Raw genomic sequence first — 57,671 nt, 5'->3', positions numbered from 1 at the left:
TCCTCGGTGACCACGGTGAGTCGGGTCAGTCGGCGCAGGGAGACGATCATGGCCAGGGCGAAGCCGATGAAGACCCCTTCCAGGAGTCCCAGGAGCACCACGCCGAACAGTGTCGCCAGGTAGACGCCGGCCTCGTGATGGCGGTTCAGGTCGCGCAGATGGGCCAGCGACACCATCTGGACACCGATGAACACCAGGAGCGCCGCCAGCGCGGCCATCGGGATCAATTCGACCACGTGCGCGAAGAACGCCACGAACAGCAGGATCCACACGCCGTGCAGGATCGTCGAGAGCGGGCTGCGGGCGCCGGCGCGCACGTTGGCGGTACTGCGCACGATCACACCGGCGATCGGCAGACCTCCCAGGGCACCGCTGACGGTGTTGGCGGCGCCCTGGCCGCACAGTTCCCGGTTGAGCTGGACGCGGCGGCCGCTGTGCAGGCGGTCGACCGCGATCGCGGCCAGGAGCGATTCCACGCTGGCGACCATGGCGACGGCGGCCACGGCCAGCGCGATACCGTGCCACTGGCCGGACTCGGGCAGCATCGGCCCGTTCCAGGCGTCGGCCAGGGAGGCGGGCAGGACCACCGTCTCGACCTCCCAGCGGCCCAGGGTGGCGATGGCGGTGGCGGTGCCGACCGCTACCAGCGCGGCGGGGATCATGCCGGGGCGGAACCGGCCGATGCCGGGCAGGCGGTTCCAGCCGAACATGATCGCGATGGTGATGACGCCGACGGCGACCGCCGCGGTGTGGTTGTGGGCGATCTGGTCGGGCAGGTCGGCGATGTTGGCCAGGGCCGAGCTCTGCGGTTCACCGCCCAGGACCACGTGGAGCTGGGCCAGGGCGATGGTCACGCCGACCCCCGCGAGCATGCCGTGGACCACGGCGGGCGAGACGGCGAGCGCGGCCCGGGCGATCCGGAAGGCGCCCAGGGCGAGTTGGACCAGTCCGGCCAGCAGGGTGATCAGGCAGGTGACCCGCCAGCCGTAGGTCATGATCAGGTCGGCGACGATGATGGTCAGGCCGGCGGCCGGGCCGCTGACCTGGACCACGGAGCCGCCGACCAGGCCGGCGACGATGCCGCCGACGACGGCGGCGATGATCCCCGCCACCAGCGGGGCTCCTGAGGCTACGGCGATCCCCAGGGACAGGGGGACGGCGACCAGGAAGACCACGAGGGAGGCGCCGACGTCGGCGCCGATTCCCTTGCGATCCGTGTGAGGCCCGGGAAGAGGGGAGGATTCCCCTTTTCGTCCGGGCGGTGCTCCCTGGGCGTCGTTGCGCATGGTTACTCCGTTCGGGTTGGACCAGGCAGATGTACGTAGGCGCACGGGGGCGACGGTGTCCGGCGAAGAACGCGGACACGTGACGGGAGAACTCGAAGAGTGCTCCGACTGTCACCAACTGTAGTCAATCCAGATGACTCAGCGTTACTGAATTTTGAGCTCTTGATTACTCTTGTCCCGACTTGATGGCTTTTGTAGGCCCACTGAGACAGAAAAAAACCGTGGTGGCGAGAGGATCTCGCCACCACGGTCGTGATGTTCATCGGCAGGTCGGAGCCTCGACGGCCGCCGGCGCCCGATCACCGTGTGTCATGGGTCTCCATCACGGGGCCCGGTCCGGTCAGTGGAAACGCCCGTTGTCGTAACCGCCCTCGTAGTACGGCGGCTCGTGGCCGGGGAGAGGGTCGCGACCGTAGGGATCGCGCCCGTCCCGGGAGTCGGGCGCGCCGTGGCGCGGGCCCCCGGGGGAGGGGGGCTCCTCCATGGGCGGGTACGCGTTCGGTCGGGGGAAGCCGCCGCCCATCGGATCCGGCGTACCGCCCGGGGCGGGGGCCTGCGGGATCGGGCCACCGGGAACGCCCGGAAGACCGGAACCGCCCGGAAGACCCGGGCCGCCGAACTCCTGCGGGCCGTCCCGGAAGGGCGGGGAGGAGAAGGGCGACTCGGGGGCGGGCACGCCCGGACGGGGCAGGGAGCCCCCGTCGGCGGGACCGAACCGGTGGGCGCCGGAGGGGTCCCCTCCCTCGCCCGGGTATCCGAACCCCTCGACGGGCGAGGACGAGGCGGGCGTCCCGGGGCCGAAGGGCGTCATGGGGCCGGAGGGCCCCCGCCCACCGGCGTCGTGACCGGGGCGTCCCGGAACGCCGTACGATCCCGACCCCTCGGGACGCTCCCAGAGCGGGGCCGTGCCGGGCGCTCCGGGGATCCCGGGCGCACCAGGGGAGCCCGGCAGGCCCGGAGCGCCGAACGGGTCGGAGGCGCCGGAAAGCCCGGGAGAGCCGGGCAGCGGTCCCGGGTCCGGGCGGCGATGCGTGCCGGTGTCGTGTTCGGGACGCCCATAGGGGGCGGCGCCGTACCCGGAGCGGTCGAAGGAGCCCGTGTCATAGGCGGGACGGTGGTGGGCGCCGGTGTCGTGTTCGGGGCGTCCGAAGGATCCGGTGCCGCCGTATCCGGATCGGTCGAGGGATCCGGTGTCGTAGGCGGAGCGGGTGTGCGTGCCGGTGTCGTATTCGGGGAGCGGGGGTGTCGTGGGGTCGTTCGGTCGGGGGTGGGCGCCGGTGTCGTGTTCGGGGCGTGCGAAGGATCCGGTGCCGCCGTATCCGGATCGGTCGAGGGATCCGGTGTCGTAGGCGGAGCGGGTGTGCGTGCCGGTGTCGTATTCGGGGAGCGGGGGTGTCGTGGGGTCGTTCGGTCGGGTGTGGGCGCCGGTGTCATAGGGAGCGCGGCGGTGGGATCCGGTGTCGTAGGCGGAACGGTCGAAGGAACCCGTGGAACGGGCGCCGGTGTCGTACCCCGATCGGTCGAAGGAACCCGTGTCGTACCCCGAGCGGTCGAGGGAGCCCGTCGAGTGGGCACCGGTGCCGCCGTATCCGGATCGGTCGAGGGATCCGGTGTCGTAGGCGGAGCGGGTGTGCGTGCCGGTGTCGTATTCGGGGAGCGGGGGTGTCGTGGGGTCGTTCGGTCGGGTGTGGGCGCCGGTGTCGTAGGGGCCGCGGCGGTGGGATCCGGTGTCGTAGGCGGAACGGTCGAGGGAGCCCGTGTCGTACCCCGAGCGGTCGAAGGAGCCCGTCGAGTGGGCACCGGTGCCGTAGGAGGAGGTCGAACGGAACACGTCCGAGGACGGGCCGCCGGTCAGCGGATCGGGGGACGATCCAGGCGAGGGCGTCCCGGGCATCGTCGGGCCTCCCGCGAGGGGATCGGACAGCGGAGAGGGGCCGCCGACCCCGGGTCCGCCCGGCACGGGCGGCTCCGGGCGCCGGTGGGTCCCGGTGTCCATGCTGGACCAGATCGGGGAACCGAGGTCCTCCGTCGGGGCGGCCCCGGAACGGAAGCCCGGCGCCAGGGGGTCGAGACCGCCGCCCGTCGGGGAGGGGTCCGGGGTGTAGGGGGGAACGTCGCGCCGGTCCATCGTGCCGGAGTCGAAGGGGGAACGGTGTTCGGAGGCCAGGGGCCGCTCGGAGGGGGAGAGGGGCTCACGGCCCTCGAAGGGGTCGCCCGTCGAGGGCGGACGCGGCGTCCAGGAACCCGGCCCCAGAGGGTCCTCGTCCCGCGCCGGCGGAGCGGGGGGCGGTTCGGGGGCGGGCGAGAGCGGCTCTCGGACGGAGGGCGGCGCCGGTCGTTCGGAGCCGGTGTCCGCGGAGACGGAGCGGGGGGCGGGCTCCGGCGCAGGGGTCGGGGTGGAGCTCTGCCCCAGTCCGGCCAGCACCGCCAGGTCCGGGGTGGAGTCCGCGGGGGTCGCGGGCATCTCCGAGGTGGGGGCGGGACGCGGCTCGTCGGGGAGGGCGTCGTGGTCGTGACCGTCGTCGTATCCGTCGTCCATCCGGTCATCGACGTTCGCGGTCTCGCGTTCGTCCCTGCCCCGTGAACGCGGGCGATCCGGCTCCTCCTCGTTCAGACTCGACCAGAAGTCGTTGTCGGAGAGTCCCGCCGAGTCGTCGTCCTCCCAGTCGTCCCGTCGCCTGTTCCGTCCCCGGGGACGTCGCTCCGCCCGTTCCCCGCCTTGACGCGACCTCCGGCCGCGAGGCCGCGCCCCCTCGTCCTCGGGCTCCTCGTCCCGGGCCCGTCCACGGGGTTCGTCGCGGTCGTCCTCGACGCCGTCGTACTCGTACTCGTCGTCGTAGTCGTCGTCCCGTGAGCCGAGGCTGAGCGCCCGCATGCCCAGAAGGATGAGTACGAGCACGGCGAGCACGACGATGACGGCGATGATGATGATGACGGTGAAGGTCATGGTGTACGCACTACCTTGGGGAGGTCTGTCACGCCCGGGACACGCCGGTGACCGGCCGGGGAGGAACGGCGGCCCGGTTCCGCGCGGCCGTGGAACGCCGGGCCCACGGGGTCGACGGGACGCGGGCGCCGATGCTCCACCGCGGTCTCCGAAGGGGATGCCGCGCGGCGGACGGACGGGAATCGGTCATCTGAAAAGGGGCGAGGGGCACGACCCCACTGTATGCGCTGCTGCGCTCTGTGTGCAGAGGGCGACGGAGCCTTCCTCGGATCGTCTTCGCGCCCTCCGATCGATCGGACGCCCCGGAACACGGACGGTGACCGGGGCGCCGATCGGGGCTCCGGATCACTCGCTTTCGGTGACGAGGGTGCCCCGCGCGATGGCCTGCTCGGCGACACCCTCCAGGATCGAATCCAAGGGGGCTCCCTCGGGCAGGTCGAGGGTGCCGCTCAGCGCGTACACGGTGAAGCGGTACTCGTGCGCGTCGTTCTCCGAGGGGCAGGGGGCCCCGTAGGACGCCTCGCCGGCGCTGTTCTGACCGATCTTGGCGTCGGCGGGGACGGAGTTCTGGCGCAGCTCCACCAACTGCGGATCCAGGTCGTGGACGACCCAGAACACGACGGCGGCCTGGGGGTCGTCCACCACCAGGGCGATCGATCCCACGTCGTCGGGCAACCCCGACCAACTCAGCGGAGGAGAGACGGGATCGCCGTCGGCGTCGCAGGTGTAGGCGACGGGGAGCGGCTGGGCCTCCTGCATCATCGGGCTGGTCACGTTGATGTCGGTCGGCATCTCGCCGCTCAGCTCCGAGTTCAGCACGCCGCAGCCGGTCGACGCGAGCAGCGCGGCCCCCGCCGCCGCTGCGCCCGCACGGGCACCGAGGGGTGTGCGGGGCACGCCGCGCGAGACGGTGGTCCGGGTGGAAGGCAAGACCGGGAACAAAATGGGGCTCCTGCTGGACTTTCGGGCCGTAAGGCGAGACTCGCTGTGCACCGGATCCGGCACCCGGCTGACCCCGGCGCCCGTCACGGTGGAACCGTGTGGAGCGGCGCCGTCCCCGACACCGTCACACGGCCCTGAGCGAACCCTACTGCGGTCGGAGAGGACCCAGGGACCTTCCGGAGGCGATCCGGGGAGGAGACGTCGGCGACACCGATACCGAGAGGCGTGATGACCGCGTATCGGTCATCATGGGGCGGTGCGGTTCTCCATTCTCGGTCCTCTCCAGGTACACGACGCCGCGGGGGCTCCCGTCGGCGTCGGAGGAGCGCGTCTGCGCGCCCTCCTGGTGTCGCTCCTGCTCCATCCCGGGCGCACCGTCGGTGTCGAACGGCTCACGGACACCATCTGGGGGTGGGACGAGACCCCCGCCGCCGCGGGGAACGCGCTTCAGGCCCTGGTCTCCCGGCTGCGTCGGGCGTTGGGCGAGGAGGCCCGGATCCACGGTGACGGCTCCGGCTACCGGCTGGAGATCGCCCCCGAACAGGTGGACCTCCACGTCTTCGAGGCGTCGGCCGGGTCCGGGAGGGCGCATCTGACGTCGGGGCGCCCGGCGGAGGCCGAGGCGGCCCTGGTCGAGGCCCTTTCCCTCTGGCGCGGCCCGGCCCTGTCCGACCTCACCGCGAGGGGGCGGGCCGAGGACGTGGCCCTGCGTCTGGCCGGGATCCACCGCACCGCCGAGGAGGACCTCCTGGAGGCCCGTCTCGACCTGGGGCGGTACACCGAGGCCCTGCCGGAGGCCGAGGCGGTGGCCGGACGCGACCCTCATCGTGAGCGTCCGATCGAGCTGCTCATGCGCGCTCTGGCCGGCGGCGGTCGTGTCGCCGAGGCCCTCGACGCGTACGAGGCCTTCCGCGCGCGGCTCGCCGAGGAACTGGGGCTGGATCCCTCGCCCCGTCTGCGGCGGGTCCACCTGAACCTGCTCCGGGGGGAAACGGCGCCCGCTCCGGAGAACACGATCGAGAGGAACGTCAGGCCCCCCGCCGCGCCCTCGGTCCGTCTGCCTCGACCTCTGACCGACTTCGTTCCGCGCGAGAACGAGGTCGGGGCGACGGTGGAACGTCTCTCCGGATCCCGAACGGTCACCCTCATCGGCCCGGGAGGGGCCGGCAAGACGCGCCTCGCCGCGGAATCCGCCGAGACCCTGGCGGAACGGAACCCCGGGCTGGTCTCCGGCGGTGTCCGCTGGGTGGAGCTCGCCCCGGTGGGGCAGGGGACCGACCTGCACCAGGTCGTCGCCGACACCCTGGAACTGCGCGAGTACGCCGTCATCAGGGCGAACACCGGGGCGGCCCACCTCGACCCCGCCGAACGGGTCGCCTCCCACCTGGGGGACCGCCCGTTCCTGTTGGTGCTGGACAACTGCGAGCATCTGATCGCCGAGGCGGCCGCGCTGACGGAGTCCCTTCTGGCACGCTGCCCCGGCCTTCGCGTGCTGGCCACCTCCCGGGAACCGTTGGGGGTGCCGGGCGAAGTCCTCCTGCCGGTGCCGCCGCTGGACCTGCCGCCGGAGGGTGACGACCTCGAACGGGCCCGTACCCGCTCCGCCGTGCGGTTGTTCACCGAACGGGCCGAGGCGGTCAGGCCGGGGTTCCGGGTCTCCCAGGACAACCTCGCCCACGTCGTCCGGATCACCCGCGAGCTGGACGGTATGCCGCTGGCCCTGGAGCTGGCGGCGGCCCGGCTCAGGATGATGACCCCGGGCCAACTCGCCGAACGCCTCACCGACCGCTTCCGCCTGCTCACCAACGGCAGCCGATCGGCCCTGCCGCGCCATCGCACCCTGCGGGCGGTGGTCGATTGGAGTTGGGAGCTGCTCGACGAGGCCGAACGCCGGCTGTTGCGCCGCCTCGCGGTCTTCCCCGGCGGGGCCGGACTGGAGGCCGTCGAACGGGTGGGCTCCGACCCGGGGGAGGAGGCCGAGGGCGGGGTCCTCGGGCGGGACGTGTGGTCGGTCCTGTTCGCCCTCGTGGACAAATCCCTGGTGGTGGCGGAGAACCCGGTGCGCGACGACGCGCCGCCCACCTACCGCCAATCGGAGACGGTCCGCGCCTACGCCCTCGAACGCCTGGCCGAGAGCGGTGAGGAGGAGCGGGTCCGGGAGGCCCACGCCCGCTACGCGGTCGACCTGTGGCGTCGGGCGGATCCTGAACTGCGCGGTCCCGAGCAGGCCTCCTGGCTGGCCCGGCTCGGAACGGCGATCGATGACTGCCACGCGGCCTTTCGCTGGGCGGTCGATCGGCGCGACGCCGAACTCGCCCTGGACCTGGTCGAGTACACCCAGTGGTACTGGGCCCTGGACGGAGGGCGGAGCCGGAACCACCGGTGGGCCGAGGCCACGCTCGACCTGGTCGGCGAGGAGGTCCCCCGGGGGCGGGAGACGGCCTACGCCATGTGTCTGTTCAGCCTGGACGAGGGCGTGGAGAGGGGACGGGAGGGCATCCTCACCGTCCTCACCGAGGTGGAGCGGTTGCTCCGGGTCGGCGAACGCGAGACCGGGAGGCATCCGTCCCTCGCCCTGTGCCTGGTCTACGGGGCGATCACCGACGGGCGAGTCGACGGGCCCTGGCGCGTGAGGTTGGAGGAGGAACTGGAGGGCGCGGACGACCCCTGGACCCGAGCGCTCCTGTACCTGATGACCGCGATGCTCGACGCGACCTTCGGGGAGATCGGGCGTTCCCGGGAACGAGCGGGGCTCGCCCTGGAGGGGATGCGCGCGCTCGGCGACGCGTGGGGGCAGTGCAACGCCCTGGCCCAGCTCGTGGACGTCTGTTTCCACACCGATCCGGAGCGCTGTGGGGATCTGTTGAGCGAGGGGATCGGGCTCGCGGAGAGGAGCGGGCTGAGGGGCATCGTCGCGCTCTTCCGGATCCTGCGCGCCCAGACCCTCGTGGAGCTGGGCCGGATCGCCTCGGCGGAGGAGGACCTGGAGACGGTCACGGAGACCCCGCTGGAGAAGGAGCACCTGGTCACGTTCCGGATGACCCGGGTGATGTGGCTCCAAGCGGCCGGGCGACAGGAGGAGGCACGTCGGTTGGTGGACGAGACCGAACCCGTCGTGGTCGGACTGGGCGGGCTCGCTCCGATCTACATCGAGCCCGCCTGGCGGGGGCTCACCGCCGACGTGGCCCTGTCCGACGGCGACGTCGCACGGGCCTGGAAGGAGGCGGGCCGGGCCTGGTGGCTGGCCGGACGGGGCCTGAGCACCTATAAGAGCGAGATCCTGGAGATCTTCGCCCGGATCATCGTGGACAGCGACCCCGAACGCGCGGTGCTGCTGCTCGGCCACGCGGCGACCCTGCGCGGAGGGCTCCCCTCACGACGGCCGAGGACCCTGCGCCTGGGGGAACGTCTGGTCGAGGTCCTGGGCGAGGCCCGCTTCGCCCGGCTGTGGTCGGAGGGGGTGGACACACCGACGCCCGAGGCGAGCGCTCGTGTGGGGGAGTGGCTGGAGCGGATCGTGCCCGACGACGTGGAGATGGACACCTGGGCCCGGTGATGAGGGAGGGGCCGGCGGGCGTGTGCCCGCCGGCCCCTCCACGCGAGGACGCGGTTCAGGTACGGCGTCGGTAGGCCCACACCGCGAGCGGGAAGAAGACCGCGGTGATGGCGAACGCCCAGACCAGGGTCCACGTGACCGGTCCGGTGACGTCGCCGCCCAGCATGAGCCCGCGCATGGCGTCCACGACGTGGGTGACCGGGTTGTTCGCGGCGATCGGGGCCAGCCACCCCGGCATGTCGTCCGGGGCGACGAAGGCCGAACTGCCGAAGGTCAGCGGGAACAGCAGGATCATCGCGAACGACTGGACCGCCATGGGCGTCCGGGCGAGCATGCCGACGAAGGCCGACATCCAGCACAGCGCGAAGGCGAAGACCAGGATCAACGCCCCGGCCACCACCACGCCGACCGCGCCGCCGTCGGGACGGAACCCGATGGCCAGACCGACCAGCAGCACCATCACCACGGTGATCGCGTAGCGGACCAGGTCTCCCAGGACCGCGCCGATCAGCGGGGCCGAGCGGGCGATGGGCAGCGAACGGAAGCGGTCGAAGATGCCCTTCTCCACGTCCTGGCTCAGGGTGAAGCCGGTGCCCATCGTGGCGAAGATGACCGACTGCGCGATGATCCCCGGCATCAGGAAGTCGCGGTAGGTCTGCCAGTCGCCCATCATCGCCTGCCCGAAGACGAAGACGAAGAGGGTGACGAACATGATCGGCTGCAACATCAACCCGAGGACCTCCTCGGGGTTGGTCCTGAGCTTGACGATGCTGCGCCAGGTGAGCTGGAGCCCGTTGCGAACGGTCACCGACAGGCCCACCCGGTCGGGGACGGGCGGGACGTTCTCGGGTGAGGCCGCCGAGGATCGGGTGGTCACGGCGCTCATGCTCGGGTCTCCTCGTTCGTCTCCTCGTCCGAGGGAGAGGCCTCGGCGGTGCGTCCGGTCAGGGCCAGGAACACCTCGTCCAGACTGGGTCTGCGCAGGGACAGCTCGCCCACGGCCACGCCCTGTTCGTCCAGACGGCGGACCACCTCGGGCAGAACCGCGGCGTCGCCGACGGGGACACCGAGCCTCAGCCCGTCGTCGCCGACCGGGGCGCTGGTCACCGTCTCGACGATCTTGACGGCCAGGGGCAGTTGTGAGGGGTCCACGGTGCGCAGTTCCAGCACCTGGTCTCCGGCGCGGTTCTTGAGCTCCTCGGGGGTGCCCCGGCTGATCACCCTGCCGTGGTCGAGCACCATGATGTCGTCGGCGAGCTGGTCGGCCTCCTCCAGGTACTGGGTGGTGAGCAGGACGGTCACCCCGTCGCCGACCAGGTCGCGCACGACGTCCCACAGTTCGTTGCGGCTGTGCGGGTCCAGACCGGTGGTCGGCTCGTCCAAGTACAGCAGCGACGGCCGGCCGACCAGGCTGGCGGCCAGGTCGAGTCGGCGGCGCATACCGCCGGAATAGGTCTTGGCGGCCCGGCCTCCGGCGTCGGAGAGCCCGAAGCGTTCCAGGAGTTCGGCGGCGCGGGACCGGGCCCGAGCCCGGTCGAAGCCCAGGAGGCGTGCGATCAGGACCAGGTTCTGCGTCCCGGTCAGTTCGGCGTCGACCGCCGCGTACTGTCCGGTGAGCCCGATCCTGCGGCGTACCTCGTGCGGCTGTTCGGCCACGTCGAAGCCGTCGACGAACGCGCGGCCCCCGTCCGGTCTCAGCAGGGTGGCCAGGATGCGTACGGTCGTGGTCTTCCCGGACCCGTTGGGTCCCAGGACGCCCAGCACGGCCCCCGCCCTGGCGGTCAGATCCACCCCGTCCAGGGCACGTCGGCCCTTGAACACCTTGACCAGACCTTCCGCGCGGATGGCGTCGGTCATGAGTTCCTCCGTTTCAGCGTCTGCGCCCAGTCTGGGCGGCCGCGCTGACAGACCGCTGATACGCGTACACGTCGCCCTCGTTCCGAGATGTCAGCGATGACCGATGGGCCGTCTTCTCGGAGGAACGCGTGGGCCGGACGAGGCCTTCCCCGCCGGGCCGGGCGTCCGCCCGTCCCTTCTAGACTCGGTGGGGTGATGAACACCCCTCCCCATGACGCCGTGCCTCCGCCGGAAGGTCCCTTCGAACCGACGACGGGTGCGGCCCGTCTGCGCCCTCCCCTGCGCAGGGTGAGCGGCCGCTCGATCGGGGTGTGGACGGTGCGGTCGATCCTCGGCGGCCTGATCAACCTGGTCCTGCTCAGCGTCCTGGCCTGGGCGGCGGGGGTCCTGCCCTGGTCCTGGATCCCCGAATGGGCGCGGGAGAACGCCTGGATGCTCCCGACCGTCTACTTCGTGTACGCCCTGCTCAGGACCGCGATCGTGCCCTCATGGCGATATCGGGTGCACCGGTGGGAGGTCACCGAGGACGTCGTCTACACCCGCTCGGGCTGGATCGCCCGCCACTGGCAGCTCGTCCCGGTGAACCGTCTTCAGACGGTGGACCACACCCAGGGTTGGCTGGAGCGGATCTTCGGTGTGGCCACGTTGGAGGTCCAGACGGCCTCCTACGCCGGTTCGTCGACCATCGAGGGGCTGGACGCGGAGGAGGCGCGCGTGCTCAGCGAGGAGTTGGCCGCGCGCGCGGGCACGCTTCGGGACGACGCGACCTGATGGAACGAGAGAACGGAATCGGACCCCGCGAGCCCTCGGACCGCGAAGAGCCCGTCGACCCCGGAGAGCCCGCCGACCCCGGAGAGGGCGGCGGCTGGGTCGCGCCGGGCGGCACCGCCGCCGGTCCCCGACCGGAGGACGGGCCGCCGCGGTGGCCCTCCGCCGGGGAACCGGAGCCCGCCTCGGGGTCGCCGGAGAACGGGGCCGAGGACGACACCGGGGCGCCTCGGTCCGGATCGCCGGTCACCGAGAGCGCTTCCGAGGCCCCGCGCGACTGGTGGGGGACCGGAGGGGGCGCCCCCGTGTTCGGAGCGGAGAACGCTCGACGGCTCAGCCCGCGCAGCCTGGTCGTGGGCCCGATCAACCAGCTCAGGAGCCTGCTGGTGCCCATCGCCGCCGGGCTGATCGTCGGCGGGTTCAACCCGTGGGTGCTCACGGCCACCGGCGTGGCGGTGGTCGGGCTGCTGGTGGGCGGGTTCGTCACCTGGCGGACCTTCCGCTACGAGATCGGCGAGGAACGCCTGGAGATCCGCAGCGGCCTGATCCGGCGTTCCACGCGCACCATCCCGCTGGAGCGGATCCGGGGCGTGGACGTCACCAGCACCCTGTTGCACCGGATGCTCGGTGTGGCCGTGGTCCGCATCGAGGCGGCGGCCGGTTCCCCCGGCGGTGGTGAGGAGGGCAAGCTCGACGCGGTGAGCGTGGCCGAGGCCGAACGTCTGCGCCGGGTCCTGTTGCACCGCAAGGCCGTGCTCCTGGAACGGCATCGGGAGGAGACGGAGCCGGTCGCGGGTGAGGAGGGGAGCGCCCTCGAGCCGGCCCCGGCCCCCGAGACCGTTCCCGAACCCGAGGACACCGGGACGACCTATTTCCGGATGCCTTGGAGCTGGTACCTGTACGGGGCGTTGGCCCTGGGGTACCTGCTCACCCCGTTCGCGGTCCTGGCGACCCTGTTCGGCATGGCCCAGCAGGCGGTCGGCGACAGGGCGGCGGACTTCCTCGTGGACTGGGTGACGACCAGCGACCGAGGGTTCCTCCTGGTGTTCGCGGTGGTGTTCGCGTGCGCCCTGATTCTGCTGATGCCGGTGTTCGCGGTGGTCTCCTACTCCCTCACCCACTGGGGCTTCTCGCTCCGCGGGCGGGACGGGTCGCTGATCGCCGAACGCGGACTGTTCACCCGACGCAGCGTGACGTTGGAGCGAAGGCGCGTCCGCGGCTACGAACTATTGGACAACCCCCTCGAACGCACACGACGGGCGGTGAGTCTGCGCGCCATCGTCACCGGGCTGGGGGACACCGCCAATCGAGCGGTCCTGTTGCCGATCGGCCCCAGGCCCAGGGTGGAGGAGGTCGTGGATCGGGCCCTGGGCCTGTTCCGCGGTCGGCTGACACCCCACCCTCGGGCGGCCCTGTACCGACGGCTGACCCGCGCGGTCCTGCCGTTCGCCGCGGTGGCGGTGGCCGCGATCGCCCTGGAGCCGGTGTGGCCGTCGGTGGTCGCCGGCGTGCTGGCCCTGCTCGGAGTGCCTCTGGGGGTGGACCGGTATCGCTCGTTGGGCCACGGTTACGACGGTGAGCTGGTGAGCGTGCGCTCGGGCTCGTTGCGGCGGACCCAGGCCACGGTGGAGCGGTCGGCGGTGATCGGCTGGAGCTGGACCCAGTCGCCGTTCCAACGTCGCTCCGGACTGGTCGACCTCGAGCTGGCGGTGGGCGCGGGGGAGAGCGGCTACACGGCCCAGGACGCCGCCCAGGAGGAGTCGGTGGACTTCGCCGCGCGGATCACCCCCGAGATGGTGCGCCCCTTCCTGGTACGCGAGGACGGAGAGCCGCCCCGCTGAGCCGAGGGCGAGGACGGAAGCGAGGGGGCGGCCACCGATCGGTGGCCGCCCCCTCGCGTACGGGGTCGTGGACCCTACTCGTTCTTCTTCGAACCGAACATGATCTCGTCCCAGGAGGGGACCGAGGCGCGGCGGCCCCGTCCCTTGCGCCTGGCCGCGCCGGCGGCCCCGCCGGAGGTACCGTCGGCGGCGGCCGGGACGGGCGGAGCGGCCGGTTGTTGCTGCTCGGCGGCCCGACGCGGTGTGCCCTGGTCGTCGAGGTCGATGGTGGCCCGACGGCGCCGGGGCCGCTGGGGCTCGGGCGCCGGAGCACGCGGTGGGGCGGGCTCGGGTTCGGGCTCGACGACGGCGCGGGCCGCCGGACGTTCCGGCGCCGCTGGAGGCGGGTCGGGACGGTGGCGGGGCGCGGGACGCTCGAACGGGTCCTCGAACCCGCTCACGGGACGAGGGGCGGGCTCCGGGGCGGTCTGGGGCTCCTGCCAGGGCTCGGGGTGAGGGCGACGCTCCACCGGCGGCGCGGGGCGCCTCCGGACGGGCTCGGAGGAGACGTTCCCGGGCAGTGGGGCCGCGGGCGGGGTCTCCTGTGGGGACGGACCGCGGTCGGGGGCGCGCTCGGGACGACGCTCGGCCGGTCGACGGGTCTCCTCGCGGGCGGGGACCCCCGGCTGCTCGCCTCTGGGCATCGCCGAACGTAGGGGATCGTCCAACGGCGTGTCCTGCGCGGACGACAGGCGACGCGGGGCGACGTGTTCGTTGCGTCGCTCGGCGGTGGACTGTGCGTCCAGGCGGGGCAGGTCGGTGGGCGCCTCGGAGCGGCGGGGGGCGAACGGTGTGACGTTGGCCCCGGGCTCGGGCGAGACGACCGGAGGCTCGGGCGAGGAGAACCGGGCGGCCTCCTCGTCGGCGGGGGTGACACTCCGGTGTCTGGGCTCGTAGAGCCAGTGCGCGACACGTTCCTCGCCACCGTGGAGGAAGACGAGCTTGAGCTGCCAGGTACGGTCCTCCCGCTTCCAGGAGTCCCACACGGCGTCGCCGGTCTCCAGTTGGTGGGCGCCGATCCTCTTGGTGACGATCTCCTCCAGGGAGGGACCGGGGGTGGCGTCGCCCGGCGTGCGCACGGTGGCGCGCTGGGCCTGCTGGGCGATGTACTCGCGTTCTTGAAGGACGGGTCCCTCGAACCAGCGCACCCGTTCGATCGGTATCCCGGAGATCTCGGAGATGGCCTCCGCGGTCTCGCCGGACCGGATGCGGGCCTGGATTTCCTTGGGGCGCAACGGATTCTCCACTTCGATCTCGTACTGGCCGAGCCGGGAGAACTGGCCGCGTACGGCGGCACGGAGACGGTCGTCGACGGGCAGCGTGAAACGGGTCCCACGGCCGGGGCTGGCCAGCACCAGATAGGTGCCGTCCTCGCTCACGGCCACGAGGCGAAGCTCGTGCATCGCTCTCCCTTTCGCCTCCCGTCGAGGGTTGGTAATGACCGTCCCTCGCGTTCTCCAAGTCTGGTCGGCCGACAACTGTTCGGCCAGTACCGCGCCCGGCATGTCCGAACTGTGCCCGCCTCCCGGTCCGTGGTGGACACCACGGTGGGAGCCACCCCGGGGGTCCGGGGCCCTCGCGGTCGCTTCCGTTGCCAATCTTGACACGCTGAACCTTGCGCGACCGGGAGCGATCGTGGGGGAATGTCGCCGATCCCGCGCGAAGGCTCCGCGGTGATGGTATCCCGCGCACCCCGAATCGCCCCAGGGGTGGGAGAACCCTCGGATCTCGCGTTCGATGCGGACATGACGACCCTTGTCGTAGGCAAATCGACACGCCGAGGGATGCCATAAAGTGACACCTCCTCATTGATGGCGTTATCACCGACTGGTTCCAACTAGGGTGATATGTCCACATGTGGGTGAGTTGCGAAGTTTGGGGCTTGCGTGGATGTATGCCCCATCACACGCCCATCCCATGACCATGTGTCCTGCCGCGCCCCCGCGCGGCCTACGGAGGGGAACGAGACCATGGCTCGACCCGAGCACGGGCCGGAGACCGGTGCCGAGGGGGAGGATCGGAGAGGGAGCGACGAGGAGGCCGGGGAGGGAAGGCGGCGCAGAGGCATCGAGTTGAGCGTGGCCCAGGTCGCCGGCGCGGGCGTGGCCACGCTCACCGCGGCCACCGCCGCCTCCTACCTGAACGTCTACGGAACCGTCATCGGCACCGCCGTGATGGCCGTGCTCAGCACCAGCGTCACCCCGGTGGTCCAGCACTGGATCACCCGGAGCGGCGAACAGGCCAAGGAGTTCGCGGAGAAGAGCCGACACCACGGCGCCCGGACGCTCGTCGAACGGCCGGAACCGGCCATGGACGTGGACGGACCGGCCCCGGAGGACCCCGAGGCCACCCGGACCATGGCGCTGCCCTCCCTGAGCGGCCTGGACGACCCGACCTCGCGCATGGACGCGGTCGGGGCCGGGGACGACGAGGGGGACTTCTCCGACCTCGGGGAGAGCGATGAGAAGGAACGCCCCAAGCGTGGACTTCGCGCGATCCTCATCCCCGCCGGTGTGGTGTTCGTCCTGGTCATGCTGGTGATCCTCGCCTTCGAGCTGTTCACCGGGCGCTCGTTGACGGCCTGGACCCAAGGACAGACCGAGCACACCTCGCCCTCGATCCTGGGCGGGCACTCCGCCCCAGCGGTCGAGGACGACGAGGACGAGGGCACCGAGGCCCCCGTCGACGACGGCCCGGGGAAGGAGGAGGGCTCGCGGGAACAGGGGACGGGACAGGCCCCGCCGACCGAGACCACTTCGGAGCAGGGCACGGGGACCGAGGGCACCGAGGCCCCCGACACCGACCCCGGCGGTCGGGAGCCCGGGACCCCGGAGGTGCCCACCGACCCGGTGGAACCCCCGGGCGGCGGGGAACCGACGGAACCCCGGGAACCGGTGGAGCCCGGGACGGGGAACGGGAACGGTGGCGGCGGGACCGGGGAGGTCGCCCCGTTCGACGAGACCCTCCCGACGGGCTGAGCCCCCGACCGCGCGTGGGTCGGGTCAGCCGAACACCCGGTCCAGATAGGCGTTGCCGAAACGGCGGTGCGGGTCCACCCGCTCCCGCACCGCCAGCGCGTCCCCGAGTCGCGGGTAGACGCCCTCCAGGTAGGAGCGATCGCGCGTGTGCAGTTTGCCCCAGTGCGGTCGTCCGCCCACGGAGGTGAGGACGGCCTCGAGGTCGGCGAAGTAGGACTCGTGGGGGGTCCCCTTGTACATGTGCACCGCGACGTAGGCGGTCTCACGGCCGTAGGCGGTCGATGTCCACACGTCGTCCGCGGGGGCGAAACGCACCTCGACGGGGAAGCTCACGCGGTGGTCGCCGCGGTCCACGATCGAGCGGACCTCACGCAGGACGTCCACCGTGTGCTCGACGGGGATCGCGTACTCCATCTCCACGAAGCGCACGTCCCGCACCGAGGCGAACACCTTGTGGGAGACGTCCGTGTAGGAGCGCGCGGACAGGGCGCGGGAGCTGATCTGGTTCACCGTCGGGATCATCGACGGGAAACGGCGGCATACGCGGTTGATCCCCTCGAAGAGCCGGTTGGACAGGAAGTCGTCGTCCAGCCAGGCCTTGAACGGGGACAGCGGGCGGGCGGGGCCCTCCGCGATGTTGTTGCGCTTGGTGTTGGTGTTCCCGGTGTGGGGGAACCAGAAGAACTCGAAGTGGTCGTTGCCCGCGCGCAGCTCGGGCAGCCGTTCCAGCACCTCGTCGAAGGGCATGGGCTCCTCCCTGGCGTGCAGCAGGAAGGCCGGGCGCACCGCGAAGGTCAACGCCGTCACGACGCCGAAGGCGCCCAATCCCACCCGGGCGGCGTGGAACAGGTCGGGCTCGTGGTCGGCCGAGCACTCCACCACCGATCCGTCGGCCAGGACCATCTCCATGCCCACCACCTGGGAGGCCAGACCGCCGGCGTCGCGCCCGGTCCCGTGGGTGCCCGTCTGTACCGCCCCGGAGACCGTCTGCACGGCGATGTCGCCCATGTTGGCCAGGGCCCTGCCGTGCCCGGCCAGGACGTCGTTGAAGTCGCACAGGGGGGTTCCCGCCGCGACGGTGGCCGTGCCGGCCTCGGGATCGAGGGAGCGCAGGCCGGTCAGGGCGGTGGGGGACAGGAGCAGGCCGTCGGTGATCGCCACGTCGGTGAAGGAGTGACCGGTGCCGACCATGCGTACGCGCAGGTCCTCCTCGGCCGCGGAGAGCACGGCGGCGGCGACCGCGTCGGTGTCGTCGGGGGTGGCCGTCCGTCGGGGGCTGGCCCGATGGGTGTCGGCCCATGTGTGCCACAACACATCAGTCATGCGGTGACATTACCGGTCGGTCACTTGTGTGACCAGAGTCGGAATGGTCCTGGTCACGTCTCGCGTGGAGTCGCGCCCCGGAACACGGGGGTGGGGCCGGGAGGTCCGGCGGAGCTGGTTTCATGGGGTGCATGAGGCCTTACGACGCGTTTTTGCTGATTTCCTTCGGTGGACCGGAGGGCGAGGACGAGGTCATCCCGTTCCTGGAGAACGTCACCCGCGGGCGCAACATCCCCCGCGAGCGGTTGGCGGAGGTCGGTGAGCACTACTTCCTCTTCGGAGGGGTGAGCCCGATCAACCAGCAGTGCCGGGACCTGCTCGCCGCCGTCACCGCCGACTTCGAGACCGAGGGTGTGGACCTGCCCGTCTACTGGGGCAACCGGTTCTGGGCTCCGATGCTCACCGACACCCTCGCCCGCATGAAGGAGGACGGGGTCCGCCGCATCCTGGCGATGCCCACCTCCGCCTACTGCAACTGGTCCAGCCGCACCGCCTACCACGAGGACATCGACCGGGCTCTGGCCGAGCTCGGCGACGACGCCCCCGAGGTCGAGCTGATCCGCCCCTTCTACGACCACCCGGGGTTCGTCGACCCCCTGGTCGGGCACACCCGGAAGGCGCTGGACGCCCTTCCCGCCGAGCAGAGGGAGGGCGCGCACCTGCTCTTCTCGGCCCACTCCATCCCCACGGCGATGGCCGAGGCCAGCGGCGGCTCCTGCCACGACCACGGCCCCGAGGGCGCCTACGGCGCGCAGCTCAACGAGGTGGCCCGTCTGGTCGCCGCCCGCCTGGACCGCGAATACCCGTTCGAGGTCGTCTACCAGAGCCGGAGCGGCCCGCCCAGCCAGCCCTGGCTGGAGCCCGACGTCAACGACCGCATGGAGGAACTGGCGGCCGAGGGCGTCCCCGCCGTCGTGGTGATCCCGCACGGCTTCGTCTCCGACCACATGGAGGTCAAGTTCGACCTCGACGTGGAGGCCCGGGAGACCGCGGACAAGCTCGGCATCGGCTACGAGCGCGCGCTCAGCCCCGGAACCCACCCCGCGTTCGTCTCGATGGTCACCGCTCTGGTGCGCGAGTACACCGAGGGGACCGAACCGGCCCGCCTGGGCGACCTGCCCCGTTGCTCCGACGGCGAGGAGAAGTGCTGCCGGCAGCGCTGACCCCGCTCCGGGCGGGCCGGTCCTCCGGCCCGCCCCGGGTCTCACGCGGGCGCTCCGAAGAGGATCGGATCCTCTCGCCGGAAAAGACGCCGAGGTCAACAGTGTTGATCCCCTCTGAGGTGGGGAAAAGGTGGTGACCGGCGTCACCGACGGCCGATAGGGTCGGTTCCGACCACAAGTCGTCGGTTCAGGAGTGTCTGTCTTGGTTCGTTCTTGGTATGAGCTGTCGGAGTACGTCCAACTGCGGCGTGTCAACGGGCTGAGCCTGTCCCCGGACGGCACCCGCCTCGTCGCCCCGGTCAGCGACCTGGCCCCCGACGGCAGATCCTTCCGCAACGCCCTGTGGGAGATCGACGCCCGTCCCGAGACCGAGGGCGGCACCGCTCCCCGCAGGCTGACCCGCTCCACCAAGGGCGAGGCCGGAGCGGGCTTCCTGCCCGACGGCTCGCTGCTCTTCGTCAGCGGCCGGCCCGACCCCGAGGCGGAGTCCTCCGACGAGTCCGGCACCGCTCTGTGGCTGCTGCCCGTCGACGGCGGCGAGGCCCGCCAGATCGCCTCCACCCATGGTGGCGTCGGCGCCTTCACCGTCGCCCGCGAGTCCGGCCTGGTGGCCTTCACCGGCCGGGTCCTGCCCCGTTCGGAGGACCAGGAGGAGGACGCCGAGGCCCGCAAGGCCCGCAAGGAGGCCGGGGTCACCGCGATCCTGCACGAGGCCCTGCCCGTGCGCTCCTGGGACAGCGACGTGGGCCCGGACCACCCCCGCCTGTTCGTGGCCGAACCGCCCCGAGACGAGGACTCCCGTCTCGGCGACCCCCGCGACCTGACGCCCGACGCCGGTCTGTCCCTTCTGGGCGCCTCTCCCGCCCTCACCCCGGACGGCTCCACCCTGATCACCTCCTGGTCGGTCCCCGCCGGCGGCGGCAGTACCCGCGACGAGGTCGTCGCCATCGACACCGCCACCGGTGAACGGCGCACCATCGCGGGCGGTCCCGACGAGGAGTTGGAGTTCGGCGGCCCCCTGGTCTCCCCGGACGGCACCCGGGTACTGCTCCACGCGGGCTCCGAGGGCTCCTACGACGGTGAACCCCGCGACCACACCCTGTGGCTCACCGACCTCGCCACCGGGGCCGGCCGCGACCTGCTGGCCGACCACGAGCTCTGGCCGCGCGACTACGCCTGGTCGGCCGACTCCTCGACGGTCTTCCTCGTCGCCGACCAGAACGGTCGCCGCCCCGTCTTCCGCGTCGACGTCGCCACCGGTGAACTCACCCGGGTCACCGGCGACCACGGCGCCTACAGCGGGCTGGCGCCCTCGCCCGACGGCCGGTACGTCTACGCCCTGCGCGACGCCTGGGACGCCCCGCCCGCCCCGGTGCGCCTGGACGCCGACGCCGTGGACGGCGAGCCCACCCCGCTGCGCACTCCCGGCTCCGAGCTGAGCATGCCGGGCACCCTCACCGAGATCGAGACCACCGCCGACGACGGCACCCGGATCCGTTCCTGGCTGGTGCTGCCCGAGGAGGCCTCAGAGGAGTCGCCGGCCCCGCTCATGCTCTGGGTCCACGGCGGCCCGTACATGAGCTTCAACGGGTGGACCTGGCGCTGGAACCCGTGGCTGCTGGCCGCGCGCGGCTACGCCGTCCTGCTCCCCGACCCGGCCCTGTCCACCGGCTACGGCCAGGACATGCTGCGTCGCGCCTGGGGCAAGTGGGGTCCGCGCACGCACGCCGACGTCATGGCCATCACCGACGCGGCCGTGGCGCGCCCCGACATCGACGCCGAGCGCACCGCCATGATGGGCGGCTCCTTCGGCGGCTACATGGCCAACTGGATCGCCGGGCACACCGACCGGTTCAAGGCGATCGTCTCCCACGCCTCCCTGTGGCAGCTGGACGGGTTCAGCGGCACCACCGACTACCCGCCGGTCTGGGAGCGGGAGTTCGGCACCCCGCTGGCGCAGCCCGAGCGCTACCGTCTCAACTCCCCGCACCTGAGCGCCGACCGGATCCGGACGCCCATGCTCGTCATCCACGGGGACAAGGACTACCGGGTGCCGATCGGCGAGGGGCTGCGGTTGTGGCGCGACCTCCTCCTGCACGAGGTCGACGCCAAGTTCCTCTACTTCCCGGACGAGAACCACTGGATCCTGACCCCGGGCAACGCGAAGATCTGGTACGAGACGATCTTCGCCTTCCTGGACCACCACGTCCACGGCAAGGAGTGGGTCAAGCCCGAACTCCTCTGATCGACCGCGCGGCCACGGGCCCCGATACCGGGTGTGTCGGGGCCCGTCCCGTGTCCGAGGTCCGCCCGTGGCCGGGCGGGGCCCGGGTCATAGGGTGCGGGAAGAGCCGCCCGGGCACGACCGTCCGGGCGTCCACGAGCGGAGAGGACAGCAGTGACCACCATCCAGTCCACCCACGACCGGGAGAAACTGCGAGATCTGGCGGTCGAGGTGGCGGCCGAGGCCGGGGCGTTCGCGGCCAAGGGGCAGGAGGGCATCACCGTCCTGGACACCAAGTCCAGCCCCACCGACGTCGTCACGGAGATGGATCGGGCCACCGAACGACTCATCCGCGATCGCCTGCTCGCGGCCCGTCCCGACGACGCGGTCCTGGGCGAGGAGGACGGCGGGGTCGAGGGCACCAGCGGGGTGCGTTGGGTGGTCGACCCCATCGACGGCACCGTCAACTACCTGTACGGAAGCCCCGACTGGGGAGTGGCGATCGCCGCGGAGATCGATGGCGTGGTCGTGGCCTCCGCGGTCTGTCTGCCATCCCATCACCGGATGTTCGAGGCGGTCCTGGGCGGGGGAGCGCGCCTGGAGGGGCGGACCCTGCGCGCGCCCGACACGGTGCCGCTGGACCGGGCCCTGGTCGCCACCGGGTTCGGGTACTTCCCCGAGCGTCGACTCCAGCAGGCCAAGGTGTTGACCGGGGTGATCGAGCACATCCGCGACATTCGGCGGGGCGGATCGGCCGCCGTCGACATCACCGGTCTGGCCACGGGTCGTTACAACGCCTACTACGAGCGGGGGCTCCACCTGTGGGACTGGGCCGCCCCGGGCCTGGTCGCCTCCGAGGCCGGTCTGCGGGTGGGCGGGGCGCGTGGCGGCCCGCCCTCGAACGACCTGGTCATCGTGGCCCGTCCCGGCCTCTACGAGGAGCTGGACGGTCTGGTGACGCCTCTGGGGGCCGACACCGACGGCTGACCCGTAGGCCTCCCGACACGACGAACCCCGGGCACGTGCGCCGTGCCCGGGGTCGAACCGGGGGAAGGGTGGGCGGGGTCCGGAGAGGGCCCGCCCCTGTGCGCGTCGCCGTCGTGGCCGGCCCCGAGGAGGGGAGACGACGACGCCGGAGCCCTAGGAGCGGGCGTCGATACCGTTGCGGTCGGCGATGCGGTACAGATCCTCGAGCTCCGACGCGTGCGTCTCGGCAAGGAAGTCGTCCCCGGCGGCCTTCGCCGTCTGGAGCGACCGGTAGGTCTCGTTGATACGGACCTTGATCTCCGCCATGAACTCGCCCATTGCACCTCTTTCAGGGGTCGGCGCCGGGGCATGTCGATGCCTCGGTGCACATCGTTGTGCGCACGCCTGCGCGTGGCACGGAAAGAAGACGTCACGACTTTGTGACACGAACGCTCGTCGCGGTCCGGAGTCGGAATCCGGTGTCCACGCGTGCCTTCTACCTCTACCGCACTGTGACGCGCGTCAAACCTCGGGTCCCCCGTGTGATCCCTTCGTGACCGGAGTGGAGCACGGACCCCTCGCGCGGGCCGAGGCCACGGGTGAACGCGGCGCTCCGCGAAGGGAGGTGAAGCGTGGGGCAAGAGTGTCCCACGACACATTTTCCCTGAGGCTCCTGTGCTTACTTGTTTCTTATTCTTGATGTGTCAGATTTGAGATGTGCGGGGTTGAGTCGTCGCCGACGGTTGGGGGATTCGTCGGCGTCGGCCACCCCGCACACAACAGGGGTCGTGAGACTCCCGGCCCAGCGCCCGTCTCGTACGGGGGCGAGGACGCGAATGAAGGCCTTCGGGTTTACCGTGTCCTTACCCCGACCGTGGGAGAACGGATGACGCGGCCGGGACCAAGAACGCCGCTGCCGGTGTGTTGGGGGATGCGCCGGCAGCGGCCCCCTTTTTTTGTTCTATGTGCCGAACCCCCCAGAAGGACAACGTTGCGCGTACTCGTGGTCGAAGACGAACGGGTCCTGGCCGACACGGTCGCGGTCGGACTGCGGCGGGAGTCCATGGCGGTGGACGTGGTCTACGACGGTGACACCGCCCTGGAGTACACGGCGGTCAACGAGTACGACGTCGTCGTACTCGACCGCGACCTGCCCGGTACCCACGGCGACGACGTCGCCCGCTCCCTGGTCGAGGAGAGCTACAACGGCCGCATCCTGATGCTCACCGCCTCCGACGGTGTCCAGGACAAGGTCGAGGGGCTCACCCTGGGCGCCGACGACTACCTCGCCAAACCCTTCGCCTTCCCCGAACTGGTCGCCCGTGTGCACGCCCTCGGGCGTCGTTCCGCGCCGCCCCTGCCACCGGTCCTGGAACGTCACGGCATCACTCTGGACCCGGCCAACCACCAGGTGTACCGGGACGGGAACGAGATCTCGCTGACGCCCAAGGAGTTCGCGGTCCTCCAGGTGCTCATGCGCGCCCAGGGCACCGTGGTCAGCGCCGAGGGCCTTCTGGAGAAGGCCTGGGACGAGAACGCCGACCCGTTCACCAACGTCGTACGGGTCACCGTCATGACCCTGCGCAAGAAACTCGGCGGCCCCCAGGTCATCCAGACGATCCCCGGCGCGGGGTATCGGCTGTGAGACCGGGCGAGCGTCCGGAACCGGGGCAGGTGGAGGCCACCCGCCCCGGTGACACGGGGACCTGGCGGAGCCTGAACTCCGTGGCCCCCGGTGGTCAGACGACCGAGCGCTCCGCCGCCCACGCCACGGTCCACCGCTTCACCGACAACCTCAGCCTGCGCGCCCGCCTCACGCTCATCTACGGGATGCTCTTCTTCGCGGCGGGCTCCCTGCTGGTCCTGGTCAACTACCTGGTCGTCGCGGTCCTGCTCAACGCCCTCCTCGCCGAGGAGAGCCTGGCCGAGCTGATCGAGCACAGCCACCACATCGAGCAGGTCCTCACCCACGTCACCCGCTTCTCGCTCCTGGCGCTGTTCCTGGTGGGGCTGCTGGCGGTGGCCCTGGGCTACGCGGTCGCCGGGCGGGCCCTGTCCCCCCTGCAGAAGATCACCCGCATCGCCCGTCGCCTCTCCGAACGCTCCCTGCACGAGCGCATCGCCCTGTCCGGGCCCGACGACGAGATCCGCGAACTCGCCGACACCTTCGACGGCATGCTGGAACGCCTGGACCGCGCCTTCGACGGACAACGTCGTTTCGTCGCCAACGCCTCCCACGAGCTGCGCACGCCCCTGGCGATCAACCGCACCCTGCTCGAGGTGGCCCTGAGCGCGCCCGACGTGTCGGCCGACCTCAAGACGGTCGGCCAGACCCTCCTGGAGACCAACGCCCGCCACGAACGCCTCATCGAGGGGCTCCTCTTCCTCGCCAAGAGCGACCGCGAGCTGGAGGTCAAGGCCCGCGTCGACCTGGGCGAGGTCACCGAGACCGTGCTCAGCCAGCTCTCCGGCGACCTCGACCGCTCCGGTCTGTCGATCCGGCGCGACCTGCGCCCGGCGACGGTCGTCGGAGACCCGGTCCTGCTGGAACGCCTGGTCGCCAATCTGGTGGAGAACGCCCTCAAGTACAACGTCGACGACGGTGAGATCACCGTGCGCAGCGGTATGTACGAGGGCATGCCGGCGGTCCAGGTGGAGAATTCGGGCAAGGTGATCCCCGCCTACGAGATCGAAGGGCTCTTCGAGCCGTTCCGGCGGGGTTCCGCCGACCGTGTGGGCTCCGGGCGCAGCGCCGGTCTGGGCCTGTCGATCGTGCGCTCGGTGGTCCGCGCGCACGAGGGCGTGGTCACCGCCTGGCCCCGTGCCGGCGGCGGTCTGGTCATCACCGTCTGTCTGCCGCCCGCGCCCGGACCGGGCGGCGAGGGGAACGAGCGTCGCTGACCTCCGTCCTTCCCCCGCCCCCACGTCCGCCGACGCCCTTTCCACGACCCGTTCGCACCCCGAAGGGTCTCCAAGCTGCGTCCGACTCCGCTTCGTGGTATTTATACGTGTCCGAAGACACGCCCACCCCTGTCACGGGGCTCGACTCGGGGTGGGTATGCTTCCCCGGGCGTGGACACGGAGGGAATCCCTCCTGACGTGGGCATGTCTTGGTTTTCGCTTATATCCGGGGGAGTGTTCACACCGATCCGGCATATGGGCGCGAACGCGTTTTTCAGGTCTAGGAGACGCCCGACGTTGGGTAGTACACGAAGGAACGACGCGTGAGGGGCCACGGAACCTTGGCCGCCTTCGGTCACATTCCCAGGAAAGTGCTACCGACCAGCGAACAGTGACCCGGGAGGGGGCACCGTTCGCGAACATCGGGATAACTCATCGGCCGAATCGGGCACAACGAAGGTCTCTCAAGCGTTACACCCGCGCGACGAGGCACTAAACGAGGGGGATGGAGTTAGCAGAGATGGCCACCGACTACGACAGCCCGCGCAAGACTGACGAGGACATCAACGAGGACAGCCTCCAGGAACTGCAGGCGCGGCGTGTGGACAAGGGCACCGGCACCATCGACGTCGACCCCGACGAGGTGGCCGAGGGCATGGAACTGCCCGGTGCCGACCTGTCCGGCGAGGAGCTCGCGGTCCGTGTGCTTCCCCGCCAGGCCGACGAGTTCACCTGTTCGCGCTGCTTCCTGGTGCACCACCGCAGTCAGCTCGCGGAGCAGCGCGCCGGACAGCTCGTCTGCAAGGAATGCGCCTGATACGGGCGGATACGGGATCCCCGACCCCCGACGGTCCCAGGACGGTCACGGGGTCAGGGACGGGGGCCGGTGCGGCCTCGAACATCATCGACCGGTGGGCGGCGAGACCCGGCGTGTCCTCCTACCGGGCACGCCGAGTCCGAACTTCCGAGGGCCCGCCGTTCGAGGATCCGCCCTCGGCCGCACGATGAGGACGTCACCACCGTTCACGGGGGCTCGCACGGTGGTGGCGTAGGGACCCGCGGGCGGTGGACGGCCGACCCCACACCGGGAGGACCCCGGTGGGGTGAGCCGTCCACCGCCACCCGTTCGCGCCGGGAGGGTCACGAGGGAGCGTTCAGGCTCACGAGCCGCTCTCCTGGGAACCGCCCCCGGTCAACTGCTTGCGGGCGGCGCGTACGGCCAGCACGCGGGCCACCTCGACCCCGACACCGGCGACCACGGCCCAGCTCAGGGCGCGCCCCAGGCTCACCTCGGGCGATTCCAGGTCCGTCGGGGGCTCTTCACCGGTCGCGCGGGTCCAGGCGAAGGTCAGCGCCTTGCGCGTGACGAACTCCGCCGCGAAGCCCGCGACGAGTCCGAGGACGACCGGTCCGACCTCACCGTCCTTCTTAGCCATGTGAATCGTTCACCGTTCCCTTGTGCGTACGATGGTGCGTGCCGATACGCACCGTCTGCGTGAGGAATACTGTCACGCCGGGCCGGTCCCGCGCAGCGCCCGCGCGGCCGGGTGTCCCCGCCGAAGGCGGCGACCACCTCCCGACCCCGGTCACGGTGCCGGAAAGCGGGAGCGACCATGGCTCCGAGAGCACTAACATTGCCCTCATGGCCAACCGCTCTCATTCCTTCCGCATGCCCGACAAGCCTTCGCTGGACGGTATCGAGGCGAAGTGGGTGGACGTATGGGATGAGTCCGGCGTCTACCACTTCGACCGCACCCGCGGCCGCGAGGACGTCTACTCGATCGACACCCCGCCGCCCACCGTCTCCGGCTCGCTGCACATCGGGCACGTGTTCTCCTACACGCACACCGACACCGTCGCGCGCTTCCAGCGCATGAACGGCAAGGCCGTCTTCTACCCGATGGGGTGGGACGACAACGGTCTGCCCACCGAACGCCGCGTCCAGAACTACTACGGCGTGCGCTGCGACCCGTCGATCCCCTACGACCCGGACTTCCGCCCGCCGGAGAAGCCCGACGCCAAGCGACAGATCCCCATCTCCCGTCGCAACTTCATCGAGCTGTGCGACGAGCTCACCGTCGAGGACGAGAAGGTCTTCGAGGGCATCTGGCGCAGGCTCGGCCTGAGCGTCGACTGGCGGCACACCTACGCCACCATCGACGACAACTCCCGGGCGGCCGCCCAGCGCGCCTTCCTGCGCAACCTGGCCCGCGGCGAGGCCTACATGGCCGAGGCCCCCACCCTGTGGGACGTCACCTTCCGCACCGCCGTCGCCCAGGCCGAGCTGGAGGACCGCGAGCGTCCCAGCGCCTACCACGAGATCGCCTTCCACAAGCCCGACGGCACCCCGGTCCACATCGAGACCACCCGCCCCGAGCTGCTCGCGGCCTGTGTCGCCCTGGTCGCCCACCCCGACGACGAGCGCTACCGGGACCTGTTCGGCACCACCGTGACCACCCCGGTCTTCGGCGTCGAGGTCCCCGTCAAGGCGCACCGGCTCGCCGACCCCGAGAAGGGGTCCGGCATCGCCATGATCTGCACCTTCGGTGACACCACCGACGTCACCTGGTGGCGCGAGCTCCAGCTGGAGACCCGCCCCATCATCGGCTGGGACGGTCGGATCATCGCCGACCCGCCCAAGGGCATCGACTCCGAGGCCGGCCGCGAGGCCTACGCCACGCTGGTCGGCGCCACGGTCCACACCGCGCGCGAGCGCACCGTCGGGCTGCTGCGAGAGAGCGGTGACCTGGTCGGCGACCCCAAGCCCATCACCCACCCGGTGAAGTTCTACGAGAAGGGCGACAAGCCCCTCGAGATCGTCACCACCCGCCAGTGGTACATCCGCAACGGCGGCCGGGACGAGGACATCCGGGCTCAGCTCCTCCAGCGCGGCCGTGAGCTCACCTGGTACCCCGAGCACATGCGTCAGCGCTACGAGAACTGGGTCGAGGGCCTCAACGGAGACTGGCTGATCAGCCGCCAGCGCTTCTTCGGCGTCCCCTTCCCGGTCTGGTATCCGCTGGACGCCGACGGCAACCCGCGCTACGACGAGCCGCTGTTGCCCACCGAGGCCCAGCTGCCCATCGACCCCAGCTCCCAGGTCCCGGAGGGCTACACCGAGGACCAGCGCGGTCGCGCGAACGGCTTCATGGGCGACCCCGACGTCATGGACACCTGGGCGACCTCCTCGCTGTCCCCGCAGATCGCCTCCGGCTGGGAACGCGACCAGGACCTGTTCGAGCGGGTCTTCCCGATGGACTTCCGCCCCCAGGGCCAGGACATCATCCGCACCTGGCTGTTCTCCACCGTGGTCCGCGCCCACTTCGAGAACGGCACCCTGCCTTGGAGCACCACCGGCATCTCCGGATGGATCCTGGACCCGGACCGCAAGAAGATGTCCAAGTCCAAGGGCAACGTCGTCACCCCGGTCGCCCTGCTGGAGAAGTACAGCTCCGACGCGGTCCGGTACTGGGCGGCCAGCGGCCGTCTGGGCACCGACACCGCCATGGACGAGGGGCAGATGAAGATCGGCCGCCGGCTGTCCATCAAGATCCTCAACGCCAGCAAGTTCGTCATGTCCGTGGCCGGTGAGAACGCCGACACCGACGCCTCCCTGGTGACCGAGCCCCTGGACCGGGCCATGCTGGCCGCCTTGGCCGACGTGGTCGAGGAGGCCACGGCCGCGTTCGTCGCCTACGACCACACCCGGGCCCTGGAGCGCACCGAGCGCTTCTTCTGGGACTTCTGCGACGACTACCTGGAGCTGGTCAAGGCCCGCGCCTACGACACCGAGTCCGCCGAGGGCGCCTCGGCCCGCGCCGCCCTGCTCATCGCCCTGGGCGCGCTGCACAAGCTGTTCGCCCCCTTCCTGCCCTTCGTCACCGAAGAGGTCTGGAGCTGGTGGCAGGACGGCTCGGTGCACGCCGGCCCCTGGCCGTCCGCGGCCGAGTACCGCGCGGTCGCGGCCGACGGCGACCCGGCCGTCCTGGCCGCCACCGCCGAGGTCCTGCGCGCCGTGCGCAAGGCCAAGTCCGAGGCCAAGCTGTCCATGCGCGCCGAGGTCGAGCACGTCGTGGTCTCCGGCAAGCGGGCCGAGTCGGCCCGCGCCGCGGCCGGTGACATCGCCGCGGCCGGTCGCGCCGCCGGGATCGACTTCCGGGCCACCGACGAGGGCGAGCTCTCCGTCGAGGTGACCCTGCCCCCCGCCGAGGAGGACGGGGCCGCCGGGTAACGGGCGAAACGAACGCACCACGTCGGGCGGGGCGGTTCCGGACCACATCGGTCCGGAGCCGCCCCGCCCTCGTCGGTACGGGATCGTTCATCGGTCCGTCGCCCACATGACCTCCGCGAGGAGTCGTTACGGCACGCTGGACACCCGGGCAGCGTTCCGGGAGCGATAGGCTCGGCGAATGTGAGTACCTCATCCCTGGAAGGCACCCGCGTGTCGATCACGGTCCGTCGCCTGGACCCCGGCCTCCCGCTGCCCGCCTACGCCCACCCGGGCGACGCGGGAGCGGACCTGTACACCGCCGTCGACGTCGTCCTCGAACCGGGGGAGCGGGAGACCGTCCCCACCGGACTGGCGATCGCCCTGCCCGAGGGGTACGCGGCCTTCGTGCACCCCCGTTCGGGTCTGGCCGCGCGCAGCGGTCTGACGATCGTCAACGCCCCCGGCACCGTCGACGCCGGATACCGGGGCGAGATCAGGGTGACCCTGCTCAACACCGACCCCCGCACCCCCGTGGAGCTGTCGCGCGGTGACCGGATCGCCCAGCTGGTGATCCAGCGTGTGGAGCGGGCCGAGTTCGTCGAGGCCGACACCTTGCCGGACTCGGCGCGGGGATCGGGCGGTTTCGGTTCGACCGGGGGCCACGCCGCGCTGCGGTGACCGTCCCCCGACACCCCGGTGTGATCCCGGGACCCATGAAGAAGCGGAGAGGTGAAGGCGTGTTTGGACGCCGCCGTAAGAAGCGGGACGAAGAGACCGAGAGAGCCGGGCGGGAGCAGTCCGGTTCCAAGGAGCGCCATGGCGCCGCCGGGGCCGTCTCGTTCGACAACGAGGTGGAACCGGAGCGTCCTTCGGGTCAGCCCGTCAAGGACGAGGACCGGTACCGTCCCACCGGTCCCTGGGACTCGACCGAGGACGCTCCCGACATCAAGCGGATGGACCTGGGCAGCATGCTGCTGCCGATGGAACAGGGCACCGAGATCCAGGTGAACGTCGCCCAGGACGGCCAGGGCAAGCAGAAGATCATCGGCGTGACCCTGGTGCGCGGCAAGACCGCCCTCCAGGTCCAGCCCTTCGCCGCGCCCAAGTCCTCCGGCCTGTGGGGCGAGATGCGCGAGGAACTGCGTACTCAGGTCACCGGTCAGGGCGGACGCGTCGAGGACCACGACGGCACCTTCGGCCCCGAACTCCAGGCGGTCATCCCCATCAAGGGGAAGAAGACCGAGGACGGTCGACAGCTCGGACAGCGGGTGCGCTTCATCGGCGTGGACGGCCCTCGTTGGGTGCTGCGCGGCGTCATCCGGGGCGAGGGCGCCACCAAGCCCGAGATGATGTCGGAGGTGGAGCGGATCTTCGCCGGCATCGTGGTGGTGCGCGGCGACCAGCCGGTGCCCCCCAACGAGCTGCTGCCCATCACCGTGCCCAAGCAGGTCCAGGAACAGATGGCGGCCGCGGCCAAGCAGCGGGCCGCACAGCAGGCGGCCCAGCGTGGCAACGCGGGGAGTTCGCCCAACGGTTCCGGCCCGGACACCGGTGGGGCCACACCCGTCTGACCGAGGAGAACGCCCCTGTGGACAACGTGCCCGGGGGCGCTCCGTTCCGTAATGTGTCCTGCATGGCACAGATGAGAGAGAACGGCGCCCCCGGACGGCTCCCGGAGGACTGGGACCGTCTCCTGGCGGTGGTGGCCCACCCCGACGACCTGGAGTTCGGTGCCTCCTCGGCGATCCACCGGTGGACCTCGCAGGGCAAGCAGGTGGTCGAACTCCTGGTGACCAAGGGCGAGGCCGGGATCGACACGATGGATCCCCGCTCCTGCGCGCCGGTGCGCATGGCCGAACAGCGGGCCTCGGCCGCGGCAGTCGGGGCGACGGAGGTGGAGTTCCTGGACTTCCCCGACGGCATGCTGGAGTACGGGCTGCCGCTGCGCAGAGCCCTGGCGGAGGCGATCAGACGGTACCGGCCCGAGGCGATCGTCTCGATCAACTTCCGTGAGCACTTCGACGGCGGGGGCGGCTTCAACCACGCCGACCACCGGGTCCTGGGACCGGCCCTACTGGACGCGGTCCGCGACGCGGCCAACCGGTGGGTCTTCCCCGAACAGCTCGTGGACGGCACCGAGCCCTGGTCGGGTGTGCGTCTGGTGGCCTTCGGGGCGGCGCCGGACCCCACCCACTTCGTCGAGTTGAGCGAGGACGACCTGGCCGCGGGCATCGCCTCCCTGGACGCGCACGAGGTGTACCTGGCGGCGTTGGAGGGGTTCGATCAGCGGACCTTCCTGCGCGAGGCGGCGGTTCTGGCCGGTGAACGGGCCGGGGTCCCGCTGGCCACCTCGTTCGAGGTCTTCGAGGTCTGACGGATACACGGAAGGGATATGAGGGGACGATGAGCGAAGGTGGAGGGGCGCGGTCACGTGGGCCCCGGCCCCTCGTATGGGCGGCTGCGGTGCTGTTCGTCCTGGTGGCGACGGGGGTCTTCCTCTTCCTGGCCTGGGCGCTCGATCCGCACCGGGCCGAACCCGGGCCCCTCGAACGGGCCACGGCCCTGCCGAACGTCGACGTGACCCGGGGCGAGGAGGCGGTGACGATCGCCCCTGCGGGCGACCCCTCGGGGGTCGGGGTGGTCTTCTACCCGGGCGCCCGGGTGGAGGCCGACGCCTACGTGGCCTCCTGGGCCCCGGTGGTGGAGGCCACCGGGGTGACGGTGATCGTGCCCGATCTGAGACTCAACCTGGCCCTGCTCGACCGGGCCCGGGCCGAGAGCGTGGTGGGTCTGGCCCCCGACGTGGAGACCTGGTATCTGGGCGGGCACTCGATGGGAGGGGCCTTCGCCGCCCGCCATCTGGCCGAGGACACCGACGTCGACTGGGCCGGACTGGTGCTGTGGGCCTCCTACGCGACGGAGTCCGCGGAGCTGTCCGACCGCGACGACCTGAGGGTGCTCTCCGTCGCCGGCGGACGGGACGGGCTCCTGTCCCCCGACGAGGTCGAGGGGCACCGGCCCGCCCTGCCGGACTCGGCCGTCACGACGACCGTGGAGGGCATGAACCACGCCCAGTTCGGCGCCTACGGCGACCAGCCGGGGGACGGTCGGCCGGCGATCACCGACGAGGAGGCCAGAACGACCCTGGCCTCGACGACGGCGGACTTCCTCGCCCCCTGAGCCGGGCGGAGAGGAGCGACGGGGGAGGGGCGGGACGGTTCAGGAGGCGGGGCCGGGATCGACCGGATCGACCACCCTTCCGGTGAACAGGACGGCCTCGCCTCGGCGCAGGGCGAAACCGAACGGCCGATCCACCACGAACCGCTTCGCCTTGGTCGGCAGCGCCGCCGTCAACATCACGGCCGCGGTGGCGGCCGCACCCTCGGCGCCCCGCTCGTCCACGCGAAGGACCGACTGGTGGACGATGGCGTCCACCTTGAGTCGCGCGTCGGCGATCCCGGAGAAGTCGGCCTCGTCGGTGGCCAGGGTCCGCACCCCGATCGAGTCGTCGGCCAACGGTTCGAGCAGGGACAGGTCGCTTTCGACCGCGAACCTGGGCAGGGCCAGGTCGACCCGCTCCGGGCGCAGGGCCTCGTACAACGCGCGCGACGTGCGGTGGTCCGGCGGGGTATCGCCCTCGCCGAGGAACACGTCCAGGGCGAGGTCGTACTCGCCCGCCAGGCTCACCATCCGCCATCCGTCCCGCTCGGCGTAGGGCATACGACCGGAACGGTGCATGGTGGGGACCTTGCGCGCCCCTCGTGGGGTGTGGAATCGACGCTGCCCGGTCAGCCCCACCTCGAAGGGGTCACGCCAGACCATCTTCACCCACAGGGCGTTGACCAGCATCATCCGAACGTCGGGGTGGACGGTGCCCGGTGCGAGGAGCTCGTCGATGATCCCTCGGGTGACCTCCGAGACCCGCCCGTTGATCGACCGGCGGACCTCCTCCGAGGCGCCGCGGAAGTCGACCCGTTCCACCTCCGCGCCCGCCCGGGCCCGGACGGCCTTCTCGAACCCGGGGTACGGTCGCAGGTCGTCGGGCACGTACAGACCGTTGAGCACGGCCAGGTCCAGGCCGTCGGCCGACTCGACGGCCGCGTCCAGGGCCGCCAGGTGGGCGGAGGGGTCGCCTCCGACCGGGGCGAGCAGGGCCGCCAGCTCCTCACGGGTCCGTCCGGCGGCCCCCTCGGCCAGAAGGGCCAGGACCGAGCCGACCGAGTACGGCGACCAGACGTGGGAACGGTCCTTCGCCGACAACAGGCGTTCCAGGGCCGAGGCGAAACGGGCGTGGTCCTCGTTGGGCGGTCGGTCTCCTCCGGTGGCGCTCAAGCGGTCCTCCTCGTCGAAGCGGGTGGGCCGCCAGGGTACGGAAGGGGACCGGTCGACGCCAGGGATCGGGCGTCGCCGACGACGGTGTCGAGGACGTGAGAAGCCGCACGCGACAAGGCGGGGCGAAAGCGGACGAGTACGTCCGGCAGCCGGTTCTCGGAGGCCGGAAGGGGGGATCGGCCTGTGACGGTTGGCATAGGGTGGTGCATCATGACCGGCGGCCGTCGGACCCCATACAGCGAGACCGGAGCGGGAGCGGGATGTGACTGAGCAGCAGAGGGCCTCGGGCGAGACGGACCGGGTCGATGATCGGGAACGGTCCACCGTCGTCACCGAGGGCACGGTCGAAGCGCTGGTCAGGGCCAAACTCGCCGAGGCGCTGGGCGGTAAGCGCGGCATGGTCGAGGCGGCCATCCCCACCCTGGCCTTCACGATCTCCTACATCGTCCTCTCCGAGCTGAAGCTGTCGATCATGCTCGGTGTGGGCGCGGCCCTGCTGCTGGGCGTGGTCCGGCTCCTCCAACGCTCCTCGGTGCAGTACGTCGTCACCAGCCTGTTCGGCATCGGCATCGCCGCGCTCTTCGCCATGCGCAGCGGCAACGCCTCCGACGCCTTCCTGCCCGGCATCATCTACAACGCCGTCTACGCGGTGGTGTTGAGCCTGTCGGTCCTGGTGCGCTGGCCCGCCATCGGCCTGATGATCGGCCCGTTCATCGGCAACAAGGAGGACTTCACCTCCTGGCGGGCCAACCCGGCCGTGGTCAAGCTGGCCTCCCGGCTCACCTGGCTGCTGGTCCTGCCCTGTGTGATCCGGGTCCTGGTGCAGTACCCGCTCTGGCTCGCCGACAGCAACGGCTGGTTCGACGCCTTCGCCCTGCTGGGCCTGTCCAAGGTGGCCATGGGCTGGCCGCTCCAGGTCGCCGCCTTCGCGGGCATGGTGTGGGTGCTGGCCAGGGGCCGTACCCCGCTGGCGGAGGAGAAGCGCGAAGAGACGGGGACCGTCGCCCGCGATCCCGAGACCGACTAGGGGAGACTCAGTCCAGGGAGGCCGGGTCCGACTCGTCGACCGGTCCCAGGACCTCCTCCAAAGTGCCCAACACGTCCGTCTCGGCCAGGAACACCATGGTGTCGCCCGCCGTCAACGTCCGCTCCGGGTCGGGCGGGCACACCCCTCCCGAACCCAGGATCGCCACCAGCGCCACACCCTCGGGCAGCGCGGCGATCAACTCGCCCTCCCGCCTGTCCACGAACGGGCTCCCCGCGTGCAGCACGGACTCGGCGATCTCCGCTCCGGGCAGCGGGGGAGGCATGCCCTCCTCGGCGTACTCCTCCTCGGGGATCCCCTCCACGAGGTCGGCGATCAGACGGGGCGGCGAGACCGCCAGATCCACGCCCCAGGAGTCGTCGAACAGCCACTCGTTGTCCGGGTCGTTGATACGGGCGATCACCCGTTCCACCCCGAACTCCTTCTTGGCCAGCAGCGAGACCACGAGGTTCACCTTGTCGTCGCTGCCGGCGGCGATCACCACGTCGAAGTCGCCCAGCCGGGCGTCCTCCAGGGTGGCCAGCTCGCAGGCGTCCGCCAGCAGCCACTCCACCTGAGGCAGGTCGTCGACCCCGATCGCCTTGGTGTCCCGATCGATCAACAGCACGTCGTGGCCGCTGCCCGCCAACTCCGTGGCGATCGAACGACCCACGCTTCCCGCGCCCGCGATGGCGATCCGCATCTCACCCACGCCCCGTCTCGTCCTCGCGCGGCCCCTCCAGCCGCTCGGCCAGATCGGCCATGTCCCGACCGTGCGCCACCGCGTGCAGAACATCGCCCTCGGCGAGCGGTTCCCCCGGAGCGGCCAGCACGATCCGTCCCCCACGGACCAGGTAGACGGGCCGCAACGGGACCCGCTCCTCCAGCTCGGCGACGGTCACACCGGACCACGCCTCGGTCAGCGGGAAGGCGCGCATGCTCAGACTGCCCGAGGCGTCCTGCCACTCGGGGGCCGTGTCCAGACGCCCGTCGCCCGGGATCATCCGACGCAGGATCGCGTCGGAGGTCCAGCTCACCGTCGCCACGGTCGGGATGCCCAGCCGCTGGTAGACCTCGGCCCGGCGGGGGTCGTAGATACGGGCCACCACGTTCTGGACCCCGAACGCCTCGCGCGCCACCCGCGCCGAGATGATGTTGGAGTTGTCGCCGTTGCTGACCGCGGCGAAGGCGGACGCCCGGTCCACCCCGGCCGAGAGCAGGACCTCGCGATCGTGGCCCACACCGCGAACGGCGTGTTTGGCCACCGAACCGCGCAGCCGGCGGAACGCGTCGGGATCCTGGTCGATCACCGCCACGCTGTGCCCCAGGTCCACGAGCGTGTGCGCCAGGGTGGAACCCACCCGGCCGCACCCCATGATCAAGATGTGCACGTCGTCAGCACTCCCCGTCCACCTCGGGGCGCACGGATCGTGTCCCGTGGCCCGCGTCTCCACCTTGGCACAGATCGATGTGACACGCGCGTCCGCCCCGGTGGCACGTCCGCGAGCAGTACGGGCGGCACGTGAAGGCCGGTAGATTGGGGGCGGTCGGTGGCTGTGCGCGCAGGGTCACCCGAAGGACCCGCCCACCCACCACCGAAGGACATCCACCATGATCACAGTCGGCACCGAGATCGAGATGAGCGTCGAGGACGTCGCCCACGGAGGATGGTGCGTGGGACGTCACGACTCCCAGGTCGTCTTCGTTCGACACGCGCTGCCCGGCGAGCGCGTCCGTGTACGGATCACCGAGCGGACCAGCCGTTTCCTCAGGGGCGAGGCCGTCGAGGTCCTCACCGCCTCTCCGGACCGGGTCGAGGCCCCCTGCGCCTTCGCGGGCCCCGGCATGTGCGGTGGCTGCGACTGGCAGCACGCCTCCCTGGAGGCTCAGCGCCGGCTCAAGGGCAAGGTCGTCGCCGACCAGCTGAGCCGGATCGCGGGCCTGGACCTCGACGTGGACGTCGAGGAGCTTCCCGGGACCCCCGACGGTCTGGGCTGGCGCACCCGGGTCCGCTTCTCCGTCGACTCCGAGGGCCGGGCCGGACTGCGCCGTCACCGCTCCCACGACATCGAGCCCATCGACCGGTGCCTGATCGCCCACCCCGGGGTCGACGAGCTGGGCGTGACCGAGGTCCACTGGGAGAACATCTCGGACGTGGAGGCGGTGGCCTCCGCCACCCGCGCCGACCGTGCCATCGTGGTCACCCCCACCACCGCCAAGCTCGGCGCGCTGCCCGACCTCAAGGCCTCCAGCGCGGTGCTGCGCCGCTTCAAGGGCGGCCGTGTGCAGTCGGTGCGCGGCCGCAAGGGCGTGCGCGAGGACGTGGCCGGACGCGAGTACCGGGTCGGCGCGGGCGGCTTCTGGCAGGTCCACCCGGCCGCGGCCGAGACCCTCTCCGCCGCCGTCCTGGACGCTCTGGAGCCGGAGGCCGGCGAGACCGCCCTGGACCTGTACTGCGGCGCCGGCCTGTTCACCGGTGCCCTCGCCGAGGCGGTCGGCGCCGAAGGCCGGGTCATGGGTGTGGAGAACGGCGAGACCGCGGTCCGGGACGCCACCTACAACCTCAAGGACCTGGAGCAGGTGCGCATCGAACGCGCCGACGTGGCCAAGCAGATGCGCGAGTGGGCCGACGTGCGCGCCGACGTGGTGGCCCTGGACCCGCCGCGCGCGGGCGCCGGCGCCGAGGTGGTGCGCAAGGTCGCGGGGATGAAGCCGCGCCGCATCGCCTACGTCTCCTGTGACCCGGCCACGCTCGCCCGTGACATCGCCGCGTTCGACCGCTCCGGATACCGGTTGGTCGGGTTGCGCGCCTTCGACGCCTTCCCGATGACCCACCACGTGGAGTGCCTGGCGGTGCTGGAGCCGGTCAAGCTCGCCCGCCGTCACCGCGAGCGCCTCGACGAGGGCGAGCAGGACTAGAGACGAAGAGACACGGACGCCCGGGACCGATCGGTCCCGGGCGTCCGTGGTCCGTGCGCTGGGGAGCGCGCGGACGGGGAGGTCAAAGGCCGGAGCACTGTCCGGAGACGGAACCCTTGACCTCATTGGCCGCGCCGAAGTCGGTGGCCGAGCCGCTGTTGTTCGAGCAGGCGAGCGCGCCGTTCAGCCGGTTGCCGGCCAGGACGGGGCCGTACCCCTCCTCGGGGCCGGTCCAGGTCGAGGCGGGCGCCTGGGTGTTGCCGGTCAGGGACACCGAACCCGCCAGGGTGGAGCCCAGGATCGTCACTTCCGACGTGGTGTCGGCGATCGACACCGAGCCGCGCACCTCGGCACCGAAGAGCCGGACGGTGTGCGCCCCGGCGGCGTCGATCCCGCCGCGCACCGAACCGCCGTCCACCAGGAGCGAGGCGCCCTCGGCGACGGTGATCCCGCCCCGCACGTCGGCCCCGTCGAGGCAGACGACGCCCTCGTCCACCCTCAGACCGCCGGTGATCGTCCCGGTGGCGGTCTCGGCGCACTCCAGGTCGTCGCCGGGAACGACCGTGGCCCGGAAGGACTCGGGGGCGCCGATGTTGCCGGCGGCGTCGATCGCCCGGTGCTCCACGGTGTGGGTACCCCAGCCGGGCTCGTGGCCGTCGACCTCGAACACGGCCATGGACAGGCCACCGGTGCCGAGACTGCCGTAGACCAGGTCGTCGACCTCGGTCCCGTCCGGGGTGAACCGGAACGGGGCCTCGGAGTCCTCGGGCCAGCCGTAGTAGTGGTGCCAGCCGTCCCCGTCGACCCGGAACTCTCCGACGACGTGTCCGTCCCGGTCGTCCTCGGGCGACAGCTTCATGGAGAACCCGTTGAGGAACAGGTGGTGCTCCCCGTCCACCGCGGTGGCCGCGGCCTCGGACAGTTCGCGCGGGGCGGTCGGGGCGGTGGCGTCCACGGCCCAGGTGAGGCTCTCCGACGCCTCGTCCTTCCCGGTGGGGTCGGTGACCGTCGCCGTCAGCGTGTGGTCGCCCGAGGCAAGGTCGAACGCTCCCAGGTCGAGGGTGCGGTCGTCGGTCGAGGTGGACACGGGGGAACCGTCCAGCTCCCAGGCCACGTCCAGGATCCGGTCGGTGGGGCGGGCGGTCTCGACGTAGACGACCTCGTCGCCGCCGACGGCGCGCTCGGTGTCCCGGAACCTCTCGAAGCCCACCTCGGTCTCGACCGGCTCCAGCGGTGCGCCGACGGTCCAGGTGAGCGTCCGCGTCATGGCATCGGACGCACGGATGAGCGGATCGCGGACGAAGTCGGTGGGGTCGGTGACCGTCACGCTCACCTCGTCGCCGGCGGACACGTCCAGGGCCGACAGGTCCAGGGCACGGGCGCCCTCGGCGTCGGGGAGTTCCTCTCCGCCGACCGACCACGTGTACGCCAGTTCGTGGCGGACGGGGTGCGGTCCCTCGGCCCAGACGACGTTCTCCGGGCCCACCTCGCCCTCGGGGATGGAGGCCACCGGCAGGGTCGCCTGGTCGCGCAGGCCCGAGATCCGGTGGGTCATCACCTCACGGCCGACCTGGTCGAAGTAGTACCCGAGGGTCTTGAGCATGGAGTGGTCGCTGGGGCGCCAGATCCCCTCGGAGTGGTAGAGGCCGCCCTCGTGGCCGTCGGGGTCGGCCGCGGCGATCGTGCCGCCGGACTCGCTCTCCTCGCCCAGCCAGCGCCACCACTTGGCCTCCTGGGCGAGCATCTCCTCGGAGGTCATCAGCGTGTGGTGCGCCGAGTCGGGTTCGCCACCGTCGTAGCGGCCCAGGCTGGTGTCGCGGAAGTAGTAGGGGTACTCGTCCTGGAGCCGTCCCAGCGAGTGCGCCAGCTCGTGCGGGCTGATCAGCGCGGACAGGGCGTTGTCGGAGGAGGCGGTCGCCAGGCGTCCACCGGCCCCGCCGTAGGTCTCGCTGTTGGCCAGGGCCAGGATCTGCCGGTTGTCCTCGGTCACCCCGGGGACCAGGTCGGCGGCGGCGTTCGCGGACGCGGCGTCCACGGTGAGCAGCCGCTCCAGGGCGGACTCGTCGCAGCCGTTGAAGAAGCCCATCCCCAACGCGGTGTCGCGCCGCTCCCACCCATGGACGGGGTCGCAGTCGACGCCGGACTCGGCGGAGGGCGTCTCCACCACGTAGACGTTGAAGTAGTGGCGGTAGGAGCGGAAGGGTTCGATGCTCCCCTGGACGTTGAGGTGCCGTTCCACCTGCTCGTGGAAGTCCGGCATCTCCTCCGTGGTGTAGCCGTCGCCCAGCAGGACGAGGTTGAACCGTTCGGAGGGGTCGCCGGTGACCTGGACCGGGACGACCTCGGCGCCGTCGAGGGTCGTGGCCTCGGCGGTCCGTTCGAAAGGCAGGAGGACGGCCGATGTGGCCATGAGTGAGAGGGCGGCCAAGGCCGCCGCGGTACCGCGCAAGGGAGGGGTCCTTCGATTCGGGGGAACTGCCTCGGAAGCGTACTGACCTTCGTGTCGTGGGTTCCAGAGGCGGGACCATAAGCGTTTCGATAACCCCGCAGGTCCTACAGTGGGGCCACGACCTGGGAGACCGACGAGGGAGCGTGGATCATGGCCGAGCACGGCGGGTTCTCGAACGAGGACCACCCGATCACCGTCGAACCCACCGGGCGCCCGGTGCGGGTGGAGGTGGACGGCCGGCGGATCGCCGAGACCACCCTGGCGTCGACCCTGCGCGAGGCCGGATATCCGCCCGTCCACTACGTTCCGCTCGCCGACGTGGACCCGGCCCTGCTACGCCGGAGCGAGACCACCACCTACTGCCCCTTCAAGGGCACCGCCTCCTACTACGACCTGGTCCCGGAGGGCGGCGCCGTTCTCACCGACGCGGTGTGGGCCTACGAGGAGCCCTACCCCGGAGTCGCCGCCATCGCCGGCCTGGTCGCCTTCGACCCCGCCCGCGTCCGCACCGAGCCCGTCGGCGGGGCGTAGGGGAGGGGCCTCGGGACCTTCCGAGCGGAAGGGTCCCGAGGCCCCTCGGGCCGTCAGGGCGAGGGGCGCTTCGAGCGGGAGGGGGCCTTCAGGATCGCCAGGCCCAGGGCGAGGACGACCAGTCCGGACCAGGAGATCGGGGGCAGTCGTTCACCGACCAGCGCCACGCCCAGGACCGCGGCGACGGCGGGCTCGGCGAGGCTGAGCGTGGTCGCGGTGGTGGCGGAGGTACGGCGCAGTCCGTGGCCGAACAGCCGGTAGGCGAGGAAGACGGTGAACAGGGCCAGGTAGAGGGCGACGAGGGCGCCGTCGAGGGTGGCCAGCCAGGCGGCACCGGTGGCCGCGACCACGGGGAGGACGAGGAGGCCGCCGCCGGCGAACATCGTGCCCATCACCGCCCCGGAGGGGTGGCCGAGGCGGATCAGACGCTGGGCGATGATCGTGTAGAGGGCGTAGGAGAACCCGGCGACCAGGGCCAGGAGCACGCCCAGGGGGTGGACCGGTGCGGGGGTGCCGACGAGGTCGGGGCCCAGGACCAGGACCGCGCAGCCGAGCACGGCGGCGATCGTCGCGAGGGTCCAGCGCAGGTCGGGGCGGACCCGTTCCAGGACCCAGGCGGCCAGGCCCGCGAAGACCGGGGCGCAGCCCAGGGTGATCACGGTGCCGACCGCCACCCCCGCGTGGGCGACGGCGGGGTAGAAGGACAGCGGGTAGCCGGCGACCGCGATCGAGCCCAGGAGCAGGGCTCCCCGGGTGCGCCGGTCCGAGTGGCGGAGCAGGGCGGTGGAGCCGCGGCCGGTCAGGAACAGCAGGAGTCCGCCGAGGACGAGTCCGGCCGATCCGATGGCGGCGGCGTGGGCGTTCTCGGGGGCGAAGGAGGCCGCGGTCCCGGTGGTGCCCCACAGGACGGCCGCTCCGAGGATCGGCAGGGGACCGCCGACCCGGTGGTTCAAGGGACGCTTCGACCGCTGAGGGGTCGTGGACGAGGTGTGTTCCGGCACGTTCGTATCTTCCGTCTCGACGCCTGGGTGATCTGCGGGGCGGGCGCACGACGGACCGGCCGCTCGCCGTGACGGCGGGGCCTGGACAGAGGGGGTTCGGGCGCCCGGTCAGGCGCTCGGAGGCGGAAGGACCTTGTGCCGGTAGTGGTTCATGGGGCCACGGTAGCGCGGGGGCTTCGGTGGAGAGGACGGCGGGGTGGGCTCCCGGGCCCGCCGGTCGGGCGGCGGGCCCGGGAGCGACGATCAGCGGGGGCTCCAGTCGAAGGGGAAGTGTTTGCTGGAACCGCCTCGGTAGGGGCGGGAGAAGTCGAAACCGGTGGCGTGGTCGTCCTCGACCACGCCCCAGGTGGCGACCTGGCCCGGTCCGACCTCGGATCCGGGTGCGTTGATCAGCTGGACACGGCGGTCGGGGTCGGCGGTGGGGCCGGTGAGGGCCTTGGCCCCGACCTTCACACGGCCGGGGATCTCGGCCTCCCAGCGGGCCAGATCGTGCGCGGCGTGGAAGCGGACGGGCGCGTATTCGATGCCGCGCAGTTCACCGATGAGCGAGCCGAACCGTCCGGGCCACCCGCCCTCCTTTCCGGTGAAGAGGCGTTCCAGGGCGTGGCGCTGGTCGGGGTCCGCCGCGGAGTCGATGTAGAACATCAGCCTCATCATGGCCCCGGGGTCGCCGATCCACATGTTGCCCTCGAATTCGCCGACCGCGACGACGCCCAGCCCACCGAGGTCGGTGTTCCGGTAATGGCCCTCCTCGATGTGCCAGACGAGTGTGAACAGGCAGCTTCCGTGGGTGGGCGCCTGAGCGAAGGTGCAGGGGCAGGGGAGTCCGCAGCTACAGACGTCGAACCAGTCTCCTCGCAGGTGCCAGTCCGGTGTCGTCGGGTCCTCGGCGGTCGTGGTCGTTCCGGTGCCGGCGATCCGTGCCTCGATGCCCTCCACGAGTCCGTGTCCGTGGCCGTCGGTTCCGGTGGTCGTGGTCCTGCCGTCGATGCCGCACATGATGCGTCTCCTTCGAGCCTTGTCAGATACCCCCAAGGGGTATATGAAGATCGTGGCATACCCCCCGGGGGTGGTCAATGGGGTGTGGTCGTTCGAAAGGGGGGTGGAGCCTCGGGAGGAGAGGGGCGTGCGAGGAGAGGAGGGGCCTCAAGGGCAGAGCGGGGTGTCCTCGCCCATCTCGTAGGGGAGCTCGTGGGGCTCGATCATGGCCTGCTCCCAGTCGGGCTCGGGGAGCTCGTCCGCCGGCGGGAGATCGAGCAGTTCCGTCAGGGTGTCGAGGTCGGCCTCGGGGGACGTCAACGTCTCCCAGTGCTCTTCGATCACCGCGGCCACGCGTTCCTCGGGAAGGCGCGTCAACAGGTAGGCCAGGCTCAGGTCCGGAAGGTCGGGACGGTAGTCCATCAGGAACCACTCCGCGGCCGTGAAGCGCGTGGACGCGTCCTCGTGCACCGCGCCCCTGCTCACCAGCCAGGAGCCCACCACGACCCGGGCCTGACCGGTCGCCGAGCACAGGTGGTACAGGTACGGCGGGAGCCCCAGGGAGTAGGCGACGACGGAGGAATCCAGGTCCATGCCGTGGTAGGGGTTCTCGGGGTCCCAGTACTCCCCGACCGGGGCGGTGCCGTCGGGCGGGGTGTAGAGGGTGTCGGAACGTCGGGTGGGATTGGCCTGCCAGATCACGGGCAGGGGTGCCCGGTCGGGGATCCGGGCCACCACGGGGGTCAGCTCCGTGCTCCAGTGCTCGACCCACGGCTCGTACCCGGGCAGCGGGCAGTAGGTCATCCTGCCGATCTCGACGCACCCCTCGGCCGCCAGGTCCCGAGGCAGAGGGCTCGGAGACCGCTCGGGATCAACGTAGACGTCGTTCGCATAGGCCTGGAGGCCGACGAGCCCCACCAGGGACAGGCCCACGACGCCGAGACAGGCGACGCGTCTCAGGCGGGCCCCTCGCCGAGCGGCCAGGACCAGCAGCGTCAGGCAGAGCACCATCAGCAGGGTGTGCGTCAGGTAGATCAGCGCGGTCTCGAAGGTGTCCGGGTAGAAGGGAAGCGGCGACAGGGCCAGGTACATGAAGCGGCTCATCTGCTCCATCACCAGATCGGCCGGGGTGACCAGGGCCAGAGCGGTGTACAGCAGGTACGTCGGGAAGAGCAGACCGACCGCGACCAGGGGCACGAAGGAACGGGTCCAGACGGCCGAGACGACGGCCGAGAGGGGCCCGTACCAGCTCAGGAGGATCACCCCGACCAGGGCGATCGGTTGGAACACCCCCGCCGGTGGGACGGGGGCGAAGAGCGGGTACAGCGCCGCGACCGAGCCCATGATCACCGAGGTGACCGTCACCGAGGCGAGCGTCAGCGACAGCAGCCGGAGCGCCGAGGACAACGGCAGGGCCAGATCGTGGGAATGACGGACCTCGCGGAGCGCCGGGAAGGTCGTGACCGCGAACATGACCGCGCCGACCCCGGCGACCTTCAGGACCGAGTCGGTGAAGAAGTCGTTCAGGGTCGGCAGGGCGGGCATGCTCGTCGTCAGCCACAGCCAGATGAGCATCAAGGGCATCAGGACGAGGAAGACCGGACTGATCAGAAGGTGCCGCAGGTTGAGACCGGTCAGCCGCCAGAAGATGGAGGCCCTGGTCAACGCCCGCCCCCCACGGCTCCGGTCAGAAGCAGGTAGGCGTCCTCCAGGGACGGCTCCACGGCCACCCTCCCGGGCGGGGCGGGTTCGGGAGCGGGCGCGCCCACGGGGAGCAGGACCCGATGGCGGCCATCGGCCAGACGCCAAGAGGTCACGCCCTCCTCGGGGCGCGTGTCCTGTTCCCAGACACGACCTCGGGCCCGGTCGACGAGTTCGCCCGGTGAGCCGTCGAAGATGATCCGTCCCCCGTCCAGACACACCACCCGGCGGCACAGCGCCGCGACGTCCTCGATCTGATGGGTGGAGAGCACCACGGTACTGCGCACCGCGAGCTCCGAGACCAGATCGCGGAAGCGGATGCGCTGTTCGGGGTCCAGGCCGACGGTCGGTTCGTCGAGCAGGAGCAGGCGGGGGTCTCCCAGAAGGGCGGTGGCCAGTCCCAGCCGCTGGCGCATGCCTCCCGAGAGACGCCGGATCCGACTGTGTCTTCGGTCGTACAGGTCCACCCGACGCAGCGCGCGACGTACCTCCTCGTGCCGTTCCCGGCGTCCGCCCAGGTCCTTGAGGACGGCCATGTAGTCCAGCAGGCCGAACGCGGTGAAGTGCGGATAGAAGGAGGGGTTCTGCGGCAGGTAGCCCATGTTCCGCCGGATCTCGGTGCGCTCGGTCGAGCGTTCCGGGGAGCGGTCCAGGACCCGCAGCTCGCCGTCGCTGATCTCCAGGTCGGTGGACAGACAGCGCATCAGGGTGGTCTTGCCGGCCCCGTTGCGTCCCAGGAGTCCGGTCACCCCGGGGCCCAGGTCGAGATCGATCCCGTCCAGGGCCCTCCGGGTGCCGTAGGTGCGGACCAGCCCTCGGGCGCTGACCCCGGAGGCGCCCTCCACGCCGCTCACGCGGTCCTGACCCGAAGGACGATCGCCACGGTCAACAGGGTCAGGGCGATGGCCCAGCAGCCCTGCGCGGTGGAGGAGAACAGCAGAAGCGGATCGACGCCCTCCAACGCCATGATCCCCACGGTGAGCACCCATCCGACGGCGACGATCCCACCGGCCAGACTCAGATGCATCCAGCGGCTCAGAGTCAGGCAACCGGCGACCATCGCCAGCGCGGGCAACAGCCAGAAGACGGCCTCGTAGAGCGTGGCGGACGAGGGCATCAGGATCGCCGCCACCGTGCACAGGAGCAGGGCGGGGACCAGGACCGCGCAGGTGCGCATGAGCAGTAGCGGATAGCCGGCCCACGGGGTGACCGAGGTCAGGGTGTGGGCGGGATCCACGCCGCGTCCGTAGGCGAGGGCGACCCCGATCAGCGGGACGATCGGCGCGGTGAAGGAGAACAGCAGGGTGCCGCGCGGGACCTCGTGGGCCAGGGTGAGGGCCGCGATGAGCACGACCACGGTGGCGATCAGCCAGGCCCGGTAGAGCGCCGGGGTGGCGGCCAGTAGCTTGGCGGTGCCCTCGCGCACGCCCATCACGCCCAAGAGGCGTTCGACCGGCCCGAGGCGGGGGCGGTCCACGATGTCGCGCAGGTCGGCCCAGCTGCTCTCCAGCCAGGCGTCGTCGGTGGGCAGACGGTCTCGGCAGTGGGCGCAGTGCGTCAGGTGGGCCTCCACGGACATGGCGGTGACGTCGTCGGCGGTGTGGTTCGCGTAGCGGTGCAGTTGGTCCTGGTCCAGGTGCCAGCTCATGTGGTCAGTGCCTCCCGTAGCCGAGCCTTCGCGCGCATGACCCGTGTCTTGACGGTCCCCTCGGGTATCTGGAGGATCTCCGCGGCCTCGCGGACGGTCAGGCCGTCGAGGACGGTCGCCTTGAGGGCCGAGCGGAGCTCGGGGGAGAGCTCGTGCAGGGCGGTTCCCAGAGGGCCGTGCTCGATGTTGAGGAGCACGGTGTCCTCGGCGGAGGCGTCGCCGATGGTCTCGTACGGCTCCGGCTCGCTCTCGGCGATCCACCGGTTGGCGCGTTTGCGCAGTTGTGAGATGAGTTGGCGGATCGCGATGGTCCACAGCCAGGCCCCGGCGTCGGTGTCTCCGGGGCGGGGGCGGAAGGAACCGGCGTTGCGCCACACGGCGAGGAAGGTCTCCTGGAGGGCGGCGTCGAGTTGGTCGGAGTCGGAACAGCGGTAGCGCAACCGGGCGCGCAGCCAGGGAGCGTGCCTGCGGTGCAGGATCTCCAGGGCGTCGGTCTCCCCGGCGGCCACGGCCGTCAACAGCACCGGGTCGGGGCTGTCGGGGTCGTAGTCGGGAACGCGGCGTCGCGAGCGGCGGAGGAACTTCACGTGGTCGGCTATCGCTGGAAGGAGGGAGAACGGTTCAGACGGAGCGAGGTCGGGTTCGCACCGTCCTGACCACGCCTTTTCGACGGTACCCGCGCGGCGGTTCCGAAGTTGCCGGTCAGGGTGGGAGAAAATGGGGCGTATGCGTCTGAGTATCTTCCTTGAGCCCCAACAGGGGGCCACCTACGAGGACCAACTCGCCGTCGCCAGGGCCACGGAGGACCTGGGCTTCGACGGGCTCTCGCGGTCCGACCACTACCTCCACATGGGTGATCACGTGAGCGGGCTCCCCGGCCCGACCGACGCCTGGATCACCCTGGCCGGACTGGCCAGGGACACCTCTCGTATCCGTCTCGGCACCCTCATGACCGCGGCGACCTTCCGTCATCCCGGCCCCCTCGCGATCGCCGTTGCCCAGGTCGATCGCATGAGCGGTGGGCGGATCGAGTTCGGCTTCGGCGCCGGATGGTTCGAGCAGGAGCACGCCGCCTACGGGATCCCCTTCCCGGCCTCGGCCCGTGAGCGTTTCGACCGCTACGAGGAGCAGCTCGACATCATCACAGGGTTGTGGTCGACCCCGGTGGGGGAGACCTTCCGGTACGAGGGGCGGCACTATCGGCTGGCGGAGGGGCCGGCGTTGCCCAAACCGCAGCAGGGGCCGCGCCCTCCGGTGGTGATCGGGGGGACCGGGCCCAAGCGGACCCCGCGTCTGGCGGCCCGGTTCGCCGACGAGTACAACGTGCCCTTCTGCTCCGTGGAGGAGACCGCGGCGGCCTTCGGTCGTACGGCGGAGGCGGTCCGTTCGGCCGGACGCGCCGCTCCGATGGTCTACTCGGCGGCGCAGGTGCTGTGCGTGGGGCGTGACGAGGCCGAGGTGGCCCGGCGCGCCGAGCGCATCGGGCGCGAGGTCTCGGACCTGCGCCGTGACGGCCTGGCCGGCACGCCGGACGAGGTGGTGGACAAGATCGGCCGGTTCGCGGCGGCGGGTGCGGAGAGGATGTACCTACAGGTCCTGGACATGGCCGATCTGGATCACCTGGAGCTGGTGGCCTCCGCGGTGGCTCCGCGGCTGGACTGAACCGGTTCCGGAACCGGGGGTGCCGGAGGGCTTCGGGGAGGCACCCGATAACTTGATATCGAGATACAAGTTGGATACCTTGACATCAAGATATAGCGGGGCTCCCCCGGCCCGCTCCCGACCCGGGCGTGTGAGGTCGACCGCGTTTCGACACACGGGCCCGAGTGGGTGGGCGTGCGCGGCCAGCGAGCCGCGCGACCGGCGGCGATGTGGCGTCGCCGCAGGTCAAAGCGGCCCTGAGGGGTTCTCGAAGGGGTAGGGCGCAGGAGGGCGCTCCACGTTCTCCGGGAACCCGGTCAGGGCGGCCTCAGTAGGTCCCGCGTCTTTGCCATAGGGCAGGATGCTGGGGACAAAGTGGCGAGATCAGGAGGCAGACACCGTGTCCGCGAACAGCTTCGGCGCCCGTGACACGTTGCGCGTTGGCGACGAGTCGTATGAGATCTTCCGGTTGGACGCCGTCAAGGGCGCCGACCGACTTCCCTACAGCCTGAAGGTGCTGCTGGAGAACCTCCTGCGCACCGAGGACGGCGCGAACGTCACCGCCGAGCACATCACCGCTCTGGGCAACTGGGACGCCAAGGCGCAGCCCAACCAGGAGATCCAGTTCACCCCCGCCCGGGTGATCATGCAGGACTTCACCGGCGTCCCCTGTGTCGTCGACCTCGCCACCATGCGCGAGGCCGTCCGCGACATGGGCGGCGACCCGGACAAGATCAACCCGCTCGCCCCCGCCGAGCTGGTGATCGACCACTCCGTCGTCGTGGACCTCTTCGGTCGTCCCGACGCCTTCGAGCGCAACGTCGAGATCGAGTACGAGCGCAACTACGAGCGCTACAAGTTCCTGCGCTGGGGCCAGACCGCCTTCGACGAGTTCAAGGTCGTCCCGCCCGGCACCGGAATCGTGCACCAGGCCAACATCGAGCACCTCGCTCGCGTCACCATGGACCGCGGCGGCCAGGCCTACCCCGACACCTGCGTCGGCACGGACTCGCACACCACCATGCAGAACGGCCTGGGCATCCTGGGCTGGGGCGTCGGCGGTATCGAGGCCGAGGCCGCCATGCTCGGCCAGCCGATCTCCATGCTCATCCCGCGCGTGGTCGGCTTCAAGCTGACCGGTGAGCTCAAGCCCGGCACCACCGCCACCGACCTGGTGCTCACCATCACCGAGAAGCTCCGCGAGCACGGTGTGGTCGGCAAGTTCGTCGAGTTCTACGGCGAGGGCGTCTCCTCGGTGCCGCTGGCCAACCGCGCCACCATCGGCAACATGAGTCCCGAGTTCGGCTCCACCGCCGCGATCTTCCCGATCGACGACGAGACCATCCGCTACATGCGCCTGACCGGCCGCTCCGAGCAGCAGGTCGCGCTGACCGAGGCCTACGCCAAGGCCAACGGCTTCTGGCACGACCCGGCCAACGAGCCCGAGTTCTCCGAGTACCTGGAGCTCGACCTCGCCGAGGTCGTCCCCTCCATCGCCGGTCCCAAGCGCCCGCAGGACCGCATCGCGCTGTCCGAGGCCAAGCCGACCTGGCGTCACGACGTCCGCAACTACGTCGCCGACGAGGCCGACGAGGCGGGCGAGGAGTCCTTCCCGGCCTCCGACGCCCCGGCGCAGAGCGCCAACGGCGGCCGTCCGCACCGTCCGGTCCCGGTCACCCTGGCCGACGGCACCGAGACCGAGATCGACCACGGCGCCGTGGTGATCGCCGCGATCACCTCGTGCACCAACACCTCCAATCCCTCGGTCATGCTGGGCGCCGCCCTGCTGGCCAAGAAGGCGGTGGAGAAGGGCCTGAGCCGCAAGCCGTGGGTCAAGACCTCCATGGCCCCGGGCTCCAAGGTCGTCACCGACTACTACGAGCGCTCCGGCCTGACCCCGTACCTGGACAAGCTGGGCTTCAACCTGGTCGGCTACGGCTGCACCACCTGCATCGGCAACTCGGGCCCGCTGCCCGAGGAGATCTCGCAGGCGGTCCAGGACAACGACCTCGCGGTCACCGCGGTCCTGTCCGGCAACCGTAACTTCGAGGGCCGGATCAACCCGGACGTGAAGATGAACTACCTGGCCTCGCCGCCGCTGGTGGTCGCCTACGCGCTGGCCGGTTCGCTCGACGTGGACATCACCACCGAGCCCCTGGGCCACGGCAAGGACGGCGAGCCGGTCTACCTGGCCGACATCTGGCCGACCGCCGAGGAGATCCAGGAGGTCATGGACAGCGCCATCGCCTCCGACATGTACCAGGACGCGTACTCGGACGTGTTCGCCGGTGACGACCGCTGGCGTTCGCTGCCCACCCCGACCGGCAACACCTTCGAGTGGGAGGGCGAGTCGACCTACGTCCGCAAGCCCCCGTACTTCGAGGGCATGGGCGACACGCCCGCGCCGGTCACCGACATCACCGGGGCCCGCGTCCTGGCCAAGCTGGGCGACTCGGTCACCACCGACCACATCTCCCCGGCCGGCGCCATCAAGCCGGGCACCCCGGCCGCCGACTACCTCAAGGCGCACGGTGTCGAGCGTCGCGACTTCAACTCCTACGGTTCCCGTCGCGGCAACCACGAGGTGATGATCCGCGGCACGTTCGCCAACATCCGTCTGCGCAACCAGATCGCGCCGGGCACCGAGGGCGGCTACACCCGCGACTTCACCCAGGCCGACGCCCCGGTGTCGTTCATCTACGACGCCGCGCAGAACTACGCCGAGCAGGGCACCCCGCTGGTCGTCCTGGGCGGCAAGGAGTACGGCTCCGGTTCCTCGCGCGACTGGGCGGCCAAGGGCACCCGCCTGCTGGGCGTGCGCGCGGTCATCACCGAGTCGTACGAGCGCATCCACCGTTCCAACCTGATCGGCATGGGCGTCCTTCCGTTGCAGTTCCCGGAGGGCTCCTCGGCCGACTCCCTCGGCCTGACCGGTGAGGAGACCTTCTCCATCACCGGCGTGACCGAGCTCAACGAGGGCCGCGTCCCCGAGACGGTGAAGGTCACCACCGACACCGGTGTCGAGTTCGACGCCGTGGTGCGGATCGACACCCCCGGTGAGGCGGACTACTACCGCAACGGCGGCATCCTCCAGTACGTGCTGCGTCAGCTGATCGCCGAGTAGTCCCTTCGGCTCCACCGGCGCCCTCGGGCACCGGATCGGATCCTCGGGCCACCGCCGTCACACCGACAGCGGTGGCCCTTTTCGCACCCTTGGTCCTCATATGACCAATGTGGGTGGCTAAGATCCGGTCATGCCCCCGACCCTCATCCCCCGGTCCGGTCGCCTTTCGATCATCGTGTCGTGCGCCTTCCTGTCCCTTCTCGCGGGACCCTCCGACGCGAGGGCGGAGGCCCTCCATGACATCGGTCCGGCCGAATACGTCGCCGACCTCCTGATCGCGGAGCCCGAGGGCGAAGCGGTCGTGATCGGGGACATGCTCGCCGGCACCCACGACCTCGAGGACACGGCCGATCATGTCCGTGATCTCTTCTCCGACCTGGGCGTCCCCTTCCACGTCTACGCCTCGCCGTCGATGCCCTACACCTATGAGGGGAGGGCGTTCCTGTCGGAGGTGGCCGAGCGGGTCGGAGCCGACGGCCTCTACGTGCACATCGCCGACGGTTCCCCGAGGGTCAGGACGGTGGCGGTGGGGGTGGACACGCCGGTGGAGGACGTGGACGGCCTCGTCGGGGCGCGTGCCAGGGGCGAGGAACATTCCTCCATCGAGACGATCGCCGAGATCTATGTGGAGACCCTCCTGGACCCGGCGTTGGAGGAGTGGGCCGAGAACCCCTGGCACGTCCCACCTCGAGATCCGCTCGATGAGGAGGGCGGGGACCGCTCCTCGCCGGGTCTCCTCGACCCGGATCGCCCCGGCGCCTCCGCCGACGCGGGTCTCCTCGTCGGGACGGTGGGAGGGGCCCTGATCATCCTGGCCGTGGTGCGGGTCCGTGTCCTCCGGCGTCGTTATCGCGCGTCGAAGGAGGATCTTCCCGGGACCGGCGCCGTCGTGGGAGCGGTCGCCGTCGCCGCCGTCCTCGCCATCGGGGCGGGCGCGGCGACGTCCGGGGCCGTGCTCGGGCGGTCGGAGAACCCGGCGTCCGTCCGGAGGCTCTCCTCCCCTCCCCACGTCACCTCCACGGAGCGGATCGACCGGATCGTCGAGGGGTGGGGCGACACACCGTTGTACGTCGACCCCCACGTGCAGGGGGACCGTATCGGGCTGACGCGGATCGGCGCCGGGTTGGAGGAGGTGACGGTTCCCGTTCGAGCGGCTCTGATGGTCCAGCACGGGTCCGACGAGTCCGCCGGTGTGCCCGATGTCCTCGCCTACGCGTTGGCGCACACCTATGGGGAGGAAGGCGTGTACGTGGTCCTGGACGTCATCGGCGGGAGGGTCGGAACGGCCTTCGTCGGCGCGAGGCCGACGGGGGAGGGCTTCGACTGGTCGCCTCCGAGGCCGAGCGACCCGGACGGGGCCGCCCTCGCCGAGAGCCTTCACGGCCTCGCGGACGCCTTCGGAGACACCGTGCCCGACCCGACGGTGGAGCCGAGGGTCCCGCCCGAGGTGGAGGAGCGGATCGCCCGTTCACCCGATGTTCCGAGGGGACCCGGACCGGGGTTCCTCTCCGACGGCCTGCTCCCCGGGCTGTTCGTCGTCGGTCCGCTCCTCGGAGCGGCTCTGAGCGCGGCCCACCTCTTCGGGACACGGCTCGTGCGAAGGGCCGTGCCGATCCGGGGGCGACGCCTGCGCGCCCAGGCCGAGCGTGAGGCCCGACGGATGCTGGAGGACCTGGAACGGGTGCCGAATCGGACCCCGGGACTCTCGGAGGCCACGGCCGAGGCGGACGTGGCCCTGGCGGCTCTCCATGGAGACCCGGACGACCTCGACCTTCTGGGCGTCATCGTGTTGGCGCGGCGTGCCCGAGGACGTCTGTCGGGGACGGTCTCCCGCCCCTCCGTGTGCATGCTCGACCCTTTGCACGGCCCCGCCGAGGGTCGAGGGAGGCCCCGGCACACGAGGCGGCGGATTCCGCTGTGCGCCGAGTGTCTACGGCTTCCTGAGGAGGAGAGGGTCCCTCTTCGCCTCCGTATCGGGTCGCGGATCGTCTTCCACGGAACGGCCGAGCGCGTCTGGGGCCGGACCTGGTACGGCACGCGGGAAGTACTGGAAAGGCACATGGTGGAGGAGGAGCGCGTTGCGCGTTGAACGAGCCCTGGCCGTCCTGTCGATGGTCGTACTGCTGTCCGGGGCGCCGGTCGCCGCGGCGGCCGACGTGGACGAGGCCGGACGGATCGCCCGAGGTCTGGTGGAGAACGGTCCGGTGCACATCGATCCGGCCTACGCCGACGACGTCTCCGGGAGAACGATCCAGGAGATCGAACGGCTCATCCTCGAAAGCGGTCTGCCGATCCGGGTCCTGGCGATCCCGTTGGGGGTGGAGGGGGAGGAGTACTGGCAGGGTGACGCCGAGCGGCTGGTCGCCGACGTGCACGGACTGATCGGTGACGACGGCCATTACCTGTTCCTTGAGAAGAACAGGTCGGTCGGGATCGATTACGTCGGAGAGCTCAGGGAGCCCTTCGGGCACGCGTACTACGCGGTCAGAATGGCGGAGGAGGGCTTCTACACGTCGCTCTCGTTGGACGATCGGCTGTGGGAGATGGTGGACTACGCCGTGCACTCGGACCCGGAGGAGCTCTACGAGAAGACGCGCCTCCATGAGCAGGAGGCGGCCTCTCCTCTGGAACCCTCTCCTCCGGAGCCTCCGGCCCCGGTCGACGACACGTCCACGATGCCGCGCGGGCCTTGGATCGGCGTGGGAGCGGGTGTCGTCGGGGCGTCGCTTCTGGCCGGCGGTCTGCTGTACCGCTCCCGGCGGAGAACGCTCGTCCCTCCGAGTCGCGCCTCCTTCGACAACGCGGCCCACACCCGACACGAGGTCCTGGCGGAACGGGCCGAACGGGAGTTGGCCGAGATGGGCGAGCGGATCGCCCGGGCCAGGGCCCGAGGCGAGGTCGGCCTGACCTTCCTGGAGAGGGCCTTGGAACGGAGGGGCGCCGCCCGCACGATCCTGGAGGGGGCCGGAACGGAACCCGCGATCGAGGACCTCGTGGGCGTGCTCGTCCTCCTCGACATGGCCGAGGACGCCCTGGCTCGAGCCCGCGGTGTGCGCCCGCCCGATGCTCTCGCACCGCGCCACTGTTACGCCGATCCGCTGCACGGTACCGATACGGTCGAGACCGACTGGCGGGGGTTGGGCGGAAACGAGACACTCCGGGTGCCCCTGTGCCCCTCCTGCGTGGAATCGGTGCGGGAGCGACGGCGCCCCGACTCCCTGCATGTGGAGCACGAGGGGGGAAGGGTCCCCTACCACGAGGTGCCCGCCGAGCGGAGCCTGTGGTCGGCGACCGGTTACGGGGCTCTGGCCGACGATCTGGTCGAGCGGATCCGGAGAGGGGAGCACCGGACCCGACGGTGAGACGGTCGGAGTCGTCCGGATCCACGGTGGGTCGAGTGCGTTCGGGCAGGTGAGGGACGGTCGCGGATGGCCCCTCGGTATGCTCTGCGCATGCCCGAAGTCCCCACGAAACCCTCCGAACCCTCTTTAAGCGCCCTGCTCGCCGCGCCCCTCACGACCCTGGCCCTCGTCCTGGTGTTCCTCGTGGGCTGGCCCACCGCCGCGATGGCCGATACCGAACCGGCGTCCCCGGCGGCCCACGTCGCCGACCTCATGGCCGAGCAGCCCGAGGGTCGGGCCGTCGTGGTGAACGACCTGCTCGCCGGCGAGTACGACCTGGAGCGGTTGGAGGAGGAGGTCCGGGCCGAGTTCGATCGGCTGGACGTTCCCTACCACGTCTTCGTCGGCACGGACCTGGTGAACCTGCGACAGCGGGGGTTCGTCGCCGCCCTCCAGGACCGGGTGGGCGAGGCGGGGCTCTACGCCTATCTGAGCGAGGGGAGCGTGATCGTCGACGCCTCCACGACGGCCGGTGTCGACCTGCCGATGGACGAGGCGAACACGGTCATGGTCTACGACGGCCCGGAGTACTCCGATCCCCTCCCCGTGGTGGCCAAGGCCTATGTCGACGCCCTCCTGGACCCCGAGGTCGCCGAGCACGCGGAGCGGGCCCGCCAGGCCTCCTACGACGAGGACGGGGGGTCGACGAGCGAGGACCGCGCCTCGAAATGGCGCGAGTTCGTCGATGACATGGACCCCGACTCCGTCAACGGGCCGGAGAACGCCGGAACCCTGGCCGGGATGCTCGGTGGGACGGTCCTCGGAGTGGGCGGCGCCCGGGCCGTCCTGGTGTGGCGACGTCGGGGCACCGGAAGGCCGCCCGTGGGCTCCCTGTGGTGGGCGGGCGGTTCCGTCGCGGTCGCCGGGGCCATCGCCGTCACCGGCCTGCTCCTGACCGTGCTGCCCGAGGCCGGACCTCGTGAACGGGCCTCGGAAGCGCTCGACGAGGCCCTGTCGTCCCCGCCCTATGTCCTCGCCACCGACCGGGTCGACCGGGTGGTCGATGGGTGGGACGACGATACGCGGGTGTTCGTCGATCCCCTCACCCCGCTGAGTCCGGAGGCGGGAGAGGAGTTGGCGGACGCCGTCGCCGACGCGAGCGTCCCGGTGTACACGGCCGTGGTCCCCCTCGACCGCGACGACGAGTCCGAGGGGGACGCCGAGGTGCTGGCCCACGCGCTCGCCCACACCTCGGGCCGGGGCGGTGTCTACGTGGTGGTCGACGGTCTCCACGGCGGGGTCGGGACGGCTCTGCTGGGGGTGGACGCCGGTGTTCAGGTGTGGGACCTGAACGTCTCGATGAGCGAGCTCCCGGAAGGGGCTCCGGTGACCGCCGCGGCCCTGGAACTGCTGGACCGCCTCGGGGAGGCGCGTTCGGCCCCCGGCGTGGCACCGACGGTGCCCTTGGCCGCCGAGTTCCACGCGGACGCCGCCGACGATGGAGAGCCCTCCACACGCGCGGAGCGTTACCACGCGGAGGGGCTATGGCCCGGACTGCTCATCCTCGGGCCCATGATGGGCGCGCTCCTCTGGTTCGTGTGCGCGGGCGTGGCCCTGCTCCTGCCCTGGTCCGTCCGGTGGACGCGGGCCACCCCCGGTCGGCGTCTGCGCCCCATGGCCCGGCGCGCGGCCGACCGTGCCGTCGCCGCGCTCGACGCCGCAGGCGACCATCCCGAGGCGGATCGGGCGGTCCGGGACCTCGACGTCGCTCTGATGGTGTTGGGCGAACATCCCGACGAACTCGACCTGGTCGGGGTGATCGTCCTCGCTCGTCGCGCCGCTCGACGCCTGGAGGAGGCGGAGGGGCGCGCGGACGGACCCGTGTGCATGGCCGACCCCCTGCACGGGCCTGCCGAGGGAAGGGGGCGTCTGCCCCGCTGGGACGGGGGGAATCCGTTGCCCCTGTGCCGGGGCTGTCTGCGCAGGCGCCCCGAACGGCGCGTCCCGCTCCGTGTGCGCGCCGGTGGGAGACGTTTCGTCCCCCACCTGACGCTGCGGGAGCGCACCTGGGTCTCCTCGCGCTACGGCACGAAGAGGCGATTGTCCGGAGAGAGTCTGTTGGAGGAGAGCCGTGCCCGTTGACACCCGACCGGGGATCCGGAGACCGCTCGGCCTCCTCACCTCGCTGCTGATCGTCCTGTCGGGCCTGGCGCCCGTCCCCGCCCATGCCGAGAGCACCGCGGAATCCTCGGCCGAGATCATCGCGAACGCGCTCCGCGAGTCCCCCGTGTACGTGGACCCCGTCTACTCGACGGTCGTGCCCGAGGAGATGCGGGCGGAGGCGGTCGCGACCATCGAGGAGAGCGGCCTGCCGGTGCGCGTCGTCCTGACGCCGCTGTTGGCGGGTGACGACTGGGACGGCGACGCCTCGGCGCTGGCCGCCGCCGTCCACGACCGTATGGGCGGGGTCGGCCACTACCTCGTACTGGAGGGGGACTCGTTCCGGGGACAGGACCTGCCCCCGTCGGCCGACGGTTCCCCGGATCTGCGCGCCCACTATGCGGCCCTGGCCTCCTCCTACGCCACCGAGTTCGACGGAAGCGTCGGGGAACGGATGGAACGGGCGGTGGAGTTCGCCGTCTCCGACGATCCCGAGGCCGTCTACGAGGAGTACATGAGCGCCTACGAGGACTCTCGGGAAGCGGCCCCCGAACCGGCGGGGAACGCCGAGGCATCGGACACCGAGAGCCCGGAGGGTGCGGCGGCGATGTGGCCCTGGGCCCTGGGGACGGTCGCCTTCCTGGCCCTACTCGGAGGCGGATACCTGCTGTGGACCCGGCGTCCCACCGCGCCGAGCATGCCGCAGCACGCCGCCTTCGCCAACGCCTCCCAGGCGCGACGGGAGGGTCTGGAAAGACAGGCCGAACGGGAGCTCATCGAGGTCGGAGAACGCCTCGGAGCGATGGAACCGGCCACGGGCACCGACGCGTCCCTCTCCCTGGGGCGGGCCCTGGACGCCCACGACGCGGCCCGAAGAGTCGCCGAACACCTGGAGGAGGGGTCCCTCGCCGACGTCGTCGGTGTGCTGGTCCTGCTCGACCTGGCCGAGGACGGTCTCGCCGCTGCGGGCAAGGGCCGCCGGTGGAGCGGGGCCGACCGGCGACGGCACTGCTACGCCAACCCGCTCCACGGGACCGGGACCACCGACACGGACTGGCGCCAACTGGGGGCCACGCGCAGTGTCCGGGTCCCGCTGTGCGGCGGATGCGTCAAGGCGGTGCGGGGGCGGACCCGGCTCGCGGCCCTGCAAGTGGAACACGAAGGACGTTCCGTTCCCTACTATGAGGTGCCCGCGGAGGAGAGCGTCTGGGCGGCCACCGGTTTCGGTTCCCTCTCCGACGACCTCGTGGAGCGGATTCTGCGCGGCGAGCGTTCCGGACGGCGATAACGGGCCGACATCGGTTCCCCTTCGGACGGAACCTCTTCGGGGTACGGGTGGTCACACTCCTGTGACACCCTGGCAGGGCCCGCGATGACGGGCGGGCGACGGTGACGATCGAGAGACGGGGCGGACTGTGGACGATCCCCAGAACCAGGACACGCGGGAGCGCGTGGTCGGCGGCTATCGGCTGCTGAGGTCCCTGGGGCGCGGCGGGTTCGGTGAGGTGTTCCTCGGTGAACGCGAGGACGGCACCAGGGCGGCGGTCAAGCTGCTGCACGCGAGCTGGGCGGGCGACGAGGGCATGCGCCGCCGTTTCACCGCGGAGGTGGAGCAGGCCCGGAGGGTGAGCGGGTTCTGCGTGGCGGCGATCCTGGACGCCGACCCCGAGGCGGAGCAGCCCTGGATCGCCACCGAGTTCATCGACGGTCCCACCCTCCAGGCCTCGGTGGAGGCCGACGGGCCGCGTACCGGCGTGGAGCTTCAGCGTCTGGCGGTGTCGTCGGCGACGGCGTTGGCGGCGATCCACGCGGCGGGCGTGG

44 protein-coding genes (1 of these 44 running past the window's edge) are annotated in these 57,671 nt (G+C 71.2%); 25 read left to right on the top strand and 19 right to left on the bottom strand.

The genetic code is table 11. The features are described 5' to 3' along the window. From D451_RS0117190 to D451_RS26610, 3 genes are all read right to left on the bottom strand, one after another. On the bottom strand, nt 1-1,286 hold the 5' portion of the coding sequence (locus tag D451_RS0117190; protein ID WP_017535358.1) for a SulP family inorganic anion transporter. Its footprint begins 1,066 nt before the window's first position; 1,286 of the gene's 2,352 nt are visible here — the first part of the coding sequence; the start codon lies at nt 1,284-1,286; its stop codon lies off the left edge, out of view. A 340-nt stretch (nt 1,287-1,626) separates the two neighbouring features. Beyond that, the gene (locus D451_RS0117185) at nt 1,627-4,233 is read right to left on the bottom strand and encodes a hypothetical protein (protein WP_026125143.1); all 2,607 of its coding nucleotides are present in this window, start codon (nt 4,231-4,233) and stop codon (nt 1,627-1,629) included. A gap of 345 nt (nt 4,234-4,578) precedes the next feature. Then, entirely contained in the window at nt 4,579-5,175 is a 597-nt protein-coding gene (locus D451_RS26610) for a YbhB/YbcL family Raf kinase inhibitor-like protein (protein ID WP_026125142.1), read from the bottom strand. Between the two features lie 256 nt (nt 5,176-5,431). Here D451_RS26610 and D451_RS0117175 point away from each other — a divergent pair, with 256 nt between their 5' ends. Then, nucleotides 5,432-8,731: an AfsR/SARP family transcriptional regulator gene (locus D451_RS0117175; protein WP_026125141.1), complete on the top strand. Its 3,300-nt coding sequence runs from the start codon at nt 5,432-5,434 to the stop codon at nt 8,729-8,731. Nucleotides 8,732-8,786: 55 nt separating this feature from the next. Here the strand turns inward: D451_RS0117175 and D451_RS0117170 are convergent, their stop codons facing one another. Together D451_RS0117170 and D451_RS0117165 are read right to left on the bottom strand one after the other, a co-directional pair. Further along, entirely contained in the window at nt 8,787-9,617 is an 831-nt protein-coding gene (locus D451_RS0117170) for an ABC transporter permease (RefSeq protein ID WP_017535357.1), read from the bottom strand. Beyond that, nucleotides 9,614-10,588, bottom strand: coding sequence for a daunorubicin resistance protein DrrA family ABC transporter ATP-binding protein (locus D451_RS0117165; protein ID WP_017535356.1), 975 nt, complete (start codon nt 10,586-10,588; stop codon nt 9,614-9,616). Before D451_RS0117165 ends, D451_RS0117170 begins: the two co-directional genes overlap by 4 nt. A gap of 195 nt (nt 10,589-10,783) precedes the next feature. Between D451_RS0117165 and D451_RS0117160 the strand changes: the two genes are divergently transcribed. Then, nucleotides 10,784-11,359, top strand: coding sequence for a PH domain-containing protein (locus D451_RS0117160; RefSeq protein WP_017535355.1), 576 nt, complete (start codon nt 10,784-10,786; stop codon nt 11,357-11,359). Then, complete coding sequence (locus D451_RS0117155; protein WP_017535354.1) at nt 11,359-13,197, top strand: PH domain-containing protein; 1,839 nt, start codon at nt 11,359-11,361, stop codon at nt 13,195-13,197. Before D451_RS0117160 ends, D451_RS0117155 begins: the two co-directional genes overlap by 1 nt. 74 nt (nt 13,198-13,271) lie before the next feature. On the opposite strand, the gene sepH is transcribed toward D451_RS0117155, so the two are convergent. Further along, on the bottom strand, nt 13,272-14,639 hold the full coding sequence (sepH, locus tag D451_RS0117150; protein ID WP_017535353.1) for a septation protein SepH: 1,368 nt from the start codon (nt 14,637-14,639) through the stop codon (nt 13,272-13,274). A 567-nt stretch (nt 14,640-15,206) separates the two neighbouring features. Between sepH and D451_RS0117145 the strand changes: the two genes are divergently transcribed. Further along, nucleotides 15,207-16,214 carry an ICP22 family protein gene (locus D451_RS0117145; protein ID WP_017535352.1) on the top strand — a complete coding sequence of 336 codons (1,008 nt, stop codon included), beginning with the start codon at nt 15,207-15,209 and terminating at the stop codon, nt 16,212-16,214. A gap of 24 nt (nt 16,215-16,238) precedes the next feature. Here D451_RS0117145 and D451_RS0117140 read toward each other — a convergent pair whose 3' ends face one another. Further along, entirely contained in the window at nt 16,239-17,537 is a 1,299-nt protein-coding gene (locus D451_RS0117140) for a D-arabinono-1,4-lactone oxidase (RefSeq protein ID WP_017535351.1), read from the bottom strand. 131 nt (nt 17,538-17,668) lie between these two features. Here D451_RS0117140 and D451_RS0117135 point away from each other — a divergent pair, with 131 nt between their 5' ends. The 3 genes from D451_RS0117135 (at nt 17,669) to D451_RS0117125 (ending at nt 21,911) form a co-directional block, all read left to right on the top strand. Then, entirely contained in the window at nt 17,669-18,700 is a 1,032-nt protein-coding gene (locus D451_RS0117135; RefSeq protein ID WP_036568295.1) for a ferrochelatase, read from the top strand. 202 nt (nt 18,701-18,902) lie between these two features. After that, nucleotides 18,903-20,945 (top strand): S9 family peptidase, encoded by a 2,043-nt coding sequence (locus D451_RS0117130; RefSeq protein ID WP_017535349.1) that lies wholly within the window; start codon nt 18,903-18,905, stop codon nt 20,943-20,945. A gap of 153 nt (nt 20,946-21,098) precedes the next feature. Continuing rightward, nucleotides 21,099-21,911 carry an inositol monophosphatase family protein gene (locus D451_RS0117125; protein ID WP_014909421.1) on the top strand — a complete coding sequence of 271 codons (813 nt, stop codon included), beginning with the start codon at nt 21,099-21,101 and terminating at the stop codon, nt 21,909-21,911. Between the two features lie 153 nt (nt 21,912-22,064). On the opposite strand, the gene D451_RS28300 is transcribed toward D451_RS0117125, so the two are convergent. Continuing rightward, on the bottom strand, nt 22,065-22,229 hold the full coding sequence (locus D451_RS28300; protein ID WP_014912018.1) for a hypothetical protein: 165 nt from the start codon (nt 22,227-22,229) through the stop codon (nt 22,065-22,067). Nucleotides 22,230-22,881: 652 nt separating this feature from the next. On the opposite strand from D451_RS28300, the gene D451_RS0117115 reads away from it, so the two are divergent. The 3 genes from D451_RS0117115 to D451_RS0117105 all read left to right on the top strand — a co-directional run bounded on the left by D451_RS0117115 (nt 22,882) and on the right by D451_RS0117105 (nt 25,608). Further along, on the top strand, nt 22,882-23,535 hold the full coding sequence (locus D451_RS0117115; RefSeq protein ID WP_014909606.1) for a response regulator transcription factor: 654 nt from the start codon (nt 22,882-22,884) through the stop codon (nt 23,533-23,535). Then, nucleotides 23,532-24,791: a sensor histidine kinase gene (locus D451_RS0117110; protein ID WP_026125139.1), complete on the top strand. Its 1,260-nt coding sequence runs from the start codon at nt 23,532-23,534 to the stop codon at nt 24,789-24,791. The genes D451_RS0117115 and D451_RS0117110 overlap by 4 nt, the downstream gene beginning before the upstream one ends. A gap of 520 nt (nt 24,792-25,311) precedes the next feature. Then, on the top strand, nt 25,312-25,608 hold the full coding sequence (locus D451_RS0117105; protein WP_013153901.1) for a DUF4193 domain-containing protein: 297 nt from the start codon (nt 25,312-25,314) through the stop codon (nt 25,606-25,608). 343 nt (nt 25,609-25,951) lie between these two features. Here D451_RS0117105 and D451_RS0117100 read toward each other — a convergent pair whose 3' ends face one another. Beyond that, nucleotides 25,952-26,227, bottom strand: coding sequence for a DUF4235 domain-containing protein (locus D451_RS0117100; RefSeq protein WP_014912301.1), 276 nt, complete (start codon nt 26,225-26,227; stop codon nt 25,952-25,954). A 206-nt stretch (nt 26,228-26,433) separates the two neighbouring features. Between D451_RS0117100 and valS the strand changes: the two genes are divergently transcribed. The 5 genes from valS (at nt 26,434) to D451_RS0117075 (ending at nt 32,181) form a co-directional block, all read left to right on the top strand. Then, nucleotides 26,434-29,022 carry a valine--tRNA ligase gene (gene valS, locus D451_RS0117095; protein ID WP_017535348.1) on the top strand — a complete coding sequence of 863 codons (2,589 nt, stop codon included), beginning with the start codon at nt 26,434-26,436 and terminating at the stop codon, nt 29,020-29,022. Between the two features lie 180 nt (nt 29,023-29,202). Further along, nucleotides 29,203-29,679 carry a dUTP diphosphatase gene (dut, locus tag D451_RS0117090; protein ID WP_026125138.1) on the top strand — a complete coding sequence of 159 codons (477 nt, stop codon included), beginning with the start codon at nt 29,203-29,205 and terminating at the stop codon, nt 29,677-29,679. A gap of 59 nt (nt 29,680-29,738) precedes the next feature. After that, nucleotides 29,739-30,572, top strand: coding sequence for a DUF3710 domain-containing protein (locus tag D451_RS0117085; RefSeq protein ID WP_014910394.1), 834 nt, complete (start codon nt 29,739-29,741; stop codon nt 30,570-30,572). Nucleotides 30,573-30,634: 62 nt separating this feature from the next. Further along, nucleotides 30,635-31,375 (top strand): PIG-L deacetylase family protein, encoded by a 741-nt coding sequence (locus tag D451_RS0117080; protein ID WP_026125137.1) that lies wholly within the window; start codon nt 30,635-30,637, stop codon nt 31,373-31,375. Nucleotides 31,376-31,464: 89 nt separating this feature from the next. Next, a complete protein-coding gene (locus D451_RS0117075; RefSeq protein WP_017535346.1) occupies nt 31,465-32,181 on the top strand; it encodes an alpha/beta hydrolase in 717 nt (238 codons plus the stop codon). A 39-nt stretch (nt 32,182-32,220) separates the two neighbouring features. Here the strand turns inward: D451_RS0117075 and D451_RS0117070 are convergent, their stop codons facing one another. Beyond that, nucleotides 32,221-33,333, bottom strand: coding sequence for a serpin family protein (locus tag D451_RS0117070; protein ID WP_017535345.1), 1,113 nt, complete (start codon nt 33,331-33,333; stop codon nt 32,221-32,223). A gap of 262 nt (nt 33,334-33,595) precedes the next feature. Here D451_RS0117070 and D451_RS0117065 point away from each other — a divergent pair, with 262 nt between their 5' ends. Continuing rightward, nucleotides 33,596-34,360 carry a DUF3159 domain-containing protein gene (locus D451_RS0117065; protein ID WP_017535344.1) on the top strand — a complete coding sequence of 255 codons (765 nt, stop codon included), beginning with the start codon at nt 33,596-33,598 and terminating at the stop codon, nt 34,358-34,360. A gap of 7 nt (nt 34,361-34,367) precedes the next feature. Here D451_RS0117065 and D451_RS0117060 read toward each other — a convergent pair whose 3' ends face one another. Both D451_RS0117060 and D451_RS0117055 read right to left on the bottom strand, forming a co-directional pair. Then, the gene (locus D451_RS0117060) at nt 34,368-35,060 is read right to left on the bottom strand and encodes a potassium channel family protein (RefSeq protein WP_014912048.1); all 693 of its coding nucleotides are present in this window, start codon (nt 35,058-35,060) and stop codon (nt 34,368-34,370) included. Nucleotide 35,061: 1 nt separating this feature from the next. Further along, the gene (locus D451_RS0117055) at nt 35,062-35,748 is read right to left on the bottom strand and encodes a potassium channel family protein (protein WP_017535342.1); all 687 of its coding nucleotides are present in this window, start codon (nt 35,746-35,748) and stop codon (nt 35,062-35,064) included. Nucleotides 35,749-35,968: 220 nt separating this feature from the next. On the opposite strand from D451_RS0117055, the gene D451_RS0117050 reads away from it, so the two are divergent. Then, a complete protein-coding gene (locus D451_RS0117050) occupies nt 35,969-37,276 on the top strand; it encodes a class I SAM-dependent RNA methyltransferase (RefSeq protein ID WP_017535341.1) in 1,308 nt (435 codons plus the stop codon). Nucleotides 37,277-37,358: 82 nt separating this feature from the next. Here the strand turns inward: D451_RS0117050 and D451_RS0117045 are convergent, their stop codons facing one another. Then, nucleotides 37,359-39,725 (bottom strand): M64 family metallopeptidase, encoded by a 2,367-nt coding sequence (locus D451_RS0117045; protein WP_017535340.1) that lies wholly within the window; start codon nt 39,723-39,725, stop codon nt 37,359-37,361. A 150-nt stretch (nt 39,726-39,875) separates the two neighbouring features. Between D451_RS0117045 and D451_RS0117040 the strand changes: the two genes are divergently transcribed. Beyond that, nucleotides 39,876-40,256 (top strand): DUF427 domain-containing protein, encoded by a 381-nt coding sequence (locus D451_RS0117040; protein ID WP_017535339.1) that lies wholly within the window; start codon nt 39,876-39,878, stop codon nt 40,254-40,256. A 53-nt stretch (nt 40,257-40,309) separates the two neighbouring features. Here D451_RS0117040 and D451_RS0117035 read toward each other — a convergent pair whose 3' ends face one another. From D451_RS0117035 to D451_RS0117010, 6 genes are all read right to left on the bottom strand, one after another. After that, the gene (locus D451_RS0117035; RefSeq protein WP_017535338.1) at nt 40,310-41,257 is read right to left on the bottom strand and encodes a DMT family transporter; all 948 of its coding nucleotides are present in this window, start codon (nt 41,255-41,257) and stop codon (nt 40,310-40,312) included. A 243-nt stretch (nt 41,258-41,500) separates the two neighbouring features. Continuing rightward, the gene (locus tag D451_RS0117030; protein ID WP_017535337.1) at nt 41,501-42,256 is read right to left on the bottom strand and encodes a DUF1326 domain-containing protein; all 756 of its coding nucleotides are present in this window, start codon (nt 42,254-42,256) and stop codon (nt 41,501-41,503) included. A gap of 147 nt (nt 42,257-42,403) precedes the next feature. Next, the gene (locus D451_RS0117025; RefSeq protein ID WP_017535336.1) at nt 42,404-43,900 is read right to left on the bottom strand and encodes a hypothetical protein; all 1,497 of its coding nucleotides are present in this window, start codon (nt 43,898-43,900) and stop codon (nt 42,404-42,406) included. Continuing rightward, on the bottom strand, nt 43,897-44,790 hold the full coding sequence (locus tag D451_RS0117020; protein WP_017535335.1) for an ATP-binding cassette domain-containing protein: 894 nt from the start codon (nt 44,788-44,790) through the stop codon (nt 43,897-43,899). The genes D451_RS0117025 and D451_RS0117020 overlap by 4 nt, the downstream gene beginning before the upstream one ends. After that, complete coding sequence (locus D451_RS0117015) at nt 44,787-45,584, bottom strand: zf-HC2 domain-containing protein (RefSeq protein ID WP_017535334.1); 798 nt, start codon at nt 45,582-45,584, stop codon at nt 44,787-44,789. The genes D451_RS0117020 and D451_RS0117015 overlap by 4 nt, the downstream gene beginning before the upstream one ends. Next, on the bottom strand, nt 45,581-46,171 hold the full coding sequence (locus D451_RS0117010; RefSeq protein WP_014909197.1) for an RNA polymerase sigma factor: 591 nt from the start codon (nt 46,169-46,171) through the stop codon (nt 45,581-45,583). The genes D451_RS0117015 and D451_RS0117010 overlap by 4 nt, the downstream gene beginning before the upstream one ends. A gap of 139 nt (nt 46,172-46,310) precedes the next feature. Between D451_RS0117010 and D451_RS0117005 the strand changes: the two genes are divergently transcribed. From D451_RS0117005 to D451_RS26605, 7 genes are all read left to right on the top strand, one after another. After that, a complete protein-coding gene (locus tag D451_RS0117005; RefSeq protein ID WP_017535333.1) occupies nt 46,311-47,246 on the top strand; it encodes an LLM class F420-dependent oxidoreductase in 936 nt (311 codons plus the stop codon). Nucleotides 47,247-47,625: 379 nt separating this feature from the next. Then, on the top strand, nt 47,626-50,349 hold the full coding sequence (acnA, locus tag D451_RS0117000; RefSeq protein ID WP_014913034.1) for an aconitate hydratase AcnA: 2,724 nt from the start codon (nt 47,626-47,628) through the stop codon (nt 50,347-50,349). Between the two features lie 130 nt (nt 50,350-50,479). Beyond that, nucleotides 50,480-52,438, top strand: a complete 1,959-nt coding sequence (locus tag D451_RS0116995) for a hypothetical protein (protein WP_017535332.1) — start codon at nt 50,480-50,482, stop codon at nt 52,436-52,438. Then, nucleotides 52,428-53,711 carry a hypothetical protein gene (locus D451_RS0116990; protein WP_017535331.1) on the top strand — a complete coding sequence of 428 codons (1,284 nt, stop codon included), beginning with the start codon at nt 52,428-52,430 and terminating at the stop codon, nt 53,709-53,711. The genes D451_RS0116995 and D451_RS0116990 overlap by 11 nt, the downstream gene beginning before the upstream one ends. A gap of 90 nt (nt 53,712-53,801) precedes the next feature. Beyond that, entirely contained in the window at nt 53,802-55,832 is a 2,031-nt protein-coding gene (locus D451_RS0116985) for a hypothetical protein (RefSeq protein WP_017535330.1), read from the top strand. Further along, nucleotides 55,822-57,138 carry a hypothetical protein gene (locus D451_RS0116980; protein ID WP_017535329.1) on the top strand — a complete coding sequence of 439 codons (1,317 nt, stop codon included), beginning with the start codon at nt 55,822-55,824 and terminating at the stop codon, nt 57,136-57,138. The genes D451_RS0116985 and D451_RS0116980 overlap by 11 nt, the downstream gene beginning before the upstream one ends. A 127-nt stretch (nt 57,139-57,265) precedes the next feature. Continuing rightward, a partial coding sequence (locus tag D451_RS26605; RefSeq protein WP_036568293.1) for a protein kinase domain-containing protein occupies nt 57,266-57,671 on the top strand: 406 nt, incomplete at its 3' end.

Origin of the sequence: Nocardiopsis alba DSM 43377, from assembly GCF_000341225.1 — a bacterium.
Taxonomy (GTDB): domain Bacteria; phylum Actinomycetota; class Actinomycetes; order Streptosporangiales; family Streptosporangiaceae; genus Nocardiopsis; species Nocardiopsis alba.
Note: the sequence above shows the minus strand (reverse complement) of the source record. Positions and strands in the feature narration are given on the sequence as shown.

What these genes read in the sequence shown, in the direction of transcription:
- D451_RS0117185 (WP_026125143.1), bottom strand. Translation starts at nt 4,233, where the DNA reads ATGACCTTCACCGTCATCATCATCATCGCCGTCATCGTCGTGCTCGCC.
- D451_RS0117170 (WP_017535357.1), bottom strand. Translation starts at nt 9,617, where the DNA reads ATGAGCGCCGTGACCACCCGATCCTCGGCGGCCTCACCCGAGAACGTC.
- D451_RS0117165 (WP_017535356.1), bottom strand. Translation starts at nt 10,588, where the DNA reads ATGACCGACGCCATCCGCGCGGAAGGTCTGGTCAAGGTGTTCAAGGGC.
- D451_RS0117160 (WP_017535355.1), top strand. Translation starts at nt 10,784, where the DNA reads ATGAACACCCCTCCCCATGACGCCGTGCCTCCGCCGGAAGGTCCCTTC.
- D451_RS0117155 (WP_017535354.1), top strand. Translation starts at nt 11,359, where the DNA reads ATGGAACGAGAGAACGGAATCGGACCCCGCGAGCCCTCGGACCGCGAA.
- sepH (WP_017535353.1), bottom strand. Translation starts at nt 14,639, where the DNA reads ATGCACGAGCTTCGCCTCGTGGCCGTGAGCGAGGACGGCACCTATCTG.
- D451_RS0117145 (WP_017535352.1), top strand. Translation starts at nt 15,207, where the DNA reads ATGGCTCGACCCGAGCACGGGCCGGAGACCGGTGCCGAGGGGGAGGAT.
- D451_RS0117140 (WP_017535351.1), bottom strand. Translation starts at nt 17,537, where the DNA reads ATGACTGATGTGTTGTGGCACACATGGGCCGACACCCATCGGGCCAGC.
- D451_RS0117135 (WP_036568295.1), top strand. Translation starts at nt 17,669, where the DNA reads ATGAGGCCTTACGACGCGTTTTTGCTGATTTCCTTCGGTGGACCGGAG.
- D451_RS28300 (WP_014912018.1), bottom strand. Translation starts at nt 22,229, where the DNA reads ATGGGCGAGTTCATGGCGGAGATCAAGGTCCGTATCAACGAGACCTAC.
- D451_RS0117105 (WP_013153901.1), top strand. Translation starts at nt 25,312, where the DNA reads ATGGCCACCGACTACGACAGCCCGCGCAAGACTGACGAGGACATCAAC.
- D451_RS0117100 (WP_014912301.1), bottom strand. Translation starts at nt 26,227, where the DNA reads ATGGCTAAGAAGGACGGTGAGGTCGGACCGGTCGTCCTCGGACTCGTC.
- valS (WP_017535348.1), top strand. Translation starts at nt 26,434, where the DNA reads ATGGCCAACCGCTCTCATTCCTTCCGCATGCCCGACAAGCCTTCGCTG.
- D451_RS0117080 (WP_026125137.1), top strand. Translation starts at nt 30,635, where the DNA reads ATGGCACAGATGAGAGAGAACGGCGCCCCCGGACGGCTCCCGGAGGAC.
- D451_RS0117060 (WP_014912048.1), bottom strand. Translation starts at nt 35,060, where the DNA reads ATGCGGATCGCCATCGCGGGCGCGGGAAGCGTGGGTCGTTCGATCGCC.
- D451_RS0117050 (WP_017535341.1), top strand. Translation starts at nt 35,969, where the DNA reads ATGATCACAGTCGGCACCGAGATCGAGATGAGCGTCGAGGACGTCGCC.
- D451_RS0117040 (WP_017535339.1), top strand. Translation starts at nt 39,876, where the DNA reads ATGGCCGAGCACGGCGGGTTCTCGAACGAGGACCACCCGATCACCGTC.
- D451_RS0117030 (WP_017535337.1), bottom strand. Translation starts at nt 42,256, where the DNA reads ATGTGCGGCATCGACGGCAGGACCACGACCACCGGAACCGACGGCCAC.
- D451_RS0117015 (WP_017535334.1), bottom strand. Translation starts at nt 45,584, where the DNA reads ATGAGCTGGCACCTGGACCAGGACCAACTGCACCGCTACGCGAACCAC.
- D451_RS0117005 (WP_017535333.1), top strand. Translation starts at nt 46,311, where the DNA reads ATGCGTCTGAGTATCTTCCTTGAGCCCCAACAGGGGGCCACCTACGAG.
- D451_RS0116995 (WP_017535332.1), top strand. Translation starts at nt 50,480, where the DNA reads ATGCCCCCGACCCTCATCCCCCGGTCCGGTCGCCTTTCGATCATCGTG.
- D451_RS0116985 (WP_017535330.1), top strand. Translation starts at nt 53,802, where the DNA reads ATGCCCGAAGTCCCCACGAAACCCTCCGAACCCTCTTTAAGCGCCCTG.